Source organism: Phenylobacterium sp. (assembly GCF_041913825.1).
In the GTDB taxonomy this organism is placed as follows: Bacteria; Pseudomonadota; Alphaproteobacteria; order Caulobacterales; family Caulobacteraceae; genus Phenylobacterium.
Genome location: NZ_JAYSEO010000032.1, coordinates 1 through 51,729, shown reverse-complemented (window position 1 = coordinate 51,729; position 51,729 = coordinate 1). Strand labels below are relative to the sequence as shown.

Genomic DNA, 51,729 nt, shown 5'->3' with positions numbered 1-51,729 from the left:
GGTCATCTTGGTGCCCGGCAGGTACTTCTGCGGGCCGGCCAGGAATTCCGACAGGTGGGCGTCGTCCCAGACGCCGATCTTGCCGCCCAGGTCGGTCATGGCCTGCGAATAGGCGAAGCCCGCGTGGGTGCCCGGCTTGTGGCCGACCACGCCGAACAGGTTCGGCCCGGTGCCGTTCGCGGCGCCCTGGTCGATGGTGTGGCAGGACTTGCACTTGTTGAAGGTCGCCTCGCCGGCGGCGATGTCGGCGGTCGGCAGCACGGTGCCCCAGTCGATCGGCGCGTCCGCGGCGGCGGCGCCGCCGCCCTCTTCCGCCGCCACCTCGACGAGGTAGCCCGGCTTCTCGACTTCCTGCGGCGCGAAGATGCCGCCGGAGAGTTCCTTCAGCCCGACCAGGGCCAGACCCGTCGCCAGCACAGCGCCGGCGACCTTGTTGAACGTGAGGTCGCTCATAGTCCCGAAGTAGGTCCTCTCGACGGCCGGCGCGCGCACCGGCGAAACGCGCGGGAATCCCGCCCCTTATTGCGCGTGGCTCTCTTACACGCTACCGGCGCGGGCGCAACCGCCCACTGCTTGGCCATGAACCCGATCGTCCTCATCCCCGCGCGCATGGCCGCGACCCGCCTGCCGGGGAAGCCCCTGGCGGATATCGGCGGTCTCCCGATGATCGTCCGCGTGCTGCGCCAGGCCGAGCTCGCGGACGTCGGTCCGGTGGCCGTGGCGGCCGGCGATCCGGAGATCGCCGAGGCGGTGCGCGCCGCCGGCGGCCGCGCCGTGATGACCGACCCCGACCTGCCCTCCGGCTCCGACCGCATCCTGGCGGCCCTGGCCGAGCTCGACCCGGGGCGCGCGCACGACGTGGTCATCAACCTGCAGGGCGACATGCCGTTCGTGGACCCCGCCGTGGTCGCCGCCTGCGCCGGGCTGCTCGTCGACCAGCCCGCCTGCGACATCGCCACCGTGGTGGCGCCCGAGAGCTCGGCCGAAGACCGCGGCAACCCCGACGTGGTCAAGGCGGTGCTCGCCATGCGGCCGGACGGCCGCACGGGCCGCGCCCTCTACTTCACCCGCTCCACCCTCTATGGCGACGGGCCGGTGTGGCGGCACATCGGCATCTACGGCTACCGCCGCGCGGCGCTCGAGGCGTTCAACGCCGCCCCGCCGTCGCCGCTCGAGCGCCGCGAGAAGCTGGAGCAGCTCCGGGCCATGGAGCTCGGCCTCACCCTCTGGGCGGCGGTCGCCGCCGACGCGCCGATCTCGGTCGACAATCCCGCCGACCTCGACCGCGCCCGCAACCACGCAAGGACCCTCGCATGAGCCAGCGACGCATCGCCTTCCAGGGCGAGCTCGGCGCCAACTCCCACGAGGCCTGCGCGCAGCACTTTCCCGATTACGAGCCCGTCCCCCACGCCAGCTTCGAGGACGCCTTCGAGGCGGTGAAGTCGGGCCACTGCGAGCTCGGCATGATCCCGGTGGAGAACTCCATCATGGGGCGGGTGGCCGACGTGCACCACCTGCTGCCCTCCTCGGGCCTGAAGATCGTCGGCGAGCGGTTCAAGCCGATCCACTTCCAGCTCATGGCCAACCCCGGCGTGACCCTGGACGAGGTCCGGACGGCGATGAGCATGCCCATCGCGCTTGGCCAGTGCCGCAAGGCCCTGCGCCGGATGAAGCTCAAGACCGAGGCGACGGGCGACACCGCCGGCGCCGCCAAGCTGCTGGCCGAGCGGCCCGACCGCACCAAGGCGGCGGTGTCGCCGGCGCTGGCCGCGGAGATCTACGGCCTGGAGATCCTCGCCCGCGACATCGAGGACGAGCACAACAACACCACCCGTTTCCTGGTGATGACGGCCGAGGCGAACCCGCCGCCGCCGCCGTTCACGGCGCCCTGCGTGACCAGTTTCGTCTTCCGCGTCCGCAACCTGCCGGCCTCGCTCTACAAGGCGCTGGGCGGTTTCGCGACCAACGGCGTCAACATGACGAAGCTCGAGAGCTACATGGAGAACGGCTTCTTCGCGGCCACCTTCTTCTACGCCGAGGTGGACGGGCGGCCCGAGGACATCGGCCTCGCCCGCGCCTTCGAGGAGCTGCAGTTCTTCTCCGAGAAGTTCGAGATCCTGGGGGTCTACCCCGCCGATCCGTTCCGGACGCGGTAGTCGGCCCGTCCCCTCTCGCTTCGCGTGGGAGGGAGGAGGGCTTCCGCGTCAGCCTTCCTCCACCCAGGCCTTGATGAGCTGGTGGGCGATGGCCATGGCCCCGGGGGCGGCGAGGCCCACCAGCCGGCCGGCCAGCAGGTCGCGGGCCTCTTCGCGTGTGAACCAGCGCACCTCCGACAGCTCCGTCTGGTCGGGCGCCGCCTCGTCGTTCTCCACCTCGGCGATCAAGCCGATCATCAGCGACGACGGATAGGGCCAGGGCTGGCTCGAATGGTAGCGGACCTTCGTCGCCTTCAGCCCGGCCTCTTCCTCCAGCTCGCGGGCGCAGGCCTCCTCGATGCTCTCGCCGGGCTCCAGGAAGCCGGCCAGCGCCGAGAACATGCCCTTCGGCCAGGCCTCCTGCCGGCCCAGCATGCAGCGCTCGCCGTGGTAGGGCAGCATGATCACCACCGGGTCGGTGCGCGGGAAGTGCTCGCTCTCGCAGGCCGGGCACTGCCGCTTCCAGCCGCCGTCCACGATCCGTGTGGGCTCGCCGCACTGGGCGCAGTGGTCGTGCCGCCGACGCCACTCGAACATCGCCTTGGCCGTGGCCAGGATCCCGGCCTCGGGGGCTGGCAGCTTCAGGGCGATCGCCCGCAGGTCCTCGAACCGGCCGAGGCCCTGCAGCGCGCCTTCCGCCGGGTCGGTGGAGCCGCCCAGGTCGACGGCGAAGATGGCGCTATCCTTCCAGCGGCCCATGAACAGCAGCTTCTCGAGCCCGCCCGCCAGCTCGCTGACCACGCGGGGCGGCAGATAGGCGATCTGCACGCCGCCGCCCTCGGCCGTCTCCACGAAGGGCTTGCCGTTCCACAGGGCCAGGCCCAACGCGTCCGGGCTGGCGAGCTGGGCCGCCAGCCATTCGGCGTCGCCGCGCCGGTCGCTGGCGCGGTCCAGGGGATTGCCGGCGAAGGTGTTCAGGAAGACGTCGAGGGCCATGGGGGTGAGTTCTTACGGCGCCCGCGCGACGCCGTCATGTGCGCTCGGGTTGCGCGCCCGGCCGCCAGCGGCCATATAGCGCTCGGAGATCGGCGACGGGCGGAGGCCTCGCCAACCTGGTCAGGGCCGGAAGGCAGCAGCCACAACGAGTTTCCCTTCGGGTCGTTGTCCGGTCTCCACCTCACCCCGCTTCTCATTGACGCGTCCCAGCCCGCCTGCGGGGCTTTCCGCTTTGCCGCGGCGGGAGCGTCCCGTTAGATGGCCGTATGGCGGACGAAGACTTCACGCTCGATTCCGACACGCCGGAGCGTGACCCGAACACGGGCGACATGTTCGGCGACGCGCCGAAGCCGGCGCCGGCCGGGGAATCCGCCGCCTACACCGTCATCGCGCGCAAGTACCGGCCGCGCACCTTCGAGCACCTCTACGGCCAGGAGGCCATGGTGCGGACGCTGCGCAACGCGTTCGCCACCGGCCGGATCGCCCACGCCTTCATGCTCACCGGCGTCCGCGGGGTCGGCAAGACGACCACCGCCCGCCTGCTGGCGCGCGCGCTGAACTACGAGACCGACGAGATCCACGAGCCCACCCTCGACTTCAGAGAGGAGGGCCGCCACTGCCGCGCCATCATCGAGGGCCGGCACATGGACGTCCTCGAGCTCGACGCCGCCAGCCGCACGGGCGTGGCCGACATGCGCGAGCTGCTGGACGGGGTGCGCTATGCGCCCGTCGAGGCCCGCTACAAGGTCTACATCATCGACGAGGTCCACATGCTGTCGACGGGGGCGTTCAACGCCCTCCTGAAGACGCTGGAGGAGCCGCCGCCCCACGCCAAGTTCATCTTCGCCACCACCGAGATCCGCAAGGTTCCGGTGACCATCCTGTCCCGCACCCAGCGCTTCGACCTGCGCCGGGTGGAGCCCGAGGTCCTGCTCAAGAACCTCGAGATGATCTGCGAGAACGAGGGCGCGCGGGTCGAGCACGAGGGGCTGATGCTGATCGCCCGGGCGGCGGAAGGCTCGGTGCGCGACGGCCAGTCCATGCTCGACCAGGCCATCGTCCAGGCCGAGCCCGGCCAGACGGTCACCGCCGAGAGCATCCGCGACATGCTGGGCCTGGCCGACCGGGCGCAGACCATCGGCCTGTTCGAGGAGATCATGCGCGGCCAGGCGGGGGCCGCCATCGAGACCTTCCGCACGCTCTACGGCTACGGGGCCAATCCCGACCAGGTGATGCTGGACCTGCTGGACCACTGCCACGGCGCCTCGGTGGCCAAGGCCATCGGCCCGCAGGCGCTGGTGATGCCCAAGGAGCAGGCGGCAAGGCTGGCGGCCATCGGCGCCTCGGTTTCGGCCGGCATCCTGTCGCGGCTCTGGCAGCTCCTGCTCAAGGCCTACGAGGAGGTGCGCCGCGCGCCGGACGCCGCGGCCGCCACGGACATGGCGATCATACGCATGGCCTACGCCGCGGACCTTCCGGGGCCGGAGGAGGCGCTGAAGCGGCTGCAGGCCGGCGAGCCGCTGGGCGGCGGTCCGGGCGGCGGGGGCGGCGCGCCCCAGCCCTCCGGCGGCGGGGGCGGCGGGGCCGCCTCGGCGGTCGCCCGCCAGGCCATGCCGCAGACGCGCGCGGCCGAGCCCGCGCCCACCCTGCAGTCCTTCGAGGACGTGATGGCGCTGATCGAGAAGCGCCGCGACATCACGCTGAAGCTCGACGTGGAGCGCTACGTCCGGCCGATCAGCTTCCGCCCCGGCGCTATCGAATATGAGCCGGCGCCCGGCGCGCCGCGCGACCTGGCCCAGCGGCTGGTGGGCCGGCTGAAGGAGTGGACGGGCGAGCGCTGGCTGATCGTCGCCCAGGGCGGCGGCGGGGCCGAGAGCCTGTGGGAAAAGCAGAAGCGCGAGCAGCGCGAGGTGCGCGCCGAGATCGAACAGGACCCGTTCGTGCGTTCGGTGATGGAGACCTTCCCGGGCGCCGAGATCGTCTCCATCCGCAACCAGCCGCAGCCCGAGGTCCAGGCCGACGGCGCGCCGCCGCCAGACGACGACAGTGACGAGGAGTAGGCCATGAAGGACCTGAACGCCCTGATGAAGCAGGCGCAGGCGATGCAGCAGAAGCTCGCCGACGCCCAGGCTCGCCTGGCCGAGCTGTCGGTCGAGGGCACCTCCGGCGGCGGCATGGTGAAGGTCACGCTGAAGGGCTCGGGCGAGCTGGCGCGCGTCGACCTCGACGAGAGCCTGATCCAGCCCGGCGAGGGCGAGGTGATCTCCGACCTGATCGTCGCCGCCCACGCCGACGCCAAGCGCAAGCTCGACGCCCAGCAGGCCGACATGATGCGAGAGGCCGCCGGCCCGCTCGCCGGCATGGGCCTGCCCGGCATGCCGAAGTTCTGATTTGGCCGCATCCGCCGGACCCGAGATCGAGCGGCTGATCGGCCTGCTCGCCAAGCTGCCGGGGCTCGGCCCCCGGTCGGCCCGGCGTGCGGCGCTGGCCCTGCTCAAGCGGCGCGAGCAGTTGCTGAATCCGCTTGCCGACGCGCTGGCGGAGGCGAGCCAGCGCGTGAAGACCTGCCAGGTCTGCGGCAGCCTCGACACCCAGGACCCCTGCGCCATCTGCGCCGACCCGCAGCGCGACGCCTCGCTGATCTGCGTCGTGGAGGAGGTGGGGGCGCTCTGGGCCATGGAGCGCGCCGGCGCCTTCCGCGGCCGCTACCACGTGCTGGGCGGCCTGCTCTCGGCGCTGGACGGCGTCGGCCCGGACGCCTTGCGGGTCGGCCCGCTGGTCGGCCGCGCCTCGGATCCGGGCGTGCGCGAAGTGATCCTGGCCCTGCCGGCCACGGTCGACGGCCAGACCACCGCCCACTACCTCGCCGACCGCCTGGAGGGCGCCGGCGTCTCGGTCACCATGCTGGCCCGCGGCGTGCCGGTGGGCGGCGAGCTCGACTGGCTCGACGACGGCACCATCGCCCAGGCCATGCGGGCGCGCCGGCCGGCCTGATCCGCCGCACTGGCCGCGACTCACCCCATGCGCTAAGAACGCAGCATGAACATCGCCATCCTCGCCGCCATCCTGTTCGCGCTGCTCGGCGCCGCCGCCGTCGCCTGGGCGCTGAAGGAGCGGGTCAGGGCCTCCGTCGCCGAGGCGCGCATCGCCCTGCTGGAGGAGCAGGCCGAGGCTCATGCCGAGTACCTGAAGGCCCAGGCCGCCCAGTCGGCGAACGCCGTGGCCGAGGCCCTGGTCCGGCAGACGGAGGAGACCTTCCGCAACCGCGAGCAACTCGCCCAGGCCCGGATCGAGGCCCAGCTCAAGCCGGTGGCCGAGACCCTGCAGAAGTTCCAGGAGCAGGTCGCCCAGGTGGAGAAGCAGCGCGCCGAGGACACCGGCGGGCTGAAGCAGCAGATCGCCCAGCTCCTCGCCGCCTCCACCGCCACCCAGGACGAGGCCCGCAAGCTGTCGGCGGCGCTCCGCCGCGGGGCCGGCGTCCAGGGCCGCTGGGGCGAGCAGACCCTGCGCAACGTGCTCGAGGCCGCCGGCCTCTCGCGCCGCTACGACTTCGACGAGCAGACCTCCACCGACACGGAGGAGGGCCGCCGCCGGCCCGACGTCACCGTGCGCCTGCCGGGCGGCGGGGTGTTCGTGATCGACGCCAAGTGCTCGCTGAACGCCTTCCTCGAACTGCAGGAGGCGCTGGACGAGGCCGGCCGCGACGCCTGCGGCCTGCGCCACGTGCAGAGCGTGCGCGCCCACATCCAGGGGCTCTCGGCCAAGGCCTATTGGGACCAGTTCGACGCCTCGCCCGACTTCGTGGCCATGTTCGTGCCGCTGGACTCGGCGCTCGCCGCCGCGCTCGACCGCGCGCCCGACCTGCTCACCGAGGCCATGGACCGCCGCGTGGTCATCGTCACGCCGACGACCCTCTTCGCGCTCTGCAAGGCGGTCAGCTACGGCTGGCGGGCCGAAGACCAGGCCGCCAACGCCCGCAAGATCGCCGACCTGGGCCGCGAGCTCTACAAGCGGATCGCCGTCATGGGCGGTCACGCCTCCTCGGTGGGCAAGGCGCTGACCGCGGCGGTGGAGCGCTACAACCAGATGGTCGCCTCGCTCGAGACCCAGGTGCTGACCCAGGCCAAGCGCTTCGAGGATCTGAAGGTGGACCACCAGGGCAAGGAGATCGCCGAGATCGCGCCGGTGGAGGCCTCGGTGCGCCCGCTGGTGAAGCTCGATCCGGCGCAAGCGCCGCAGGTCCGGCTGGTGGCGGGCGAGGACGCCTGAGGGTATCATGCCCGACCTTGACGCTCGGAAATAGCAACCCTACCTCCCGCCCATGGCCATCCGCGAAATCCTCGTCGTTCCGAACCCGGTCCTGAAGCAGGTCTCCGAGCCCGTCGATCAGGTGACCGACGAGACCCGGGCGCTCATGGACGACATGCTCGAGACCATGTACGCCGCGCCGGGCATCGGCCTGGCCGCCATCCAGATCGGCGTGCCCAAGCGGATCATCGTCATGGACCTGGCCCGCCCCGAGGAAGAGAAGCAGCCGCGCTACTTCGTGAACCCGGAGATCCTCTGGGCCTCGGACGACACCGCCCCCTACGAGGAGGGCTGCCTGTCGGTGCCGGAATACTACGACGAGGTGGAGCGTCCCGCCCGCGTGCGCCTGCGCTACATGAACTACCAGGGCGAGACGGTGGAGGAGGACGCTGACGGCCTCTACGCCGTCTGCATCCAGCACGAGATGGACCACCTGAACGGCGTCCTCTTCATCGACCACCTCTCCCGCCTGAAGCGCGAGCAGGCGGTGAAGAAGGTCCGCAAGATGGTGAAGGCGGCCTAGGCGCCCGGGCCGCTACTCCCCGCCGGGAGCTACTTCTTCTCCGCCGCGGCGGCATTTTCCGCCGGCGTGTCGTTGTCGTCGGCGGTGCGGATCGCGGTGCCCAGCCGCTTCAGCGCGGCTTCCGCCTCGTCGCCGGCCCGCTGCACGTCGGGGTCCTTGGCGATCTCCTTCAGCTCGGCGCCGGCCTTGTCGAGCCCGGCCTCCATCTCGGTCCCCACCTCCACCGCGCCGGTCTTCACGTCGGAGGCGGCTTCGTTGACCTCGGCCTGGGCCTTGTCCTGTTCGCCCTGGCTGCAGGCGGCGAGGGCAAGCGCGAAGCCGATGACGGCGGCGGACACGATGGTTCGCATTTGAGGGGCTCCCTTGGATCGGCGGCTGAACGGTCCCGCTTGCCGGTAAGTTCCCTTGAGAAGGCCTACGGGGTAAAGCCCCCGGCCATGCGCCTCGCCTTCCTCGGCACTCCAGACTTCTCCGTGGCGGCCCTCTCCGCCCTGGTCGACGCCGGCCACGAGATCGCCTGCGTCTATTCCCAGCCGCCGGCCCCGCGCGGCCGGGGCCAGGCGCTGAAGCCCTCGCCGGTGCACGCCTTCGCGGAGGCGCGCGGCATCCCGGTGCGGACGCCCGCCTCCATGCGCGATCCCGCCGAGATCCAGGCCTTCCGCGCGCTCGGCCTTGACGCGGCCGTGGTCGTCGCCTTCGGCCAGATCCTGCCGCGCGAGGTGCTGGAGGCCCCGCGCCTGGGCTCGTTCAACGTCCACGCCTCCCTGCTGCCCAGGTGGCGCGGCGCAGCCCCCATCCAGCGGGCGATCATGGCCGGCGATCCGGTCACCGGCGTCCAGGTCATGCGCATGACCGAGGGCCTCGACGAGGGCCCGGTGCTCGCCACCGCCACCGTGCGCATCGGCCCGTCGGACACGGCCGCCACCCTGCACGACCGCCTGGCCGCCGCCGGCGCCGAGCTGATCGCCGCCACCCTGCCCGAGATCGAGGCCGGCCGCGCGGTGGAGATCCCCCAGGCCGACGAGGGCGTCACCTACGCCAGGAAGATCCGCCCCAAGGAGGCCCGGATCGACTGGACCCGCGCGGGCGCCGAGGTGGACCGCAAGATCCGCGGCCTCTCCCCCTATCCGGGCGCCTGGTTCGAGCTGCCCACCGACAAGGGGCCGGTGCGGGTGAAGGTGCTGCTCTCGGCCTTCGAGGACGTGGACGGGGCGGCCGGGACCACGCTCGACGACCGCCTGCTGGTGGCTTGCGGGGAGGGCGCCGTGCGCCTGCTCCGCGTCCAGCGCGAGGGCCGCGGCCCGCAGGAGGCGGAGGTCTTCCTGAACGGGACGCCCGTGGCGGCCGGAACGAAGCTCGCCTGATGCCCCGCTACCGCCTCACCATCGAGTACGACGGCCGGCCCTACCACGGCTTCCAGGCCCAGGAGCGCCTGCCCTCCGTGCAGGGCGCCCTCGAGGCCGCCGTGAAGGCCTTCTCCGGCGAGACGCTCCGGCTGCAGGCCGCCGGCCGCACCGACACCGGCGTCCACGCCACCGGCCAGGTGGTGCACATCGACCTCGCCAGGGACTGGCCGGCCGAGACCGTACGCAATGCGCTGAACGCCTACCTCGTGGAGGAGCGGGTCTCGGTTCTGGACGCCCAGGTGGCCGAAGGCGACTGGCACGCCCGCTTCTCGGCCAGGGAGCGGCGCTACCTCTACCGCATCCTCAACCGCGTCGGGCCGCCGGCCCTGGACAAGGGCCGGGTCTGGCACGTGAAGAAGCCGCTCGACGCGGACGCCATGCACGACGCCGCCCAGGTGCTCGTCGGCCACCACGACTTCACCACCTTCCGCGACCTGGGCTGCCAGGCGAAGAGCCCGATGAAGACGCTGGACCTCGCCCGCGTCTCCCGCGTCGGCGAGGAGGTCCACCTGGAGTTCGCCTCGCGCAGTTTCCTGCACCGCCAGGTCCGCTCCATGACCGGCAGCCTCGCCCAGGTGGGCCTCGGCCGCTGGACCCGCGATGACCTGGAAGCCGCCCTCGAGGCCCGCGACCGCAAGGCCTGCGGCCCCGTGGCGCCCTCCGACGGCCTCTACCTGACGGCGGTGGGGTACTAGCGCCGCCTCAGATCCCGAACGCCGCGAAGTAGCGCCGGATCAGCGCCTCGTAGACCGCCTGGAGCTGGCGGATCTCGGCCACCGGGGCGCGTTCGTCCACCTGGTGCATGGTGCGGCCCACGAGGCCCACCTCGACCACCGGGCAGAGCGCGCGGATGAAGCGGGCGTCGGAGGTCCCGCCGCTGGTGGAAAGCTCGGGCGCGCGGCCCGCCGCCTCCTCGACCGCCGCCGACACCACCTCGGTGAACCGCCCGGGCTCGGTCAGGAACGCCTCGCCGCTGATCTGCGGGACCACGGTCACCCTGCCCTTGAACCCCTGCGCGGCCTTCTCCGCCTCCGCCGCGATCCAGTCGGCCAGCGCCTGGCCCGTGTGGTTCGGGTTGAAGCGGATGTTGAGCCGGGCCCGCGCCACGCCCGGGATCACGTTCGTCGCCGTGTTCGGCACGTCGATCATGGTGACCTCCAGGTTCGACGGCTGGAACTCCGGATAGCCCTCGTCCAGCACCCGGTCCTGCAGGGCGGCGAGCAGCCGCACCAGCACCGGCGTCGGGTTCGCCGCCCGCTGCGGATAGGCCACGTGGCCCTGGATCCCCTCCACCGTGATCTCGGCGTTGATCGAGCCGCGCCGGCCGACCTTGACCATGTCGCCGAACGACTCCGCGCTGGTGGGCTCGCCGACCACGCAGTGGTCGATGGCTTCGCCCTCCGCCTGCAGCGCCTCGACCACCTTCTTCGTGCCGTCGAGGGCCACGCCCTCCTCGTCGCCGGTGATCAGAAAGGAGAGCGAGCCCGTCACCTCGCCGGCCCGGATGGCCTTTGCGGCGGCCGCGGCGAAGGCGGCGATGGCGCTCTTCATGTCCACGGCGCCGCGCCCGATCAGCACCCCGTCCACCACCTCGGCGGCGAAGGCGTCCTTCGACCAGGCGCCCGCGTCGCCCACGGGCACCACGTCGGTGTGGCCGGCGAAGCACAGGTTCGGCCGCGCGGTCCCGTAGCGGGCGTAGAGGTTCTCGATCTCGCCGAACCGCATGCGCCGGCAGGCGAAGCCCAGCCCCTCAAGACTCCGCTGCACCACGTCCATGGCGCCCTCGTCGGCCGGGGTGACGGACGGCTTGCGGATCAGTTCGCGGGTCAGTTCGACGGCGTCGATGGCGGCGGGCATGCTGAGGCTCTACCTAGGAATGGTCCGTCAGGCGAGGGGAAGCACATGCCGAAGATCGACGTCCAGGCCCTGCCGGTCCGCGAGGGCTCCGGCTATCCGGCCCCCTATGACCAGCCGTGCCTCGCCCGCTCGCGCCGGGCGCTCGGCGACGCCGCGGGCCTCGACCAGTTCGGCGTGAACCTCATGCGCCTGAAGCCCGGCGGCTGGTCCTCCCAACGCCACTGGCACACCCACGAGGACGAGTTCGTCTGGATCATCGAGGGCGAGGTGGTCCTGGTGACGGACGAGGGCGAGCAGGTCCTGCGGGCCGGCGACTGCGCGGGCTTCAAGGCCGGCGTCGCCAACGGGCACCATCTGCAGAACCGCTCCGACCGTGACGCCATCCTGCTGGAGGTGGGTTCCCGCCGTCCCGACGCCGACCGTTGCGACTACCCCGACCTGGACATGACGGTGGGCCCCGACGAGATCTACCGCCACCGCGACGGGACGCCGTATCCGCCGAAGGCCTAGTCCCTGAGCAGCTCGTTGATCGAGGTCTTCGACCGGGTCCGCTCGTCCACGGTCTTCATGATCACCGCGCAGTAGGTGGACGGCAGGTTCGGGTCGTGCGGGTTCGGCCGCGAGCCCGACATCACCACGGAGTAGGGCGGAACCTCGCCGGTGGTCACCTCTCCGGTGCGGCGGTTCACGATCGGCGTGGTGGAGGTCAGGTAGACCCCCATCGACAGCACGCTGCCCTCGCGGACGATGACGCCCTCGGCCACCTCGGAGCGGGCGCCGATAAAGCAGTTGTCCTCGATGATCGTCGGATTGGCCTGCAGCGGCTCCAGCACCCCGCCGATGCCCGCGCCGCCCGACAGGTGCACGTTCTTGCCGATCTGGGCGCAGGAGCCGACGGTGGCCCAGGTGTCGACCATGGTCCCCTCGTCGACGTAGGCGCCGATGTTCACGAAGGACGGCGTCATCACCACGCCCTTGCCGATGAAGGCGCCCTTGCGGACGATGGAGCCCGGCACCGCGCGGAAGCCGGCCTGCTCGAAGCGCGCGGCGTCCCAGCCGGTGAACTTCAGCGGGACCTTGTCCCAGTAGGGGCCCGGCGCGTCGGCCTCGATCAGGGCGTTGGGGGTCAGGCGGAACATCAGCAGGATCGCCTGCTTGGCCCACTGGTGCGTGACCCAGGTCCCGTCGGCCTCCCGCTCGGCCACGCGCAGCTTGCCGGCGTCGAGCAGCTCGATGGTCTCGCGGACCGCCTCGCGCACCTCGCCCTGCGTGGCGGTGTTGATCCCGTCCCGGGCCTCCCAGGCGGCTTCGACGATGCGCTTCAGGTCTTGGGTCATGTCAGGCGGCTTCCTTCACCTGGGCGGCGGCCAGGAACGGCGCGAGCCTCGCGGTGCGGTGGTGGACGAAGGGGGCGGCGGAGGCCGGCGCGTGCGGGCCGACCAGGACGGTGGTCATGCCGAGCTCGGCGGCGGGCGCCAGGTTGCGCTCGGAGTCCTCGAAGAAGGCGGCCTGGCCGGGCGCGATGCCGTGGGCGTCGTTCATCGCCTGGAAGGCGGCCGGGTCAGGCTTCGGCCGATAGCCGGTGCTGCCGATATGGAAGACGTCCTCGAACAGGTCGGCGAGCCCCAGCCTGGCCAGCACCCGCTCGGCGTGCACGTCGTCCGCGTTCGTGAAGATCAGCCGCCGTCCCGGCAGCCGGGCGATGCCGGCCAGCAGTTCCGGGTCGTGCGCCAGGCACTCCAGCGACAGGTCATGGAACAGGGCGTGGAACTCCGCCGGATCGACTCCATGGTTCTTCATCAAGCCCAGCAGGGTCAGGCCGTGCTCGCGCAGATAGTCCTTCTGCAGCCGGTAGGCGTCCTCGCGCGGCAGGCCGGTGACCTTCTGCACGAAGGCCGTCATCCGCTGCTCGATCTCGCCCATGAAGCCGCACTCGGCGGGGTACAGGGTGTTGTCGAGGTCGAACAGCCAGGTGTCGACGTGCCTCAGGTCGGCGCGCACGGGGTCGGCGGCGCTCATTCGCAGATCAGGGTGCCCGCGCCGTGCTCGGTGAACAGCTCCACGAGCATGGCGTGCGGCCGCCGGCCGTCCAGGATGACCACCGCCTCGACGCCGGCCTCCACCGCGTTGATGGCGGTCTCGAGCTTCGGGATCATGCCGCCGGTGGCCACGCCGTCGGCGATCGCCGCCCGGGCCTCGGCCACGGTCATCTGGCGGATCAGCTCGCCGTCCTTGCCCAGCACCCCCGGCACGTCGGTGAGCAGCAGCATGCGCTTGGCGTTCAGCGCCCCGGCCAGCGCGCCCGCCACCGTGTCGGCGTTGATGTTGTAGGTCTCGCCCGTGTCCGAGACCCCGATCGGCGCCACCACCGGGATGTAGTCCTCCTCGGCGTAGAGCAGGGCCTGGATCAGCTTCGGGTCCACCTTCTTCGGCTCGCCCACGAAGCCCAGGTCGACCATCTTCTCCTCGTCGGACTCAGGGTCCTTCTTCGTGCGGGTCACCTTGTCGACGACGATCAGCTTGGCGTCCTTGCCCGACAGGCCCACGCCGCGCACGTCGGCCTCGGCGCCCGCCTGGGTGATCCAGTTGGCGATCTCCTTGTTGATCGCGCCGGAGAGGACCATCTCGGCCACCTCCATGGTCGCCTCGTCGGTCACCCGCAGGCCGTCCACGAAGGTCGACTTCACCCCGGCCTTGGCCAGCCAGGCCGAGATCTGCGGCCCGCCGCCGTGCACCACCACCGGGTGCACGCCCAGCATCTTCAGCAGCACGGCGTCGGCGGCGAACAGCTTGGCCACCTGCTCCTCGCCCATGGCGTGGCCGCCGTATTTGATGACCACCGTCTCGCGGTCGTAGATCTGGATGTAGGGCAGCGCCTCGGCGAGCGTCTTGGCCGTCGCCCAACCCTGGCCGTTCGTCTCGCTCACCCGTGCCTGCTCCGTCCGCAATCGACTGCGGGGGTCCGATAGCGGACGCCGGTTCCCCTGTCACGCGGCCCCCGGCGTGCTAAGCGGGAAACGCACCTGTGATTTTCGGGGGATGGGACGTGCGTAAGGACTTCGGAATGGCGGCGCTGGCCGCCGGGGCGACTTTGCTCGCGGGCGCGGCGCAGGCCGAGACGGTGGCGGTCACCGCCGACCGGCTGCTGGACGTGGCCCAGGGCCGCTATGTCGATAGGCCCATGGTGGTGATCGCCGACGGCCGGATCGTCTCGGTGGGCCGCCAGGCCGATGCGCCGCCGGCCGGCGCGCGCAGGGTGGACCTGCCCGGCGTCACCCTGCTGCCCGGACTCATCGACATGCACGTCCACCTGACCAGCGTGGCCCAGATCGGCGGCTACAACTCGCTGGAATATTCCGACGCCTTCTGGACGGCGGTGGCCACCCGCCACGCCAAGGACACCGTGGAGGCCGGGTTCACCACCGTCCGCAACGTGGGCTCGGAGTTCTACGCCGACGTGGGCCTGCGCGAGGCGATCGACGGCGGCTACATCCCGGGCCCCCGGATCGTCACGGCGACCTACGCGCTGGGCGCCACCGGCGGGCATTGCGACTCGACCTTCTTCCCGCCCTCCATGGCCGAGAAGAGCCCCTTCACCATCGACAGCGCCGAGGAGGCCCGGGCCAAGGTCCGCCTCGCCAAGAAGTACGGCGCCCAGGTGATCAAGATCTGCGCCACCGGCGGCGTCTTTTCCCGGGGCCCCTCGGTCGGCGCCCAGCAGCTCTCCCTCGAGGAGATGCGCGCGGTGGTGGACGAGGCGCACATGGCCGGCCTCAAGGTCGCCGCCCACGCCCACGGCGCGGCCGGCATCAAGGACGCCATCCGCGCCGGCGTCGACACCATCGAGCACGTCAGCCTGGTGGACGACGAGGGCATCCGGCTCGCGAAGGAGCGCGGCGCCTACTTCAGCATGGACATCTTCAACACCGACTACACCCAGGCCGAGGGCAAGAAGAACGGCGTGCTGGAAGCCAACCTCGCCAAGGACCGCGAGGTGGCCGACGTCCAGCGCGAGAACTTCCGCAAGAGCCTGAAGGCGGGCGTGAAGCACGTGTTCGGCACCGACGCCGGGATCTATCCGCACGGCCAGAACGCCCGCCAACTCGCGGTCATGGTGCGCTACGGCGCGACCCCGCTGCAGGCGATCCAGGCCGCCACCGTCACCGCCGCCCAGGCGCTCGGCCAGGAGAAGGACGTGGGCCAGGTGAAGCCCGGCGCCTTCGGCGACCTGGTCGGCGTCCAGGGCGACCCGCTGGCCGACGTCACCGTCCTCGAGAAGCCCGTCTTCGTCATGAAGGGCGGCGAGGTGGTGCGGAAGTAGCCAAATCCCCCTCCCTACCCTCTCCCTCGGGCCTGCGGCCCGGGGGTGAGGGTAGGCCAAGGCCCTCAGATCGACCGCGCCACCACTTCCTTCATGATCTCGCTGGTCCCGCCGTATATCCGCTGGACCCGGGCGTCGCGCCACAGCCGGGCGATGGGGTACTCGTTCATGTAGCCGGCCCCGCCGTGGAGCTGCAGGGCGGCGTCGCAGGCCTCCCACTGCAGCTCCGTGTGGAACAGCTTGGCGGCGGAGGCCTCGGCGGCGGTCAGCTTGCCCTCGAGGTGCCGGGCCATGGCCCAGTCCAGGTGCGCCCAGCCGGCCTGCAGCTTCGCCTTCAGCGCGCCGAGCGTGAAGCGGGTGTTCTGGAAGTCGAACACCGACTGGCCGAACGCCTTGCGCTCCTTGGTGAATTTCACCGCCTCGTCGAACGCCCGCTGGGCTCCGGCCTGGGCCGAGACCGCGATGCCCAGCCGCTCCTGCGGCAGTTGCTGCATCAGGTAGGCGAAGCCGCGGCCTTCCTCGCCCAGGCAGTTCGTGATCGGCACCCGCACGTCCTCGAAGAACAGCTCCGAGGTGTCGGCCGAGTTCTGGCCCACCTTGTCCAGGTTCCGGCCGCGCTTGAATCCGGCCCGGTCGGCCTCCACCAGGATCAGCGACACGCCCTTGGATCCGGCCGTCGGGTCGGTCTTGGCCACGACCACGATCAGGTCGGCGTTCTGGCCGTTCGTGATGTAGGTCTTCGACCCGTTGACCACGTAGTGGTTGCCGTCCTTCTTCGCCGTGGTGCGCACGCCCTGCAGGTCGGAGCCGGTTCCGGGCTCGGTCATGGCGATGGCGGTGATCGCCTCGCCCGACACCATCTTCGGCAGCCAGGTCCGCTTCTGCTCTTCCGAGCCGTAGTTGGCGATGTAGTCGGCGACGATGTCGGACTGCAGGGTGATCCCGGCGCTGGAGCCCGCGTAGGCCAGTTCCTCGTCGATCACCGCGTTGTAGCGGAAATCGAGCCCCAGGCCGCCGTACTCGGCCGGCACGGTCGGGCACAGCAGGCCGGCCTCGCCGCAGGCCCGCCAGAAGTCGCGGTCGACGATCCCGTCCTCCTCCCAGCGGTCGAGGTTGGGCGTCAGGGCGCGGTCGAAGAACTTCCGCACCTGGTCGCGGAACAGGTTCATGTCTTCGTCGTAGACGGCGCGGCCTTCGGTGGTGAGCATCGGTTTCCCCTTGTTCGCCCGATGCCTAGCCGCCTGACGCAGCGTCGGGGAACCCCAGTTCCTCCCCTTGGGGGAAGCGACTAGACCGAACAGGCCTGGACGATCTCCGCCCGGAGCTCCGGGATGCCGGTGCCCTTTTCCGACGAGGTGGCCAGCACGCGGGGGAAGGCGGCCGGGCGCTTGCCGATCTGGGCCAGGGTGCGGGCGGTCACCGCCGCCACGTCCTTGGCGCTGATCTTGTCGGCCTTGGTGAGGATGATCTGGTAGCTCACGGCGGCCAGGTCGAAGGCGGCCATGGCCTCCTCGTCCACCGGCTTCAGGCCGTGACGGGAATCGATCAGCAGGAAGGCGCGCTTCAGGTTCGGCCGGCCTCGCAGGTAGTCGCGGCCGAGGTTCTGGAACTTCTTCACCTCGCCTTTCGAGGCCCGGGCGAAGCCGTAGCCCGGCAGGTCGACCAGCCGCAGCTTCTCGTCGCCGATGACGAAGAAGTTCACCTCGCGGGTGCGGCCGGGCTCGTTGGAGGCGCGCGCCAGGTGCCCGCGGCCGGTGACGGCGTTGATCAGGCTCGACTTGCCGACGTTGGAGCGGCCGGCGAAGGCCACCTCCGGCAGGTCGCTGTCCGGCAGCCCCGCCATGTTCACCGCGCCCATCATGAAGCGCGCCTCGCCGGCGAAGAGCTTGCGCGCCGCCTCCAGCGCCTCGGCGTCGAAGGCGGCCTCGCTCATGTGACCGGGTCCGGCTTGCCGGTGACCTTGCGGATCAGCTTGTCGATCGGGTTGTCGACCTTGAAGCGGCGCATGATCACCCACTGCTGCAGGATCGTCAGCACGTTGGACCAGGTCCAGTAGATCAGCAGGCCGGCCGCGAACGGGGCCATGATGAAGGTGAACATGATCGGCATGAGCTGGAAGATGCGCTGCTGCACCGGGTCCGGCGCCGGCGGGCTCATCGAGGTGGTGAGCCACATGGTGAAGCCGTAGAGCAGCGGCAGCACGCCGAGGTGCAGGGCGCCGTCCAGCAGGCCGCCGATCAGCGGGGCGCTGGCCGGGTCCCAGGGGATCAGGCCGAACAGGGTCCAGATGGTGGTGGGATCGCGCGCCGACAGGTCCTGGATCCAGCCCACGAAGTGCGCGTGGCGCATCTCGATGGTGACGGTCAGCACCTTGTAGAGGGCGTAGAACACCGGGATCTGCAGCAGCAGCGGCAGGCAGCCGGCCAGAGGATTGACCTTCTCGCGCTGGTAGAGGGCCAGCAGCTCCTGCTGCTGCTTCGCCGGGTCGTCCTTGTACTTCTTGCGCAGCTCCTCCATCTGGGGCTGCACCTTCTTCATCTTGGTCAGCGACTCGTACTGCTTGTTGGCGAGCGGGAAGAATAGCGCGCGCACGACCACGGTCAGCAGCAGGATGGCGATGCCGAAGTTCGCCACGTGCTGGGAGATGAAGGCCAGGAACGAGAAGATCGGCCGGGTCAGGAACCAGAAGTTCCCCCAGTCCACCGCCCAGTCCAGGCGCTCGACGCCCAGCTTGGCGGAGTACTCGCGCAGCAGCGGCACGCGCTTGGCGCCGGCGATGAAGTGGGTGGTCTCGGTGATCTGCTGGCCGGCCGCGATCGAGCGGGCCGCGCCGGTGAAGGTGGCGTCGAACACCTGGGTGGCGCCGACGTCGGTCTTGCGGAACTGGCCGGAGACCTGCTCGGCCTGGCCCGGCACCAGCGCGGTCAGCCAGTACTTGTCGGTGATGCCGACCCAGCCGCCGGTGGACGAGTAGGCCGGGCCGCCGCCGTCCTTCTGCCACTTCTTGTACTTCACCTGCCGGAGCTTCCCGTCCAGCCAGCCCACCGCGCCCTCGTGCACGATCTGGTTGGAGCCCAGGTCGGACGGGATCCCCTGGCGCTGCACCGAGGCGTAGGGGACCAGGGTGATCGGCGCGCCGGTGGTGTTGGCCACGGTGTCGGTGATGGTGAACAGGTACCGCTCGTCCACCTCGATGCGGCGGGTGAAGGTCAGGCCCGCGCCGTTGGTGGTCTGCAGCACCACGGGCTGGCCGGGCGCGAGGCGCGAGCCCTGGACCAGGGTCCAGACGGTGTCGGGGGTCGGCAGGCCGCCGACGTTGGCGCCGGTCCAGCCGATGTCGGCGAACCAGGCATGCTGGGTTCCCTCGGGACGCAGCAGCTCCACCGGCGGAGAGTTGCGGTTCACCGTCTGCCGGTACTCGGTGAGGAACAGGTCGTCGATCCGCGCGCCGCGCAGCGAGAGCGTGCCCTTCAGCGCCGGGGTGTCGATCGGAATCCGCGGGCTCGCCGCCGCCGCCTGCTGGCGGGTGACGGTCTGCGGGACGGCGGGCGGGCGCACGCCGCCGGCGCTCGCCGGCGCCGCGGCCGCGGCGGCCGACTGGCGGGCGCGCTCGGCCTCCGCCCGCTTCTGCGCCGGGCCCAGCACGAAGAACTGGTAGCCCAGGAACAGGAGCATGGCCGCGACGATGAAGATGATCGTGTTGCGGGTGTTATCGTCGCGTTGCATTCAGGGGGTGCGGTCCGTGGAGGGAGGGCGCGGGCCCGACGCCTGAGGGCTCTCGCGGTCGGCGGCGAGCCTTAACAGCGCGGTTTTCACATCGTCAAGCAAACGGTCCCAGGGGCGGGTGGTCACACCGCCGCGGGCGATGAACACATAGTCCATGCCGGGCCGTCCGAACCGGGGCAGCAGCAGGCGCGCGGCCTCTCGCATCCGACGCTTGGCGCGGTTGCGCTCCACCGCGCCGCCGATGCGCTTGGTGGCGGTGAATCCGGCGCGGACCAGCGGCTGTTCGTCGGCCCGTGCGCGGGCCTGGACCACCACCGCGCCCTTGGCGGTCGACGGCGCCTGGGCGCAGGCGAGGAACTCGCTGCGCTTCTTCAGTCGCTCGATGGGGAAGTCGGCGTCGGCCACGGCGCGGACCCTACCGCCTCGCCCGTGCGCCAGGCGCAAAAAGAAGCGGACGCTGCGTCGCCGCGGCGTCCGTTCCTGAAAGGCTCATGTGCATGAGGCCCGGCTCGCGAGGCGCGAGGCCGGGAAGCCGCCTTAGGCGCTCAGGCGCTTGCGGCCCTTGGCGCGACGGCGGGCCAGAATCTTCTGGCCGTTCTTGGTCGACATGCGCAGGCGGAAGCCGTGACGACGCGCGCGCACGAGGCGGGAGGGCTGGAAGGTGCGCTTCACGAGAAAAGCTCCGGGGTCGAAAATCGAGCGGCGGTGGATAGTGGAACCGCGGCCAGGAGTCAACCGGGGCGGCCCCGCCCGCCGCCTCAGTCGGGCAGGGTCAGAACCACGGCGCCGCGCGGGGTGGCCACCAGGGTGTGCTCATACTGCACCGTGGGCTCGCCGCCCGGCGGGAACAGGGTCCAGCCGTCGTCGGCCTCGTCCACCCAGTCGGCGCCCAGCGACAGGAAGGGCTCGATGGTGAACACCAGGCCGTCGTGGATCTTCCGCCGCTCCGAGCGATCGTGCCAGGTGGCGATCTCGGTGGGCTCCTCGTGCAGCGAGGCGCCCACCCCATGGCTCGCGAGGTTGCGGACCAGGGTGTAGCCGTTCTTGCGGGCGAAGGCCTCGATGCTCTTGCCGATGGCCCCGAGCTCGGCCCCGGACCGCACCTGGCGGATGCCGCTCCACAGCGCGCGGCGGCCGTCGCGGCACAGCCGCTCCACCCGGGGCGTCACCGGCGGCACCGCGAAGCTCGCCCCGGTGTCCGCGAAGAAGCCGTCCAGCTCGGCCGAGACGTCGATGTTGATCAGGTCGCCGGCCTGCACCTTCCGGTCCCCCGGGATGCCGTGCGCCACGTCGGGGCCCACCGAGATGCAGGTCGCGCCCGGAAAGGCGTAGGACATCTCCGGCGCCGAGCGCGCGCCGGCGTCCTCCAGCATCCGGCGGCCCAGGTCGTCGAGCTCGCGGGTGGTGATCCCCGGCTCCAGCGCCTGGCCCATGGCCTGCAGTGTGCGCGCTACGAGCCGCCCCACCGCCCTCAGCTTCTCCAGCTCTTCCTCGCTGCCGACGGTCATGCCTGGGCTCCTTCTGTGGCGATTGTCGCCCGACCCGCCCGCCCGCGCCAAGCCCTCACAGGTCCGGCCGCACCACCGCCTTGCCGACCACGGTGCGCTCGGCGAGCGAGTCGAAGGCCGCGCGCCAGTCGTCCAGCGCGTATTCGCGGTGCACGCGCGGGCGGACCTTGCCGTCCTCGGCGAGTTTCCAGATCGCCTCGAGATTCTCGCGGCCCTTCTCCGGGAACTGCCGGCCGTACTCGCCGGCCCGGATTCCCATCACCGAGAAGCCCTTGATAAGCGCGATGTTCACCGGCAGCACCGGCAGCCGCCCGGAGGTGAAGCCGATCGACAGGATCCGCCCGCCGAAGGCGATGCAGCGGACGCTCTCGTCGAACACGTCGCCGCCCACGGGATCGTAGATGACGTCCGCGCCCCGCCCGCCGGTGAGGTCCTTCACCCGTTCGCGGAAGCCCTGCGTGACGTTCACCGTGGCGTCGGGCGCGTATTCCGCCGCGATGGTCGCGAGCTTCTCGTCCGAGGCCGAGGCGGCGATCACCTTCGCGCCCATCGCCTTCGCCAGGTCCACGGCGGCCAGGCCGACGCCGCCCGCCGCCCCGTGGACCAGCACCCACTCGCCGGGCTGCAGCCGCGCGCAGCGCTCCAGCGCCACATAGGCCGTGAGGTAGGCCACCGGATAGCCCGCCGCCTGGCTGAAGCTCATCCCCGGGGGCACCCGGCGCAGGCCCGCCGCCGGCAGGACGGCATATTCCGCCATGCCGCCGCGTCCTCCGCCGGCCACCGGGTCGCCCACGGACCAGGCGGCGACGCCTTCGCCCACCGCGTCCACCTCGCCGGCCAGCTCCATGCCGGGGGTGAACGGGACCGGCGGCTTGTGCTGGTGCTCGCCGCGGGTCTGCATCAGGTCGGGGAAGTTCACCGCCGAAGCCCGCACCCGGATCCGCACCTCGCCGGGCCCGGGCTGCGGCGTCGGGATCTCCTTCACGACGCAGCCCGCGTAGTCCGCCGCCAGGCGCTCCACCACCAGGGCGCGCATCAGGCGATCCGCCCTTCGAGGCCCTCGCGGACCAGGCCGGCGATCTCGCGGCAGGCGGCGTCGGCCGCCGGGACGCCGCCGGTGAAGGCGGTGAAGCCGTGCGCCAGCGCGTCGTAGCAGCGGTAGGCCACCGGCGCCCCCGCCGCCTTCAGCCGCCGGGCGTAGGCCTCGCCCTGGTCGACCAGCGGGTCGAAGCCGGCGGTGGCGACGACCGCGGGCGCGAGGCCCGAAAGGTCCGGCTCCCGGATCGGCGACAGGCGCACGTCGGCCGGGTCGTCCGTGGGCGAGAGGTAGTGGGCCATGAACCAGTCCATGATCGGCCGCGAGAGCGGGAAGGCGTCGGCGTAGGTGGTCATCGAGGGCGTCTCCGAGGCCACGTCCACGCAGGGATAGACGAGGAGCTGCAGCGCCGGCTGCGGCTCCCCGGCGCGCTTCAGCTCCTGGCAGACGGTGGCGGCGAAGGCGCCGCCCATGGAGTCGCCGCCGATGGCCGCCCGGCCCTCCGGCGCGCCGAACCGTCCGGCGTTGTCGCGACCCCACCGATAGGCGGCGAGCACGTCCTCCAGGCCGGCCGGGAAGCGGTGCTCGGGGGCCAGCCGGTAGTCGATGGACAGCACCGGGCAGCGGGCGATGGCCGCGAGCTGGGCGGCGAAGGCGTCGCAGGTGTCGAGGTCGCCGATCACCCCGCCGCCGAAGTGGGCGTAGACCATCAGCGGCGCGTCCGGATCCTGCCGCGGCGGGCGGTAGGCGCGGGCCGGGATCGTCCCCGCCGGGCCCGGGACGCTCGAGGCCTCGACGCGGACGCCCGGCGCGCGGTCGCCGCCCAGCATCTCCACCGCCTCGGCGTTGGCCCGGCGGAGGCTTTCGGGGGTCAGGTCGCCGCCCAGCGGCCGACGCCTGGCCTGGGCGGCCAGGAACTGGAAGCGGGGATCGAGCGTGCGGCCGCCCTGGTAGACCACCCCGCCGCCGGCCATCGCCCGGAGCACCGGGGCGGGCAGGGCGAGCAGCGCCCGGGCGGCCAGCCGCCGCCCGCGGGATCCCGCCGCCATCTAGCCCTGCGCCCGGGGCAGGCGGCTCAGGCCGCCCAGGATCATGGCGCTCGCGAACTCGGTGGCCCCGGCCACGTCCACCGGCCGGCGTGACAGCATCTTGTCGCCCACGTCGCGGGCGATGGCGATGCAGGCGGCGGCCATGTAGTCGGGGTCGGAGGCCGGGCCCTCGTGGCGGGCGATGGCGCTCTGCACCGCGTCGCGGACCTCCGCGAACACCGCGGCCATCTCCGGCGTCTCCCCGTGGATGTGCGGGTGCGGCTCGCCGGGCGGCCGCCGGGCCAGCCAGCTCGTGTGCTCGTCGGCCAGGAAGCCGAAGTAGGCCGCCAGCGCCGCGCGGATGAAGCCCTCGAAGTCCGGCGTCTCGCTGCGCAGCTTCTTCAGCATGGGCGAGAACCGCCGCGCCCCGTCGTCGGCCAGGGCGGCGAACACCTCCTCCTTCGAGCGGTAGTAGTTGTAGAAGGTCCCCGCCGCCAGGCCGGTGCGGCGGATGATGTCGCGCACCGTGGCCGTCTCGTAGCCCAGCTCCCCGAACACCTCGCGCGCGGCGTCCAGGATCGCCTGGCGGTTCTGGACCTTCGTCTGCTCGCGCTTGCCGACCGGGAGATAAGCGATCTTCGAGGACATGGACCTGGGCTGACTCGGAAAAATGACGCGAGTCATTCTAGGCCCTTCTGGCGCGGCGCCAACAGCCGGCATCGGCGATCCCTTCCGCGATCAGACGGTCCGCTGCGCCCGGTCCTTCTCGTTGGTCGCCTTGATGGCGTTGCGCGCCGCCTCCCACTCCGCGTCGCCCCAGCCGGCCAGCCGGGAGAAGCCGCCGCCGGTCTGCAGGTGCGAGCCGCCGTCGATGGCGATGGTCTGTCCGTTCACATAGGCCGAACCCGGATCGAGCAGGTAGACGGCCAGGTTGGCCAGCTCGCGCATCTCGCCGTTGCGGCCGAGCGGGATCATCGGGTCCTCGTGCGCCTGCCGGTCGCCCCCGCCGGGGTTCAGCCGCGCGCTCATGCCCTCGGTGGGGAAGGGGCCGGGCGCGATGGCGTTGAAGCGGACGCCGCGATTGCCCCATTCCACCGCCAGCGACTGGGTCATCACGTTCAGCCCCGCCTTGGACATGGCCGACGGCACGGTGAACGGCCCGCCGTGCCAGACCCAGGTGGTCAGGATCGACACCACCGAGGCCTTCTTCCCCTCCGCCAGCCAGCGGCGGCCGGCGTCCAGGGTCACGAAGAACGAGCCGCGGAAGACGATGTTGGCGATGGCGTCGAAGCCGCGCGGCGACAGGTCCTCGGTGCGGCTGATGAAGTTGCCGGCGGCGTTGTTCACGAGCCCGGTCAGCGCCCCGCCGTCGGCCCAGATCTCGTCCATCGCCTCGTGGATCGCCTCGGGCACGCGGATGTCGCAGGCCCGGCCGACGCACTTGCCGCCGTGCGCGTCCATCAGCTCCCGGGCCGCCGCCTCGATGACATTGCCCCGCCGGCCCCAGATGTAGACCTCCGCGCCGAGCATCAGGCAGGCCTCGGCCATCACCTTGCCGAGCCCGGTGCCACCGCCGGTGATCAGCACCCGCTGGCCGGTCATCAGGCCGGGGCGGAACATCAGGTCGTCCATCGTAAACTGGGCCATCGGCGTCTCCGTCCCTTGTCGTTTCCGGAAGCACACGCCCCTGACGCCACGGCGGTCAAGCGCCGCGCGGCGGCCCAGTCGTCCGCAAGTCCCGCCGGGCGCGAAGACTTTCCGGTCCGACGCGACGACTTTCCTGTCAAATGATGCGGTAAGTCGTCGTCGCGGAACATGTTCGACCGCGGATCGATTGATCCGGTTATCCAAGGCGAATGAACTGGAGCTGGATTATGAAGTGGCTGAACGTCATCACCCTGCTGCTCCTGATCGTGGGCGGGGTGAACTGGGGCCTGGTGGCCATGGGCGGGCACGAGATGGATCTCGTGGCCAACCTCTTCGGCGGCGACGATGCGGCCCTGGCCAAGGTGGTCTACGGCCTCGTCGGCCTGTCGGCGCTCTGGCAGATCATGCCGTGGGTGAAATCGCTGAGCATGGGCGAGACCCATGCCGAGGCGGGCCACCGCGACGTGGGCGCCATGCGCTGAGGCGCGTAGGATCGGCCCCGGCTCCGCGGTTCGCCGCGGGGCCGGCGGTTCAGGCTTGACGGGGCCGGCGCCTTCGCCGGCGGAGGGACCGGGATGAGGACAGGGATCGCGCCGGCGGCGGCGCTCGCCGCGCTGGCGCTGGCCGGCTGTGCGGCGGGGATGCGGACGGAGTCGGCGGCGGGACAGCCCACAGGGGGCCGGCAGTGTTTCTGGGCGAGCAGCGTCAACGGCTTCCGCGCCGTGGACGAGCGCGCGGTGAACCTGCGGGTCGGGGTCCGGGACGTCTACCGGCTGGAGCTCATCGGCCCCTGCCCGGACGTGGACTGGGCCACCCGGATCGCGATCCAGTCGCGGGGCGGCAACAGCATCTGCACGGGTCTGGACGCGGTGCTCATCGCGCCCTCGCCGATCGGGCCCCAGCGCTGCCTTGTGCGCAACGTGAGGAAGCTGACGGCGGCGGAAGTCGCCGCCCTGCCGGACGCCGCGCGACCCTGATCGAGCCCCGCGGACGCCCGGCCTGACGGGTCGTCTTACCTGAAGAGGCTCAGGAGGGTCGACGACGCCTGGTTGGCGATCGAGAGCGCCTGGATGCCCAACTGCTGCTTGGTCTGCAGCGACTGGAGCTTGGCGCTTTCCTTCGCCAGGTCAGCGTCCACGAGGTTGCCGACCCCAGCGTCCAGCGTGTCCTGCAGCTTCATGACGAAGTTCAGGTGCGACTCCAGCGACTTGGAGCCGGTGCCCAGCTTCGACAGCGAGGCCGACACGTTGGTGATCGCCGTGTTGAGCGTGGCGATCATGGCAGACGCGGTGGACTGGGTGCCGATCGACGAGGTGGCCGAGAGCGTCCCGAGCGCCGTGCCCCCCAGGGAGAGATCCTGGGCGGAGACGGTGATCACCGAGCTCGCGTCCGCGTTGGCCAGGGCCTCCACGGTGGCGCCGCCCGTCTTGATCATGTTCGCGCCGTTGAACACGGCGTTGTCGACCGCCTTGGCGATCTGGTCACGGAGCGAGATGAAGTCGTCGTTCAGCGCCGTGCGGCTGTTGTCGTCGAGGGTCGAGTCCGACGCTGCGAGGGCCTTTTCCTTCATCCGGATGAGGAGGTCGGAGATGGTCTCGCCGGCGTTGATCGCCACGTCCACGGTCGATTGACCGCGTTGCAGCGATTCCTTGACGGCGTTCAGCGAGTTGGAGGTCGCACGTTGGTTCTGGGCGATGGCCCAGATGGCGCCGTTGTCCTTCACGCTGCCCACCCGCTTGCCGGTGTTGATCCGGGCCTGGGTGGTCTGCAGGTCGGCGTTTGTCGCGTTGAGGTTCTGGAGGGCGGCCATCGCCCCCACGTTGGTATTGACGCTGTTCATAGGCATGAACGCGGGCCCTTTCTTTTAGGGTTATGGTGCGGTCGCCGTTTTGGCGGCCGGGGCTTTTTGCCCGCTCACGGCGTCGCAAGGGCCGGGCCAACTTCCCGCAGGTGTGACGTTTTCTTCCGCCTCAAGGGGGCGCGCTCGGCAGAGCCTGCCCGAGTGAATCAAGTTGTCGCGGCACGAATTGCCGGGCGGTGAATCAGAATTGCCTACCCGTAGGCAATTGCTGCCCTTGTCCTTTACTGAGCAAGGCAACTATTACCTGCGCGAGGTCTCGATTCCACTCCTCTCCCCTCCCACTTCGTGTGGGGGGAGCGGAGGGCGCTCAGTCCGCCGCCACCGTCAGCCCGCCGCAGCGCGCCTGCAGCTCCATGGCCGCGCGGGGCGCCCGCACCTTCCCCTCGTGGATGACGTAGGCGTAGACGTCGTGCGCCGTCTCGGGCGGGCCGGTGCGGTCCAGGGGCCGGAAATCGGCCGGGACCTTGCCCTCGGCGTATTCGCGGAAGCGGCCGGCCCACAGGTCCAGCTCGTCGGGCGTGTAGCCGGTCTCCACCGCATCGTCGGCCGACAGCAGCCGCATGTAGACGAAGTCGGCGGTGATGTCGGGGATGTAGGGGTACTTCTCGTTTTCCGAGTTGCAGATCGCCACGTTGGCGTCGCGGCACAGCGCCACGAACCGGGCGTCTGCGAAGGTCTCGTTGCGCACCTCGACCACGTGCGCCAGCGGCAGGTCGGCGAGCCGGCGGGGCAGCAGCTCCAGGAACCCGGCAAATTCGTCGTAGTCGAACTTCTTGGTCGGCGCGAACTGCCACAGGATCGGGCCGAGCCGGTCGCCCAGCTCGGCCAGGCCCTGGTTCAGGAAGATGTCCATCGAGCCCTTGCCGTCCGAGAGGACCTTGCGGTTCGTGCAGAACCGCGAGGCCTTCACGGCGAACCGGAAGCCGTCGGGCGTCGCCGCCCGCCACTTGGCCCAACTGTCCGGCTTGAAGCTCGAATAATAGGTGCCGTTGATCTCGATGGTGGCCAGGCGGCGGCTGGCGTAGTGCAGCTCGTCGGCGTGCTTCAGCCCCTTCGGGTAGAAGACTCCGCGCCAGGGCTCGAAGGTCCAGCCCCCGATGCCCGTCCGGATCACGCCCGCCGCCGCCATGGCTGCTACCTCCGCATGGACTTGGTCTTGTCGCGCTCGAGCTTGAACTCGGCGCCTTCCTTCCACTCCGGCCACACCGTCGAATTCGCGAGCCGGCGGCCCATCTCGTAGAACAGCCCCACCTCCTGGCTCAGGCCCGAGAGGTCCCAGTTCGCGTCGAACTCGTCCGCCGGCTGATGGTACTTGTCCTTGATGTAGGCTTCGCTGGCCGCCTCGCCGGCCGCCTTGCCGCCCTTGGCCAGGGTCTCGCCCGCGCCGAACGAGATCGCCGGCACGCCGCGCTTGGCGAACGGGAAGTGGTCCGAGCGGTAGAAGCTGCCCGCCTGCGGGTTCGGATCGGGGCTGAACGACAGGCCGCGCTCGGCCGCCAGCTTGATCAGGTCGTCCTGCAGGCTCAGCGGCGCGTTGCCCGACATGGTGACGTCCTTGAACCCGCCCAGCACGTTCATGCCGTCCATGTTCAGCACGCCCACGGTGGAACCCAGCGGGTAGAGCGGGTTGTCGGCGTAGTATTCCGAGCCCAGCAGGCCCTTCTCCTCGGCGGTGACCGCCAGGAAGACGATGCTGCGGTCCGGCTTCGGGCCCTTGGCGAAGGCGCGGCCGAGCTCGATCAGGGCGGCGGTGCCCGAGGCGTTGTCCACCGCGCCGTTGTAGATCCGGTCGCCCTTGGCGTCGGCCAGGCCCACGCCCAGGTGATCCCAGTGGGCGGAGTAGATCACCCGCTCGTCGGGCCGCTTCGTGCCCGGGATGACGCCCACCACGTTCTTCGACACCACCTTCTGCGCGTCCACGGCGTAGTCGGTGGAGAAGGTGACGCCGTTCAGGGCCACCGGCTTGAAGTCGCGGGTCTGGGCCTGCTTCTTCAGCGCCTCGAAGTCGAGGCCCGCCTTCTTGAACAGGTCGACGGCGTTGTCGCGCTGGATCCAGCCCTCCAGCGGCGCGTGCGCCTTGGTGGGGTCCTGGCGGATGACGTCGAAGATCTCGTTGGTGTTGGAGTTCTTCACCGTGGCCCAGCCGTAGGAGGCCGGCTCGCGCTCGTGGATCACCAGGAAGCCGATGGCGCCCTGCTTCGCGGCCTCCTCGTACTTGTAGGTCCAGCGGCCATAGTAGGTCATGGCCTTGCCGCCGAAGTCGCCCTGTCCGGTCTCGAAGTCGGGGTCGTTCACCAGGACGAGCGCGACCTTGCCCTTCAGGTCGTAGCCCTTGAAGTCGTCCCAGTTCTTCTCCGGCGCGGTGACGCCGTAGCCCACGAACACCACCGGCGCGTCCTTCACCGTGAGGCGGTCGACGCCGGTCTGGGCGGCGCGGATGGCGATCTGCTCGCCCTGGGTCCAGGTCTGGGTCTCGCCGCCGGCCTTCACGCTGACGTTCACAGGACCCTTGGTGGCGAAGCGGGCGAGGGGGACGTCCTGGGTCCAGGCGCGCTGGCCGTTCTTCAGGTCGCCGCCCGGCTGGACGCCGGCCGCCTTCAGTTGCTCGGCGATGTAGGCGACGGTCTTGCGCTCGCCCTCGGTGGCCGGCGCGCGGCCCTCGAATTCGTCGGACGACAGCACCTTGATGTCCTGCGCCATGCGCTGGGCGTCCACCGGATCGGCGGCGTGGGCGGGAACGGCGGCGAGCACGCTGAGCGCGGCCGCGCAGAGGAGAAGTCTTTTCATCAGGTCACTCGAAGAGGCACGGAAGGCTGCGGACCCTATTGCCTCCCGAGCCGCACGGCTAGGCCGTCGCGCCGCGCTTGCGGGCGATGAACATCTCGATGCCGTCCAGCACCCGCTGCAGCCCGAATTCGAAGCCGCGGGTGCGGTCGAACGCGCCGTCATAGGCGGCCATCAGCGCCTCGCCCACCCGGTGCAGCACCGGGAAGGCCTCGGGATCGAGGATCTCCATCAGGGTCGGCTCGGCGATCGCCAGCCACTGCTCGTCGGTCATGCCCGAGCGCTGCTCCACCTCCCGCGCCTCGAGGGCCGAGCGCACGGCGCCGCGCACGTAGTCGGTGAGCAGGCCCTCCACCAGCTCCATCTCCAGCTCGTCCAGGCCGACGCCGTCGATCGCGCGGAAGACGGTCTCCATCCGCTGCATGAAGTTGGGGCCGAGCGGCGGGCGGTGCGTGGCGATCCGCATCATCCACGGATGCCGATGGCCCAGCGCCCAGAGCTGCCGGGCGACCGCCTCCAGCTTCTCCCGCCAGCCGGGCAGGGCGGGATCCGGCGCCTCCAGCTCGCCCATCGCCCTGTCGTACATCAGCTCGAGCAGCTCGGCCTTGGACGGCGCATAGGTGTAGAGCGCCATGGGCGAGAGCCCGACCTTCTCGGCCACCCGGCGGATCGACAGCGCCTCGACCCCCTCGCGGTCGGCGATGGCGATGGCCGCGGCGATGACCTCCTCCAGGCTCAGCTTCGGCTTCGGACCGCGCCGGCCGGGTTCGTGGCGGCCCCACAGCAGCTCCAGGCTGCGCCGCGGGTCGTGGGCGTTGGGGGTGTCCGAGGTCATCGCCCGCACATTACCGTAAAAACACTTTACAAGATACGGAGTTTAAGGCAGAGCGCCGTTCGCCAGAGGCCCGCAGAGGCCCGGCCGGGAGCGAGACAATCGGATGGGCCGTGTTGCGGCGCAGACATTGCGCCGTCGTCGATCTGTGTTCATCAAACCGCCCCGAAGGCTCGAAGCGACCTCGCCGATGCGTCCCCATCTTCCCGTCGCCGTCGTCATGACGCTCGCCGTGGCCGCCTGCGCGAGCCCGCGAACGCCGGACCTCAGCCTGCCGCAGGCCTTCGAAGCCCAGCCCGGCGCCCCCGGCGCGGTGGCGCTGGATCAGTGGTGGACGGCGTTCAACGAGCCGGAGCTCACCACCCTGGTGGAGCAGGCCCTGGCGGCCAACACCGATGTGCGCACCGCCGCCGCCCGGCTGCAGGAGGTCCGCGCCCAGCGCAACAGCGCCATCCTGAGCCTGTTCCCGCAGGGCGACGCCACCGGCTCTGCGCGGCGCACCGACACCGAACAGCTCTCCGGCACCGAGGTGAACATCCCCGGCTTCTCCACCGGCGGGGTGTCGGAGGCCTACAGCGCCAACTTCAACGTGAGCTGGGAGCTCGACCTCTTCGGCCGCAGCCTGACCGCCGCCCGGGGCGCCAACGCCGACGTGGCCGCCCAGCGCTTCGCCTACGAAGGCACGCGCGCGGCCATCGCCGCCCAGGTGGCCGACTCCTGGTTCCAGGCCCGCGGCCTGGCGATCCAGCTCGCCGACGCCCAGGAGACGGCGCGGATCCAGCGCGCCCTCTACGACCTCGCCACGAAGCGGGCGCAGGCCGGCCTCTCCGCCTCGTCCGAGCCCGACCGCGTGGCCGGCGACCTCGCCCAGGCCGAGGCCCAGGTGGCCGGGCTCGAGGCCGAGCTGCAGGCCCAGCGCCGGGCGCTGCTGATCCTCACCGGCCGCGTGGCCGAGCCCACCGCCAACATCGCCGCCGCCCCGGTGGTCGGCGCCCTGCCGCCCGTGCCGGCGACCATCCCGGGCGACCTGCTGGCCCGCCGGCCCGACGTGCGCGAGGCCCAGACCCGCGTCCGCGTCGCCGCCGCCCGCCAGGACATCGCCGAGCGCGCCTTCCTGCCCACCTTCAACCTGACCCCCGGCGTCGGCTGGCAGCGGCAGGAGCAGCCGGGCTTCTTCAGCGAGAGCTGGAACTGGTCGCTTGGCGGCACGGTCACCCAGCCGATCCTGTCGATCCCGCGCCTGCTCGCCGACCTGAAGGCCGAGAACGCCCGCACGGAACAGGCCGTCATCAACTATGAGCGCGTCGTACAGACCGCCTTCGGCGAGGCCGAGGGCGCGCTGGTCCGCCTGCAGGCCGACCGCCGACGGGTGACCCTGCTCACCGACGGCGAGGTCCGCGCCGCCCGCGCCTATGAGGCCGCCCGCCTGGGCTACGCCCGCGGGCTCACCGACCTGCAGACGGCGCTCTCGGCCGAGCAGTCCTGGCGCGCCACCCGCACCCAGCTCACCTCCGCCCAGGTGCAGGCGCTCCGCCGCACCGTGCAGGCCTACCGGGCCCTGGGCGGGGGCTGGAACCCCGACCGTCCTTCTCCCCTCGCGAAAGCCCGCTGAGTCCCGCATGAGACGCTCTCATCTCGCCTTCGTCCCGCTGGCCGCCGCCGTGGCGCTCGCCGGGTGCCACCGCCCCGAGCCCGCCCAGCCGGCCCAGGCGCAGGGCGCCCGCGCGGTCACCGTGGTGCGGCTCGAGCCGCGGGCCATGTCCGGCTCGCTCAGCGCCTCCGGCGATCTGCTGCCCCGCGAGGAGGCCGCGGTCATGCCCGAGGTCACCGGCTTCCGGGTCTCGCGGGTGCTCGCCGACGTGGGCGACTACGTCCGCGCCGGCCAGACCCTGGTCCAGCTCGACCCCGCCCTGCTGCAGGCCCAGGTGGCCCAGGCCGAGGCCCAGGCCGCCCAGGCCGAGGACCAGGCCCGCCGCGTCCAGGGCCTCGAGGGCCAGGGCGTGCTCTCCAACGAACAGATCGTCCAGCGCCGGCTGCAGGCCCAGGTGGCCCGGGCCAACCTGCGCGACCTGCAGACCCGGATGCGCAAGATGAGCGTCACCGCGCCCGTCTCCGGCCTGGTGCTGGAGCGCACCGTGCGGCCGGGCGACCTGTCGGCCGGCGGGGCGACGCCCTGGTTCCGCCTCGCCCGCGAGGGCCAGGTGGAGCTCGCCGCCCAGGTCTCCCAGGACGACCTCGCCCGCATCCGACCCGGCCAGCGCGCGATGGTCACCCTGCCCAACGGCTCCACCGCGCCGGGCACGGTGCGCATCGTCAGCCCGCAGATCGACCCGCAGACCAAGCTGGGCGTGGTGCGCCTGACCCTGCCGGTGCGCAGCGATATCCGGGCCGGCGGCTTCGCCCGCGCGGTGTTCGACGACGTCGGCGCCCAGGTGCTCTCGCTGCCGGAATCGGCGATCCGTTACGACGCCAACGGCGCGAGCGTCATGGTCGTCGGCGCCGACAACCGCGTCCGCCGCGTGGCCGTCCAGACCGGCCAGCGCGGCGGCGGCATGGTGGAGATCCTGCGCGGCCCGCCGCCGGGCGCCCGTGTCGTCCAGAACGCCGCCTCCTTCCTGCTCGACGGCGACCTCGTGCGGCCGACCGAAGGCCGCGCCCAGGCCCAGGCGGCGCCCGCCGCGGCCGCCGCCCCCACCGCCGCCGCCCGTCCCGCCGCCGGAGCCCCGCGATGAGCGAGCATCACGCCGGAAATCCGTCCCACTTCCCGATATCCGCCTGGGCGATCCGCAACCCGGTCCCGGTGGCCCTGCTGTTCATCGGCCTGCTGATCGGCGGGCTGATCGCCTACGCCGGCCTGCCGGTGAAGCAGTTCCCGAACATCCAGTTCCCCGTGGTCGCCGTCACCGTCACCCAGTCGGGCGCCGCGCCCGGCGAGATGGAGACCCAGATCACCCGCCCGGTGGAGGACGCCATCGCCGGCATCACCGGCGTCGACAACGTCCAGTCGGTGGTGACCCAGGGCGTCTCCACCACCTCGATCCAGTTCAACATGGGCGAGGACCTGCAGAAGAAGACCGACGAGGTCCGGGCCAAGATCGACCAGGCCCGCCAGGTGCTGCCGCGCGACATCGACGAGCCGCAGATCACTCAGGTGGAGGTCGACAGCGCCTTCCCGATCATCACCTACGCGGTGGCGGCCGAGACCATGTCGGACGAGGAGCTCTCCTGGTTCGTCGACGACACCATCAGCCGCGAGCTGCAGACCGCCAGCGGCGTGGCCCAGGTCACCCGCGTGGGCGGCGTGGCCCGCGAAATCAACGTCATCGTCGACCCGACGCGGTTGGCCGCCCGCGGCCTCACCGCGGCCCAGGTCAACAATGCGCTGGCCAGCTTCCAGCTCGACGCCCCCGGCGGCCGGCTGGAGGTCGGCGGCCGCGAGCAGACCCTGCGCGTCCTGGGCTCGGTGGAGACCGTCGCCCAACTGCGGAACATGACCATCCCCACCGGCACGGGCAGCTATGTCCGCCTGACCGACGTGGCCGAGATCGGCGACGGCGCCTCCGAGCCCCGCGGCTTCGCGCGCCTGAACGGCCGGCCGGTGGTGGGCTTCCAGGTGGCCAAGACCAAGGAGGCCTCCGACGTCGACGTGGAGGACGCGGTCAACGTCAAGCTCCGGCAGATGGAGCAGACCTATCCGGGGGTGAAGTTCACCAAGATCTACGCCTCGGTGGACGAGACCCGCGCCAATTTCCGCGCCACCCAGCACGTGCTGCTGGAGGGCATGGTGCTGGCCGCGCTCGTGGTGCTGCTGTTCCTGCGCGACTGGCGGGCGACCCTGATCACCGTGCTCGCCATGCCGATCTCGCTGATCCCCACCTTCTTCGTGATGAAGCTGGCGGGCTTCTCCCTGAACCTCGTCACCCTGCTGGCCCTGACCCTGGTCATCGGCATCCTGGTCGACGACGCCATCGTGGAGATCGAGAACATCGAGAAGCGGGTGGCCCGCGGGATGCGCCCGTTCCAGGCCGCCCTGCAGGGCGCCGACGCCATCGGCCTGGCGGTGGTCGCGACCACCTTCGCCATCGTCGTGGTGTTCACCCCGGTCAGCTTCATGCCAGGCATCCCTGGCCAGTTCTTCAAGGAGTTCGGCCTCACCGTCTCCGTGGCCGTGCTGTTCTCCCTGCTGGTGGCCCGCCTCGTGACGCCGCTGATGGCCGCCTACTTCCTGAAGCCGTCGGTCAAGCCGCACGAGCGCAAGGAGTTCACCGGCTTCTACCGCGACGCCCTCGAGTGGGCGCTCGGCCACCGCGTCGTGGCCGCGCTCATCGGCCTGGTGCTGTTCATCGGCTCGGTCATGCTGGTGCCGCTGCTGCCGCAGGGCTTCCAGCCGCCGGGCGACCCCGACTACATCTACGTCAACGTCCAGGGCCCGCCGGGCGCCACGCTCACGGACATGGAGGCGGCGACCCAGGCGGTCACCCGGGTCATGAAGGCCCAGCCCGAGGTCACCGACGTCTTCACCCAGGTGGGCTCCACCGTGGCCAACTTCGGCCCCGGCGGCGGGCCGGGGGCCAGCGACGTCCGCTCCGGCACCATGACCATCCTGCTGCGGCCCGACCGCGGCGTCAGCGGCAACGAGCTGAAGGACCGGGTCCGCGCCCAGATCGCCGCCATCCCCGACGTGCGGCTGAACTTCCTCGACTTCCAGGGCTCGGCCGGCTTCCAGCAGGTGCTCACGGGCCAGGACCCGGCCGCCCTCGACCGCGCCGCCCTCGAGCTCGAGCGCCAGATGCGCGGCGTCGACGAGGTGGTGGACCCCAGGCCCGCCAACCCGCCGGTCGGCCCCGAGGTGGTGATCCGTCCCCGGCCCGACGAAGCCGCGCGGCTGGGCGTCTCGGTCGCCGCCATCGCCCAGGCGGCCCGCGTGGCCACCGTCGGCGACATCGAGGCCAATGTGCCCAAGCTCAACGAGGGCGAGCGGCGGATCCCCATCCGCATCCGGCTGCCGGAGAACGCGCGCGCCGACATCGAGCAGATCAAGCAGCTCCGGCTGGCCACCGCCACCGGCGGCTCCACGACGCTCGGCGCCGTGGCCGACGTGGAGTTCCAGGCCGGCCCCGCCCGGATCGACCGCCTGAACCGCCAGCGGCAGGTGACCATCCAGGCGGAGCTCGCCGACGGCGTCGAGCTTGGCGAGGCCACCAAGGCCGTCCACGACCTGCCGATCATGAAGAACCTGCCCAAGGGCGTGAAGCCGGGCGCCATCGGCGACGCCGAGGCCATGCAGGAGATGTTCGGCGGCTTCGTGGTCGCCTTCGCCACCGCCGTCTTCCTGATGTTCGCCGTGCTGGTGCTGCTCTTCCAGAGCTTCTTCAAGCCGATCGTCATCCTGGCGGCCCTGCCGCTGGCCGTTGGCGGGGCGTTCATCGGCCTCCTGATCTTCAACCTCAGCCTGTCGATCCCCTCGCTGATCGGCTTCCTGATGCTGATGGGCCTGGCGGCGAAGAACTCGATCCTGCTGGTGGAATACGCCATCGAGCGCGAGCGCGAGGGCATGAGCCAGCACGACGCGCTGATCGAGGCCTGCCGCGAGCGGGCGCGGCCGATCATCATGACCACGGTCGCCATGGCCGCCGGCATGCTGCCCACCGCCTTCGCGCTCGAGAAGGGCGCCGAGTTCCGCCAGCCCATGGCCGTGGCGGTGATCGGCGGCCTGATCACGTCCACCCTGCTGTCGCTGGTGCTGGTGCCGGTGGTCTACCGCTTCGTGGACGATTTCGAGAACTGGATCCGTCCGCGCGCCGCCAAGCTGATCACCCCGCGCGAGCCGCCGCTCCGGCCCTTGCCCGAGGACCGGCTCTGATCCCGGCCCCCTCTCCTCCGGGAGAGGGGGATCCGGTCACGCCTCGCCGCGCAGCACCCGGGCGTAGAACTCCGGGTCGACGTTGCCGCCGGAGAGCACCAGGCCCACGCACGCGCCGGCCGCCAGCGTCACCTTGCCGGCCAGCAGGGCGGCGAGCCCCGCGGCCCCGCCCGGCTCGACCACCAGCTTCAGCGTCGCGAACGCCACCCGCATGGCCTCGGCCACCTCGGCGTCGGTCACCGCCGCCACCTCGGCCACCGTGCGGCGCATGACCGGGAAGGTGATTTCCCCCGGGAACGGGCTCTCCAGGGCGTCGCAGTAGGAGCGGCCCTGCGGCCTGATCGTCACCCGCTCGCCCTTGGCCAGCGACTGGCGGGTGTCGTCGAACCCGGCCGGCTCGGCGCCCAGGATCGCCGTCTTCGGCGACAGCGCCTTCACCGCGGTGGCGATACCCGCCAGCAGGCCGCCGCCGCTGATCGGCGCGATCACCGCGTCCAGCGTCGCGCCCAGCGCCGCCGCCTGGCGGACCATTTCCAGCCCCACCGTGCCCTGGCCGGCCACGATGTGCGGGTCGTCGAAGGCCGGGACGACCACCGCGCCGCCACGCTCCTGCGCGATCTCGGCGGCGATGGCCTCGCGGGTCTTGCCGCCCAGCCGGTCGTAGAACCGCACGTCGGCGCCGTAGCCCTTGGTCGCCTCCACCTTCACCTTCGGGGCGTCGGCCGGCATGACGATCACCGCCGGGATGCCCAGCAGCTTCGCCGCCAGGGCCACGCCCTGCGCATGGTTGCCGGACGAGAACGCCACCACGCCCACCCGCCGCTCGGCCTCGCTGAGCTGGACGAGGCGGTTGTAGGCCCCGCGGAACTTGAAGGCGCCCACCCGCTGCAGGGTCTCGGGCTTGATCAGCACCCGCAGGCCCAGCCGCTCGCTCAGCGCCGGGCTCTCGATCAGGGGCGTCTCCACGGCCTGGCCCTTCAGCCGGACGGCGGCGGCCTCGATGTCGGCCAGGGTGATGGTGGGGACGACGGCGTTCATTTCGCGAACACCATGGCGTCATCGGCGAAGGCCTTGAACTCCAGCGCATTGCCGGAGGGGTCGAGGAAGAACATGGTCGCCTGCTCGCCGGGCTGGCCCTTGAAGCGGATGTTCGGCTCGATGACGAACCGCGTCCCGGCGGCCCGCAGCTTCTCGGCCAGCGCCTCCCATTCCGGCAGGGTCAGGATCGCGCCGAAGTGGCGGACCGGCACGTCGTGGCCGTCCACCGCATTGGTCGCCTTGTGGCCCGCCTCGTCCGGCGACAGGTGCGCGACGATCTGGTGGCCGTAGAAGTCGAAGTCGATCCACTCCGGGCTCGACCGCCCCTCCGGGCAGCCCAGCAGCCCGCCATAGAACGCGCGGGCCTCCTCCAGGTCGCGAACAGGAAAGGCGAGGTGGAAGCGGGGGATGTCCATGCGGGCGTGATACTCCCGGCGGGCGCGTGGCCGCTAGTCCCAGCGCCTCCTCTCCCCTCGGCTTGCGGCTCGGGGGGAGGAGGGATGCCGCAGCCCCCACCCTTGAACCCGCCGCCCCATTGCTCTAATCCCCCGCCGACAATCGATCCCAGGCCCCCCGTCGAGCACCTGTCGAAGGGCGGTGGGCCTCCTCCCGGGCAGGTCGGAGGATCGTATCCATGGCCAATGTGACCGTCATCGGGGCCCAGTGGGGCGACGAGGGCAAGGGCAAGCTGGTGGACTGGCTGTCCAACCGCGCCGACGTGGTGGTGCGTTACCAGGGCGGCCACAACGCGGGCCACACCCTGGTGGTCGGCAACCAGACCTACAAGCTCTCCCTGCTCCCGTCCGGTGTGGTCCAGGGCAAGCTGTCGGTGATCGGCAACGGCGTCGTGGTCGACCCCTGGCACCTCCTCAAGGAGATCGCCACGATCGGCGAGCAGGGCGTCCAGATCACGCCCGACCTGCTGGTCCTGGCCGACAACGCCTGCCTGATCCTGCCCCTGCACCGCGATCTCGACCAGGCGCGCGAGGCCGCCGCCAAGAACAAGATCGGCACCACCGGCCGCGGCATCGGCCCGGCCTACGAGGACAAGGTGGGCCGCCGGGCCATCCGGGTCGCCGACCTCGCCGACCGCGAGGCGCTGGAGGCCAAGATCGACCGCCTGCTCGCCCACCACACCCCGCTCCGCCGCGGCCTCGGCCTGCCGGAGTACGACGGCGCCGCCCTGCTGGCCGAGCTCGAGGCCATGGCCCCGAAGATCCTGCCCTACGCCCGGCCTGCCTGGCTGCTGCTGGACGAGGTGGTGAAGGCCGGCCGGCGGGTGCTGTTCGAGGGCGCGCAGGGGGCGCTGCTCGACGTCGACCACGGCACCTATCCCTATGTGACCTCCTCCAACACCGTGGCCGGCCAGGCTGCCGCCGGCTCCGGCCTCGGCCCCAAGGGCCCGGGCTATGTGCTGGGCATCGTCAAGGCCTACACCACCCGCGTGGGCGAGGGGCCGTTCCCCACCGAGCTGTTCGACGAGGTGGGCCAGCACCTGGGCACGGTGGGCCGCGAGTTCGGCACGGTCACCGGCCGGTCGCGGCGCTGCGGCTGGTTCGACGCCGCCCTGGTGCGCCAGTCGGTGGCGCTGAACGGCATCGCCGGCGTGGCGCTCACGAAGCTGGACGTCCTGGACGGCCTGCCCAAGCTGAAGATCTGCACCGGCTACCGCCAGGGCGACCAGGAAATCGGCTACCTCCCCGCGGGCCTGAAGGCCCAGGCCGAGCTCACCCCCGTCTACGAGGAGATGGACGGCTGGAGCGAGACCACTCAGGGGGCGCGCTCCTGGCGCGACCTGCCGGCCAATGCGGTGAAGTACGTCCGCCGGATCGAGGAGCTGATCGGCGCCCCGGTGGCCCTGCTCTCCACCAGCCCGCAGCGCGACGACACCATCCTGATGCGCGACCCGTTCCAGGACTGACGGGGCCGCTCGCCGAACCCCGTCACGTCAAGGCGTTCTTTACCAGCGCAAGCTAAGCGTTGCCGTTGGGGGAACCGCCGTGTTTGCGATCAACGACAACAAGACCGTCCAGCGCATGGCGCCGATGCTGTCGCGCGTGCTGGTCGTCGACCCGCAGCCCACCGGCGCGCGGGTCATCGGCGACCAGATGCGCAGCGTCGCCAAGCCCGAGGTGTGGACCGCGCCCACCACGGACAAGGCGCTGAAGCTGGCCGACAAGGTCAACCCGCAGATCATCTTCTGCGAGCTGGCCGCCGAGAAGGTGGACGGCATCGCCTTCACCCGGAAGCTGCGCCGCTCGGACTTCGCCTGCCGCAAGGCCCCCGTCATCCTGCTGACCGGCCAGGCCACCGCCGCGGCGATCCTGGCCGCCCGCGACGCCGGCGTACACGAGTTCCTGCGCCGCCCCTTCACCGTGAAGGACCTGGTGAAGCGGCTGGAGGCCGTCACCCTCTACCGCCGCGACTGGGTGGAGGCGGTGGCCTACGTCGGACCCGACCGCAGGCGGTTCAACTCGGGCGATTACGCCGGCCCGCTCAAGCGCCACACCGACACCGAGACCACGCCAGAGGCGGCCCGCATCGCCCAGGCGCTGAAGATCGTGAAGTCGGCCGTCGAGGCCGTGGAGGACGATCGCCGGCAGGCGCTCCGCGCCCTCTCGGTCCAGGCCGACGAGCTGCTGGAGGCCGGCCGCACCCTGGGTGACCAGCGGCTGGTGGAGGCCGCCACCGCCTTTCACCACTTCCTCTTCGAGGCGCGCAGCCAGGCCGACCTCAAGGCCGCCGATTTCGAGCGCCGCGCCGCGCCGCTGCTGGCCTACATGCCCCGCCACGACGACCGCCGCGTGGTGCATCTCTAGGACTGAGACGCCTTCAGGACCACGCAGAGGCCTGAGCTCCCGCGCCCCGCCAATGAAAAAGGCGCGCCGGTCGCCCGGCGCGCCTTTCGTCTCTCGATTCCGACGCCTCAGGCGTCGACCAGGTTCCGTTCCTCGGCTGCGGCCCGCATGGACTTCTGCAGCTTCTCGAAGGCGCGGACCTCGATCTGGCGGACCCGCTCGCGGCTGACGCCGTACTGCGAGGCCAGTTCCTCCAGCGTGGTGGGCTCGTCCTTCAGGCGCCGCTCGGTGAGGATGTGCCGCTCGCGTTCGGTGAGCTCGGCCATCGCCTCCTCGAGAAGGCTCATGCGGATGCCCTTCTCCTGCTGCTCGGCCACCAGGCTCTCCTGGGACGGCGTGTCCTCGTCCACCAGCCAGTCCTGCCACTCGCTCTCGGAGTCGGCGCGCAGCGGCGAGTTCAGCGAGGCGTCGCCGCCGGACAGCCGGCGGTTCATGCTCACCACTTCCTCGTCCAGCACGCCGAGCTTGGTGGCGATCTGGCTGACCTGGTCGGGGCGCAGGTCGCCCTCCTGCAGGGCGGCGATCTCGGACTTGGCCTTCCGCAGGTTGAAGAACAGCTTCTTCTGCGCCGCGGTGGTGCCCATCTTCACGAGCGACCAGCTCCGCAGGATGTATTCCTGGATGGACGCCCGGATCCACCACATGGCGTAGGTGGCCAGCCGGAAGCCCTTGTCCGGGTCGAACTTCTTCACCGCCTGCATCAGCCCGACGTTGCCTTCGGAGATCACCTCTCCGATCGGCAGGCCGTAGCCCCGGTAGCCCATGGCGATCTTCGCCACGAGGCGCAGGTGGCTGGTGACGAGGCGGTGGGCCGCCTCGGGGTCCTGATGCTCCTGCCAGGCCTTGGCGAGCATGAACTCCTCGTCCTTGGCCAGCATCGGGAATTTCCGGATCTCCGAGAGATACCGGCTGAGGCCGCCTTCCGGCGACATCACGGCAAGCGCGTTCGCGGCCATGGACTATCCCCTCAAAATTTTCCCGGACGTTCGGGTCATGGCGCGACCAGGCGCAAGGACCATCCGCCCCCTCCAACCATTCAGATAGGTACGAGGTTGCGGTGAAGCTAGGGCCCTTTCTTGGGAGGAATGGCCCGAATGTCCGACTGCTCTAGTGGGACTTCTACGCCCCGACCGTGGCGCCTTCAAGGCGAAGAAAACTCCGGTCTCCATCAGCAAAGCTCTGGTTCGTTCGGGCCCCTGTCGGCACGGGGTGGTTCCGTGCGTCCTTGGGGCGGAACAGGAGGATCATCATGCCGAGGCTCACCCCCAACCTGTGGTTCGACGCCGACGCCGAGGAGGCGGCGAACTTCTACGTCTCGATCTTCCCCAATTCGAAGGTCGGCCGCATCGCCCGCTACACCGAGGCCGGACCGGGCGCGCCCGGCACGGTGGTCACCGTCGAGTGGGAGCTGGACGGCCAGCCCTTCGTCGGCATCAACGGCGGGCCGCTGTTCACCTTCAGCGAGGCGGTCTCCCTGGAGATCCGCTGCAAGGACCAGGCGGAGGTCGACTACTACTGGCGGATGCTGCTTCAGGACGGCGGACGCGAGAGCCAGTGCGGCTGGCTCAAGGACCGCTTCGGCTTCTCCTGGCAGGTGGTCCCCCAGCGCCTCGTCGACCTGATGACAGACCCCGACCCGGCCGTGGTCCAGCGCGTCACCGCCGCCATGCTGCAGATGGTCAAGCTGGATGTGGCCAAGCTGGCCGCCGCCGCCGCCGGTTGATCCCGCGCAAGGGCCGTCCGGCGCCGCCTGCTAGGCTGGTCTCATGGGGCGGCTGCGCGCGACGACCGGCGACGGGGAGGGGGTCGCCCCCTTCTTCGGCCTCGTGCTGGCGCTGTCGCTCCCGTTCTGGATCCTCGGCTGGCTCGCCCCCGTCCAGGTGCTGCCCGGCCTGCCGGTCAGCGCGCTCATGGCCTTCACCCCGGCGTTGGCCGCGGCCCTCCTGGCCACGCGCTCCGGCGGGCGGGCGGCGCTGCTCGGCCTCCTCGCCCGCGCGGGCGACGCCGGACGGATGCGCGGCCGGGCCGCCTGGCCCCTGCTGATCCTGCTGATGCCCGCGCTCGGGCTCGCCGCCTGGCTCGTCCAGGGTGCGGGCCCCGGGCCCGGCGCGCCGGCCTGGGTGCTGGCGGCCATGCTCGTGGCCTTCTTCGTCGGCGGGCTGGGCGAGGAGCTCGGCTGGTGCGGCTTCGCCATCGAGCCGCTGGCCCGCCGGTTCGGCGAGCTGGGCGCCGCCCTGCGGCTCGGCGCCTTCTGGGCGGCCTGGCACGTGATCCCGTTCCTGCAGGCCGGCCGAACCTGGGACTGGATCGCCTGGCAGGGCCTCAACATCCTCATCGGCCGGGTGGTGATGACGCGGCTCTACTTCGGCGCCGGCCGCAGCGTCTTCGCCGTCGCCCTGTTCCACGCGCTGGACAACGTCGCCGCCTTCGCCCTCCCGATGTTCGGCGCCGCCCACGACCCGCGGTTCCTGGCCGCCAGCCTCGCGGTGGTGGCGGTGGTCCTCAGTCTCCTCGCCCCCGACGCGCGGCGCGGGAGGGCGTGAGCGGCGGCTCAGGAGTCCCTCTCCCATGGGGGAGGCGGCCCGAAGGGCCGGAGGGGGTCCGCTCAAATGCCTCGGACGACGCCCTCACCCGCTTCGCGGGAGCTCCCCTGTGCTGGAGCGACTAAAGTGCGCTGAGCAGGTCCTCGAGCTTGGCCATGTCCGGGGGCAGCGGGCTCTCGAACCGCAGGACCTCCCCCGTCACAGGGTGCCGGAAGCCCAGCACCGCGGCGTGCAGCGCCTGCCGCGCGAGCCCCGCCTCGGCGATCGCCGCGCGCACGGCCGGCGCCGGGGAGCCGGAGCCGTAGACCGGGTCGCCCAGGCAGGGCGTCCCCTTGCTGGCCAGGTGCACGCGGATCTGGTGGGTGCGGCCGGTCTCCAGCCGGCAGGCCACCCGGGCCGCCAGCGGCTTCTCCTGCGGGCCGAAGGCGCGCTCGGTCTTGTAGTGGGTGACGGCGTGCCGCCCGCCGGTCTTCACCATCGCCATCTTCTTGCGGTCGCTGGTCGAGCGCGCGATGGCGCCCTCGATGGTGCCGCGCGTGGGGTAGGGGGCGCCGCGGGTGAAGGCGACGTAGACCCGCTCGATGTCGTGGGCCGCGAACAGGGCCGACAGGCCCTGGTGGGCGGCGTCGGTCTTCGCGGCCACGACCACGCCGGAGGTCTCCTTGTCGATGCGGTGGACGATGCCCGGCCGCGCCACCCCGCCGATGCCCGAGAGGCTGTCGCCGCAGTGGTGCAGCAGCGCGTTGACCAGGGTGCCGGCCTCGCTGCCCGGCGCCGGGTGCATGGCCATGCCCGGGGGCTTGTCGAGCACGATCAGGTCGGCGTCCTCGTAGAGGACGGTCAGCGGAATGGCCTCGGGCTGCGGCTCGGCCGGCTCCGGCGGCGGCACGTCCACCGCATAGGTCCCGGCCTGCGCCTTGCCCGAGCCGCCGGTCACCGGGCGGCCCTGGAAGCTCACCCGGCGCTCGGCGATCAGCGCCTGCAGCCTGGCCCGCGACAGCTCCGGCAGGCGCCTGGCCAGCGCCTTGTCGAGCCGCTCGCCGGCCTGGTCGGCCGCGATCTCGACGCTCAGCAGGCCGCCCGCGCCCTCCGGGGCCGGATCGGCCTCGAGGTCGTCCTCAGAGGCCATGCTTCTCGCTGGCGCCTTCCTCGTGGCCGGCGATGGAGCCTTCCTTGAACAGGTATTCCTCGAACTGGTCGTGGGCTTCCTGGTCGTTGCGGCGCAGCCACTCGAGCACCATGGCCGCGTGCTCCAGCTCCTCGCGGGCGTTGTGCAGCAGGATGGCTTTCAGCTCCGGGTCGTCGCAGTCGTCGGCCCGCTGGCGGTACCAGTCGACCGCCTCCAGCTCCTCGATGATCGAGGTGATCGCGTAGTGCTTGTTCAGCGTGTCGCGGCTGAGCTTCTCGCGCGGGACGTGGAGGCCTTCCTTCGACATGCCCTGTCATGCTCCTGTTGTGTCGCTGCGGCTATACGACGGCCGGCAGACCGGGGGAACGGCCATGAGAATTGATCGACGCAAGGCATTGGCGCTGCTGGGCGTGGGCGCGGCGGCGCCCGCGCAGGCGCAGACCCAGGGCAGGCTCGCCTTCGCCCACGGAGTCGCCTCGGGCGACCCGCTGCAGGACCGCGTGGTGATCTGGACCCGGGTCAGCGGGGCCTCCGGCCAGGTGCCCTACCGCTGGCGGCTCGGCGACAGGAGCGGCGAGGGCGTCACCGGTCCCGAGCGCGACCACACGATCAAGGTCGACGTCACCGGCCTGCAGCCCGGCCAGGAGTACCGCTTCTGGTTCGAGGCCGGCGGCGTCCGTTCGCCCGAGGGCCGCACCCGCACCCTGCCGGCGGGCGGCGTGCGCGACGTGGTGCTCGCCGTCGCCTCGTGCAGCCTCTACCCGAACGGCTTCTTCAACGCCTACCGGGCGATCGCCGACCTGCCGCGCGTCGACGCGGTGCTGCACCTTGGCGACTACATCTACGAGTACGGCGGCCCCGGCTCCTACGGCATGGACAGCCCGGTCGCCGGCCAGCGGCCGCACCAGCCGAACCGCGAGATCGTCAGCCTCGCCGACTACCGGACCCGCCACGCCCAGTACAAGTCCGACCCCGACCTGCAGGCGGCGCACGCCCGCGCCCCCTGGATCGTGGCCTGGGACGACCACGAGACCGCCAACGACAGCTTCCTGAACGGCGCGGAGAACCACAATCCGCCGGCCGAGGGCGACTGGAACGCCCGCAAGGCCGCCGCGCTCAAGGCCTATTTCGAGTGGATGCCGATCCGCGACCCGGCGGCCGGTCAGGGCTTCGTGGAGGCCTCCAGCCGCGCCTTCCGCTTCGGCGACCTCGCCCAGTTGATCATGATCGAGACCCGCATCGGGGCCCGCGACAAGCAGCTCGACCTCGAGGCCGACCTGCCGGTGGTGGACGGCAAGCCCGACGTGGCCGCCTTCCGGGCGAAGCTGGACGACCCGAACCGCCGGATGATGGGCCCGGCCCAGGAGGCCTGGATCGGCCGCGAGCTGGCCGGCTCGGTGCAGGCCGGCCACGCGTGGCAGGTGCTCGGCAACCAGGTGGTGATGGCCCGGGTCTTCCCGCCCGATCCGCGCCGCGACCTGACGCCCGAGCAGCGCGCCGCCGCGCCGGCCCGCATGCAGCGCCGCCTGAAGCGCTACGAGCAGCTCGCCGACCTCGGCCTCCCCGTCGGCCTCGACATGTGGGACGGCTACCCCGCCGACCGCGAGCGGCTCTACGACCTGGTGAAGCAGGCCAAGGCCCGGCCCATCGTCGTCTCCGGCGACAGCCATTCCTTCTGGGCCAACGAGCTGCACGACGCCGCCGGCCGCCGCGTCGCCTGCGAGTTCGGCACGACCGGCATCACCAGCCCCGGCGCCGGCGAGATGGTCCCCGGCCTCAACGCCGGCGAGCCGATCGCCAAGGCCAACAGGGAAGTGGTCTTCAACGACCAGGTCTCGAAGGGCTTCGTCCTGCTGACCCTGACCCGCGAGGAGGCCCGCGCCGACATGGTGGCGGTCTCCACCATCACCGACCGGCAGTTCTCCACCCGCATCGTGAAGACCTTCCGGGCGAAGCCGGAGGGGACGGGGGTCTCGGCCCTCGGCTAGCGCCGCTCCAGCGCCAGGCGGACGCCGAAGGCCAGGAACACCCCGCCGGTCAGGCGGTCGAGCCAGCGCACGACCGCCGCCCGCTTCAGCGCGCCCGCCAGCGGCCGCGTGGCCGCCGTGAGCAGCGCCAGCCAGGCCAGGCCCATCCCCGCATGGATCGCCGCCAGGCCGAAGACGAACGGCCCGGCCGGCGCGCCGTCCGGCAGGAACTGCGGCAGGAACGAGACGTAGAACACGCCCACCTTCGGGTTCAGCAGGTTGGTGAGGAGGCCGCGCCGGAGCCAGGCCGGCCCCGAGCCGCCGCGCGCCGGCCCCTCGGCCACCTCGAACCGGGCCCGCGGCTTCAGGATCAGGTTCAGGCCGAGCCAGACGAGGTAGGCCGCGCCGGCCCACTTCAGCGCCGTGAACGCCGGCGTCGAGGCCGCCAGGAGGGCGCCGAGGCCCACGGCCACCGCGGCGCCCCACACCAGGCATCCGAGGCTGATCCCCAGCGCCGCCAGCACCGCCCGTCGCGGCCCCTCCGCCGCCGCGGTCCGCAGCACCAGCGCGGTGTCGAGCCCGGGCGTCACCGTCAGCAGCCCCGCCGCCACCACATAGGCCGCGAGCGCCTGCGTCACGGTCATGGCCTGGCCACCAGCCGGCCGCCCTCCACCGCCCGGTAGAAGCAGGACTTCCGCCCGGTGTGGCAGGCGCCGCCGTCGCCCTGCGGCCGCACCTTCAGCCACACCGCGTCCTGGTCGCAGTCCACGCGCAGCTCGACCACCTGCTGCACCTGGCCGCTGGTGGCGCCCTTGTGCCAGAGCTCCTGGCGCGAGCGGCTCCAGTAGTGGGCCTCGCCCGTGTCGATGGTCTTCTGCAGCGCCTCGGCGTTCATCCACGCCAGCATCAGCACCTCGCCCGTGTCGGCGTCGGTGGCCACGGCGGCGACCAGCCCGGCCGCGTCGAAGCGGGGGGTCAGCGCCTCGCCCTCCTCGAGGGCGCGCTTGTCGGGAGCGGTGGGAAAGCCGGTCATGGAGACTCCCGTGGCTCCCCCTCGGGGGAGCTCCCGCGAAGCGGGTGAGGGGGTCAGCTCAGATCCTGCCGGCACAGCATAGCGCCGCGCCGGGAAACTGCACCGGAGAGTTCTCGGCCGACCCCCTCCGGCGCTTCGCGCCACCTCCCCCGAAGGGGAGGGAAGGCGGCTACTTCCGGTTCACGAAGTCCAGGAAGCGCTGGCGCAGCGTCGGGTCGGTCTTGAAGACGCCGGTGAACTGGGTGGTGATCGTCGAGACGTGCCGGTGGTGCACGCCGCGCGTGGTCATGCATTGGTGGGCCGCGTCGATCAGCACGGCGACGCCGGCCGGGCGCAGGCTGTCGGTGATGGCGTCGGCGATCTGCTGGGTCATGGTCTCCTGGGTCTGGAGACGGCGGGCGAAGATCTCCACGACCTTGGCCAGCTTGGAGATCCCCACCACCCGGTTGGTCGGCATGTAGGCCACGTAGGCCTTGCCCAGGAACGGGGCCATGTGGTGCTCGCAGTGGCTCTCCACCTCGATGTCGCGCAGCATGACGATGTCGTCGTAGCCCTGCACGTCCTCGAAGGTGCGGGAAAGCTCCTTCGACGGATCGAGTCGGTAGCCCTCGAACCACTCGGCATAGGCGTCCACCACCCGCTTCGGCGTATCGATCACGCCCTCGCGGCGCGGGTCGTCCCCGGCCCAGGCGATGAGCGTGCGGACGGCCTCCATGGCCTCCTCACGGGTCGGGCGCTTGACGGGTTCCAGCTCGTCGGAGCCGATCAGGGTCCGGTCGCGGGCAGGGGCATCCATGTCGGTGAGCGGTTCTTTCCAGGGCTGAGTTGCGCCGGGACGAAGGTCCCGGAAATGACGCGTGGCCACCCTTCTTCGCGGGCGGGATCAGCACCGTGGCTTCCCGTCCGGGCGATCTGTATATGGGCAGGCCGCCCTCGGCGGCAACCGTCACGCTGCGTTAGTCCGAGAGACGACCCGAAGGTCCCATGCCCCTCAAGCTCTACGACACCATGACCCGCGAGAAGCGGGACTTCGTCCCCAGGGATCCGAGCCGGGTGACGATGTATGTCTGCGGGCCCACGGTCTACAACTACGCCCACATCGGCAACTTCCGGCCGGTGGTGGTCTTCGACCTGCTGTTCCGTGTGCTGCGCCACGTCTTCGGGGAGGACCACGTCCTCTATGCCGCCAACGTCACGGACGTGGACGACAAGATCAACCGGAAGGCCGCCGACGAGGGCGTGCCGATCTCCGCCATCACCGACCGCTATCTGGAGGCCTACAACGCCGACGCCGCGGCGCTGGGCGCGGTGCGCCCCACCTTCCAGCCGCGCGTGACCGAGACCATGGACGCGATCGTCGCCATGATCGCCCAGCTCGTGGAGAACGGCGCGGCCTACGCCGCCGAGGGCCACGTGCTCTTCGACACCCAGGCCTACCCCGACTACGGCAAGCTGTCCGGCCGGCCGATGGACGAGATGATCGCCGGCGCCCGCGTCGACGTCGCCCCCTACAAGCAGCATCCCGCCGACTTCGTGCTCTGGAAGCCGTCGAAGCCCGGCGAGCCCGAGTGGGAGAGCCCCTTCGGCCCGGGCCGGCCCGGCTGGCACATCGAGTGCACCGCCATGATCGACCAGGCGCTCGGCCTGCCCATCGACATCCACGGCGGCGGCATCGACCTCGTCTTCCCGCACCACGAGAACGAGCGGGCGCAGGGCGTCTGCGCCACCCACGACCACACCTACTCGGCGTTCTGGCTGCACAACGGCTTCCTCAACATGGCCGAGGAGAAGATGTCCAAGAGCCTGGGCAACGTCGCCCTCGCCCACGACCTGCTGAAGGACTACCCCGGCGAGGCGCTCCGCTGGGCGCTGCTGGCGGGCCAGTATCGCCAGCCGCTCGAGTGGAACGGCGAGCTGATCGACCAGGCCCGCAACGCGCTCGACCGCCTCTACCGGGTGCTGGACGACACCGCCCGCTTCCTGTCCGGCGCGGGCGAGCCGCCGGCCGGGGCGCGGGCCTCGAAGGCCGCGCTCGCCGCCTACGACGCCGTGGTCGCCGCGCTCGAGGACGACCTCAACACCCCCGGCGCCTTCGCCGCCCTCTTCCAGCTCGCCGACCAGGTCCGCGCCGCGGTCATGGCCAAGGACGTGGGCCAGGCCGCCGAAGGCCGCGATCTGCTGGTCGCCGCCGGCGGCCTGATGGGCTTCCTGCAGGGCGATCCCCAGGCCTGGTTCCAGGGCGGCGCCGACGAGGCCTTCAAGACGAGGGTGGAAGAGCTGCTCGCCGCGCGGCAAGCTGCGCGGGCCGCCAAGGATTGGCCGCAAGCGGATCGTATAAGGGCGGAGCTGGCGGCGCTGAACGTCGAGGTCATGGACGGACCGACGGGCGCCACCTGGAGGATCAAGGAACAGGCCTGATGGGTTTCACCCCGCCCCCGCAACTGAAGTCCGGCCTGTTCGGCGCGCGCGGCCCCGCCGCCGGCCCGCAGCCCACCGGCGTCACCCCGCCGCCCAAGGCCAAGGGGCCGTCCGGCATCCGCATCGAGCAGCGGATCGGCGTCCAGGCCCCGGCCGAGGTGATCTGGGACGTGATCTACGACCTCGAGCGCTGGCACGAGTGGAATCCGCTCTACCCGCGCGCCGCCGGCCGCATCGCGCTCGGCGGGACCCTCGACCTGACGCTCGCCCTGCCGGGCCAGCCCGAGCGGCAGATCCAGCCGGTGGTGCTGGAGTGGGTGCCCAACGAGCAGCTCCACTGGCGGCTCTCCATGATGGGCGGCCTGATGAAGTCCGTCCGCTTCATCGAGATCGACGCGCTCTCCGAGACCGGCTGCATCGTCAACAATGGCGAGCTGTTCCAGGGCCTGATGGCCAAGACCGTGCTCCGCCAGGCCGGCCGCTCGATCCACCGCGGCTTCGGCCAGATGAACGAGGCCCTCAAGGCGCGCGCCGAGTCGATCTGGGCCCAACGCCAGGGCTGAGGCCGTTAGGATCGTCTCCCCGAGCCGCAGGCCGCGGGGAGAGGAGGCGACGCTCCTCACACCCGCCGCACCGCCAGAGCGATGTCGCCCACGAAGGCCGGCGCCTCGAAGCGGAGGGCGTCGCCGAACGCCTGGGCCTCCACGACCCCCGTGACCTCGCCCGCCACCGTGTCCCACGCCGTCACCCGGTAGCGTCCGGGCGCGAGCCCCGGCACGCGGACCAGCGCGCGCACAGGTGCCGCCGACCGGTCCAGCATCCCGGCCTGGGCGCGCGGCGCCCGCCGCATCAGCCACACCACCGCCTGCCGCTCGTCGCCGCAGCCGAACGCCGCCACCTGCCGCTGGCCGGTGACGATCTCGGCGTTCAGGTTCCGCCGCTGGAACCGCGGCCAGTCGATCAGCGGCAGGAAGCCGGCCATGGCCGCCTGCGCCCGCCGCATCCCGGGCGTCAGCGTATGCGGGTTACGGTTCGGCCAGCGCATCCCGCCGCCGGCGCCGCCGCTCGCCAGGTGCGCCCACTGCATGTGGCGGAAGTACTCGTCGTCGAACGCCTCCGGCAGCGTCCGGCGCCTGTCCTTGAAGGTGTGGATCGGCCCGTGCTCGGTGTCGAGGAACGGCCGGCCGTCGCGGATCTCGCCCAGGCTCTCGCGCACGATCGCGCCCATGGCCAGCGCCGCGTCGGTGGTGTTCTTCGGATGGTCGATCGCCCCGGTGGCATAGATGTGCAGGGTCGCGAAATCGAGGTCCGGGTGCCGGAAGATCGGTTCGCGCATCTCCAGGTGCGGCTTCAGCACCAGCTCCGGCCCGAACAGCGACACCGTCTGCGGGTGCGTCCGCCCGAACCGCGCGGTTTCCGACTCGCGCACCGTCGCGCTCAGGTCGGCGATGAACTCGCCGAACCCGTCGGTGGTGTCCTGCGCCTGGGCCGGGTGGATCTCGTTCCACAGGTCCCAGGCGAACAGCGCGCCCGAGCCGCCCCAGCGCTCGGCCGCGAACCGCAGCCGCGCCTTGATCAGCGACCGGGTCTCCGAACACAGCAGCAGGCGGGACGGATGGTCCAGGGGCCCGCCGTTCGCGAGGTTGTAGGGGTGGCGCTCCCAACGGATCCACGTCCAGAAGGTGTCGAACGGCGTCAGCAGGATGCGCAGGCCGTACCGCTCGCAGAGCGCGAAGAGGTCGTCCCAGAGCTGCACCAGGACCGGATTGAACACGCCGGCCTTGCGCTCGAAGTAGAAGGTCTGGGTCTGGGCGTATTCGAGCATCAGCCGCAGCACGGTCACCCCGTGGTCCGCGAGCCAGGCCAGGTGCCGGTCCACCGCGGCCACGTCGCGCCGCCGCAGCAGGCCCTTCAGCTCGACCCAGCTTATGGCGTCGTTCTGGCCGACCGGCGTGAAGGCCTGCCCGTCCTCGTCCACGAAATAGGGCGCGCCGGGCGCCCGCCGGATCCAGGGCAGGGGGCGCGGCGCGGTCGCGGCCGCCTGGGCGAGCGGCCAGGGGGAAGGCTTCATGCGGAAGAGGATCTACGCTGGGCGCCCGCCAACACCGGGCCGCCCCCACTAGCAGACCCCGCGTCCGCGGCCCTGCTCAATTGGCGCCCGCCGGACGGTTTGCCGCTCAGAGCCGGAGGAGGTCCTCGAACTCGGCCGCGTTCAGTCCCATCCGGCCGACGTCCCAGCGCATCCGCTCGAACGCCGCCCGGGCGCCCCGGACCTCGTCGTAGCCCGCGTCGCCGGGCCGCAGCGCCACCGCCTGGTCGGTGTTCGGATCGTAGGCCAGCCGGACCTCGACGCCCTCGGCCTCGCTCATCCGCCGTTCCTCGCGCGCGGCGGTCCGGGCGGCGGCGATCTCCTCGCGGACGTAGGCGGTCATGCTGGCCGGGCTGGCGCTGACGTTGCCCGGGAAGTAGCCCAGGCCCGAGACCTCCTCGTAGGCCCACTTGGGCGCGGTGGGCGTCAGGGTCGCCACCTCCGGCATCGAGGCCAGGCCATAGGCCCCCGCCGCCCGCGCCGCCGCCAGCGCCGAGGCGCCGCCCGTCCACTCCGGCAGCACGCCCATCAACTGGCTCGCGGTCGCGCCGGCCATCAGCGGCCCGGCCGGCGCCGGTCCCTTCGCCGGCGGCGTCCTCGCAGGGCCAAGGCTGCCGGGCGCCGGGGCAAGTTCTACCGGGCGCGGAACCGCCGCCCGGTGCACGGGCAGGGTCTTGAAGACGGAGATGGCCACCGGAGAAACCATCGCGGCGCTCCTTTCTCCCACCGCCCAGCAATCCCCGTGCCGCCGCCTTCCGCGCCGCCCGTGGTTCCATTTCCTTGACTTCCCCGCCGACCCATGTTCTTCTTTTGTTCTCATGAG

At 71.5% G+C, this 51,729-nt stretch carries 54 protein-coding genes and 1 other RNA gene; 24 read left to right on the top strand and 31 right to left on the bottom strand.

What is annotated here, in order from left to right:
* A partial coding sequence (locus tag ACE3Q8_RS20795) for a cytochrome c family protein (RefSeq protein ID WP_374472500.1) occupies window positions 1-453 on the bottom strand: 453 nt, incomplete at its 3' end.
* A 126-nt stretch (window positions 454-579) separates the two neighbouring features.
* Between ACE3Q8_RS20795 and ACE3Q8_RS20790 the strand changes: the two genes are divergently transcribed.
* Both ACE3Q8_RS20790 and ACE3Q8_RS20785 read left to right on the top strand, forming a co-directional pair.
* A complete protein-coding gene (locus ACE3Q8_RS20790) occupies window positions 580-1,317 on the top strand; it encodes a 3-deoxy-manno-octulosonate cytidylyltransferase (protein WP_374472498.1) in 738 nt (245 codons plus the stop codon).
* Window positions 1,314-2,156, top strand: a complete 843-nt coding sequence (locus tag ACE3Q8_RS20785) for a prephenate dehydratase (protein WP_374472496.1) — start codon at window positions 1,314-1,316, stop codon at window positions 2,154-2,156. Before ACE3Q8_RS20790 ends, ACE3Q8_RS20785 begins: the two co-directional genes overlap by 4 nt.
* A 48-nt stretch (window positions 2,157-2,204) precedes the next feature.
* Here the strand turns inward: ACE3Q8_RS20785 and nudC are convergent, their stop codons facing one another.
* On the bottom strand, window positions 2,205-3,131 hold the full coding sequence (gene nudC / locus ACE3Q8_RS20780; RefSeq protein WP_374472494.1) for an NAD(+) diphosphatase: 927 nt from the start codon (window positions 3,129-3,131) through the stop codon (window positions 2,205-2,207).
* An 83-nt stretch (window positions 3,132-3,214) separates the two neighbouring features.
* On the opposite strand from nudC, the gene ffs reads away from it, so the two are divergent.
* The 6 genes from ffs (at window position 3,215) to def (ending at window position 7,962) form a co-directional block, all read left to right on the top strand.
* Window positions 3,215-3,313: signal recognition particle sRNA small type (ffs, locus tag ACE3Q8_RS20775), an RNA gene on the top strand.
* Between the two features lie 84 nt (window positions 3,314-3,397).
* On the top strand, window positions 3,398-5,191 hold the full coding sequence (locus ACE3Q8_RS20770; protein WP_374472492.1) for a DNA polymerase III subunit gamma/tau: 1,794 nt from the start codon (window positions 3,398-3,400) through the stop codon (window positions 5,189-5,191).
* Window positions 5,192-5,194: 3 nt separating this feature from the next.
* A complete protein-coding gene (locus ACE3Q8_RS20765; RefSeq protein WP_374472490.1) occupies window positions 5,195-5,521 on the top strand; it encodes a YbaB/EbfC family nucleoid-associated protein in 327 nt (108 codons plus the stop codon).
* Between the two features lies 1 nt (window position 5,522).
* Window positions 5,523-6,125, top strand: a complete 603-nt coding sequence (gene recR / locus ACE3Q8_RS20760) for a recombination mediator RecR (protein ID WP_374472488.1) — start codon at window positions 5,523-5,525, stop codon at window positions 6,123-6,125.
* A gap of 45 nt (window positions 6,126-6,170) precedes the next feature.
* The gene (gene rmuC / locus ACE3Q8_RS20755) at window positions 6,171-7,400 is read left to right on the top strand and encodes a DNA recombination protein RmuC (protein ID WP_374472486.1); all 1,230 of its coding nucleotides are present in this window, start codon (window positions 6,171-6,173) and stop codon (window positions 7,398-7,400) included.
* Between the two features lie 52 nt (window positions 7,401-7,452).
* On the top strand, window positions 7,453-7,962 hold the full coding sequence (gene def, locus ACE3Q8_RS20750; protein ID WP_374472484.1) for a peptide deformylase: 510 nt from the start codon (window positions 7,453-7,455) through the stop codon (window positions 7,960-7,962).
* Between the two features lie 29 nt (window positions 7,963-7,991).
* Here def and ACE3Q8_RS20745 read toward each other — a convergent pair whose 3' ends face one another.
* Entirely contained in the window at window positions 7,992-8,312 is a 321-nt protein-coding gene (locus tag ACE3Q8_RS20745; protein ID WP_374472482.1) for a hypothetical protein, read from the bottom strand.
* A gap of 87 nt (window positions 8,313-8,399) precedes the next feature.
* On the opposite strand from ACE3Q8_RS20745, the gene fmt reads away from it, so the two are divergent.
* On the top strand, window positions 8,400-9,326 hold the full coding sequence (gene fmt / locus ACE3Q8_RS20740) for a methionyl-tRNA formyltransferase (RefSeq protein WP_374472480.1): 927 nt from the start codon (window positions 8,400-8,402) through the stop codon (window positions 9,324-9,326).
* Window positions 9,326-10,063, top strand: a complete 738-nt coding sequence (gene truA / locus ACE3Q8_RS20735; protein ID WP_374472478.1) for a tRNA pseudouridine(38-40) synthase TruA — start codon at window positions 9,326-9,328, stop codon at window positions 10,061-10,063. The genes fmt and truA overlap by 1 nt, the downstream gene beginning before the upstream one ends.
* Window positions 10,064-10,070: 7 nt before the next feature.
* Here the strand turns inward: truA and dapE are convergent, their stop codons facing one another.
* Complete coding sequence (gene dapE, locus ACE3Q8_RS20730) at window positions 10,071-11,225, bottom strand: succinyl-diaminopimelate desuccinylase (RefSeq protein WP_374472476.1); 1,155 nt, start codon at window positions 11,223-11,225, stop codon at window positions 10,071-10,073.
* 45 nt (window positions 11,226-11,270) lie between these two features.
* Between dapE and ACE3Q8_RS20725 the strand changes: the two genes are divergently transcribed.
* Complete coding sequence (locus ACE3Q8_RS20725; RefSeq protein WP_374472474.1) at window positions 11,271-11,735, top strand: cupin domain-containing protein; 465 nt, start codon at window positions 11,271-11,273, stop codon at window positions 11,733-11,735.
* Here ACE3Q8_RS20725 and dapD read toward each other — a convergent pair.
* From dapD to argB, 3 genes are read right to left on the bottom strand one after another with little or no spacing between them, the layout of a single operon-like run.
* On the bottom strand, window positions 11,732-12,562 hold the full coding sequence (gene dapD, locus ACE3Q8_RS20720; RefSeq protein ID WP_374472472.1) for a 2,3,4,5-tetrahydropyridine-2,6-dicarboxylate N-succinyltransferase: 831 nt from the start codon (window positions 12,560-12,562) through the stop codon (window positions 11,732-11,734). The two genes, ACE3Q8_RS20725 and dapD, sit on opposite strands and share 4 nt — an antisense overlap.
* A 1-nt stretch (window position 12,563) precedes the next feature.
* Window positions 12,564-13,244, bottom strand: coding sequence for a pyrimidine 5'-nucleotidase (locus tag ACE3Q8_RS20715; RefSeq protein ID WP_374472470.1), 681 nt, complete (start codon window positions 13,242-13,244; stop codon window positions 12,564-12,566).
* Entirely contained in the window at window positions 13,241-14,152 is a 912-nt protein-coding gene (gene argB, locus ACE3Q8_RS20710) for an acetylglutamate kinase (RefSeq protein WP_374472468.1), read from the bottom strand. Before argB ends, ACE3Q8_RS20715 begins: the two co-directional genes overlap by 4 nt.
* Window positions 14,153-14,289: 137 nt before the next feature.
* Between argB and ACE3Q8_RS20705 the strand changes: the two genes are divergently transcribed.
* On the top strand, window positions 14,290-15,546 hold the full coding sequence (locus ACE3Q8_RS20705; protein WP_374472502.1) for an amidohydrolase family protein: 1,257 nt from the start codon (window positions 14,290-14,292) through the stop codon (window positions 15,544-15,546).
* Window positions 15,547-15,611: 65 nt separating this feature from the next.
* Here the strand turns inward: ACE3Q8_RS20705 and ACE3Q8_RS20700 are convergent, their stop codons facing one another.
* From ACE3Q8_RS20700 to ACE3Q8_RS20655, 10 genes are all read right to left on the bottom strand, one after another.
* Window positions 15,612-16,754 (bottom strand): acyl-CoA dehydrogenase family protein, encoded by a 1,143-nt coding sequence (locus ACE3Q8_RS20700; protein ID WP_374472466.1) that lies wholly within the window; start codon window positions 16,752-16,754, stop codon window positions 15,612-15,614.
* Between the two features lie 80 nt (window positions 16,755-16,834).
* On the bottom strand, window positions 16,835-17,479 hold the full coding sequence (yihA, locus tag ACE3Q8_RS20695; RefSeq protein ID WP_374472464.1) for a ribosome biogenesis GTP-binding protein YihA/YsxC: 645 nt from the start codon (window positions 17,477-17,479) through the stop codon (window positions 16,835-16,837).
* Window positions 17,476-19,272: a membrane protein insertase YidC gene (gene yidC, locus ACE3Q8_RS20690; protein WP_374472462.1), complete on the bottom strand. Its 1,797-nt coding sequence runs from the start codon at window positions 19,270-19,272 to the stop codon at window positions 17,476-17,478. The genes yihA and yidC overlap by 4 nt, the downstream gene beginning before the upstream one ends.
* Window positions 19,273-19,677 carry a ribonuclease P protein component gene (gene rnpA, locus ACE3Q8_RS20685; protein WP_374472460.1) on the bottom strand — a complete coding sequence of 135 codons (405 nt, stop codon included), beginning with the start codon at window positions 19,675-19,677 and terminating at the stop codon, window positions 19,273-19,275.
* A gap of 132 nt (window positions 19,678-19,809) precedes the next feature.
* Complete coding sequence (rpmH, locus tag ACE3Q8_RS20680) at window positions 19,810-19,944, bottom strand: 50S ribosomal protein L34 (RefSeq protein WP_068877158.1); 135 nt, start codon at window positions 19,942-19,944, stop codon at window positions 19,810-19,812.
* An 86-nt stretch (window positions 19,945-20,030) separates the two neighbouring features.
* Complete coding sequence (gene map, locus ACE3Q8_RS20675; protein WP_374472457.1) at window positions 20,031-20,780, bottom strand: type I methionyl aminopeptidase; 750 nt, start codon at window positions 20,778-20,780, stop codon at window positions 20,031-20,033.
* A 55-nt stretch (window positions 20,781-20,835) separates the two neighbouring features.
* Complete coding sequence (locus ACE3Q8_RS20670) at window positions 20,836-21,816, bottom strand: NADPH:quinone oxidoreductase family protein (RefSeq protein ID WP_374472455.1); 981 nt, start codon at window positions 21,814-21,816, stop codon at window positions 20,836-20,838.
* Window positions 21,816-22,865, bottom strand: coding sequence for an alpha/beta hydrolase (locus ACE3Q8_RS20665; RefSeq protein ID WP_374472454.1), 1,050 nt, complete (start codon window positions 22,863-22,865; stop codon window positions 21,816-21,818). The genes ACE3Q8_RS20670 and ACE3Q8_RS20665 overlap by 1 nt, the downstream gene beginning before the upstream one ends.
* On the bottom strand, window positions 22,866-23,528 hold the full coding sequence (locus ACE3Q8_RS20660) for a TetR/AcrR family transcriptional regulator (RefSeq protein WP_374472453.1): 663 nt from the start codon (window positions 23,526-23,528) through the stop codon (window positions 22,866-22,868).
* Between the two features lie 54 nt (window positions 23,529-23,582).
* On the bottom strand, window positions 23,583-24,491 hold the full coding sequence (locus ACE3Q8_RS20655; protein WP_374472451.1) for an SDR family oxidoreductase: 909 nt from the start codon (window positions 24,489-24,491) through the stop codon (window positions 23,583-23,585).
* Window positions 24,492-24,718: 227 nt separating this feature from the next.
* Here ACE3Q8_RS20655 and ACE3Q8_RS20650 point away from each other — a divergent pair, with 227 nt between their 5' ends.
* Both ACE3Q8_RS20650 and ACE3Q8_RS20645 read left to right on the top strand, forming a co-directional pair.
* Window positions 24,719-24,973: a DUF378 domain-containing protein gene (locus tag ACE3Q8_RS20650; protein ID WP_374472450.1), complete on the top strand. Its 255-nt coding sequence runs from the start codon at window positions 24,719-24,721 to the stop codon at window positions 24,971-24,973.
* Window positions 24,974-25,066: 93 nt separating this feature from the next.
* Window positions 25,067-25,468 carry a DUF6491 family protein gene (locus ACE3Q8_RS20645; protein ID WP_374472449.1) on the top strand — a complete coding sequence of 134 codons (402 nt, stop codon included), beginning with the start codon at window positions 25,067-25,069 and terminating at the stop codon, window positions 25,466-25,468.
* Window positions 25,469-25,503: 35 nt separating this feature from the next.
* Here the strand turns inward: ACE3Q8_RS20645 and ACE3Q8_RS20640 are convergent, their stop codons facing one another.
* From ACE3Q8_RS20640 to ACE3Q8_RS20625, 4 genes are all read right to left on the bottom strand, one after another.
* A complete protein-coding gene (locus ACE3Q8_RS20640) occupies window positions 25,504-26,337 on the bottom strand; it encodes a flagellin (RefSeq protein ID WP_374472447.1) in 834 nt (277 codons plus the stop codon).
* 322 nt (window positions 26,338-26,659) lie between these two features.
* Window positions 26,660-27,481 (bottom strand): DUF72 domain-containing protein, encoded by an 822-nt coding sequence (locus ACE3Q8_RS20635; protein ID WP_374472446.1) that lies wholly within the window; start codon window positions 27,479-27,481, stop codon window positions 26,660-26,662.
* A gap of 5 nt (window positions 27,482-27,486) precedes the next feature.
* Window positions 27,487-29,139, bottom strand: coding sequence for a M28 family metallopeptidase (locus tag ACE3Q8_RS20630; protein ID WP_374472445.1), 1,653 nt, complete (start codon window positions 29,137-29,139; stop codon window positions 27,487-27,489).
* A 58-nt stretch (window positions 29,140-29,197) separates the two neighbouring features.
* A complete protein-coding gene (locus ACE3Q8_RS20625; RefSeq protein ID WP_374472444.1) occupies window positions 29,198-29,971 on the bottom strand; it encodes a TetR/AcrR family transcriptional regulator in 774 nt (257 codons plus the stop codon).
* A gap of 187 nt (window positions 29,972-30,158) precedes the next feature.
* Between ACE3Q8_RS20625 and ACE3Q8_RS20620 the strand changes: the two genes are divergently transcribed.
* The 3 genes from ACE3Q8_RS20620 to ACE3Q8_RS20610 are packed head-to-tail and all read left to right on the top strand — an operon-like array spanning window position 30,159 to window position 35,831.
* Window positions 30,159-31,580: an efflux transporter outer membrane subunit gene (locus tag ACE3Q8_RS20620; protein ID WP_374472442.1), complete on the top strand. Its 1,422-nt coding sequence runs from the start codon at window positions 30,159-30,161 to the stop codon at window positions 31,578-31,580.
* A 7-nt stretch (window positions 31,581-31,587) separates the two neighbouring features.
* Window positions 31,588-32,700, top strand: a complete 1,113-nt coding sequence (locus ACE3Q8_RS20615) for an efflux RND transporter periplasmic adaptor subunit (protein ID WP_374472440.1) — start codon at window positions 31,588-31,590, stop codon at window positions 32,698-32,700.
* Window positions 32,697-35,831, top strand: coding sequence for an efflux RND transporter permease subunit (locus ACE3Q8_RS20610; protein WP_374472439.1), 3,135 nt, complete (start codon window positions 32,697-32,699; stop codon window positions 35,829-35,831). Before ACE3Q8_RS20615 ends, ACE3Q8_RS20610 begins: the two co-directional genes overlap by 4 nt.
* 36 nt (window positions 35,832-35,867) lie before the next feature.
* Here the strand turns inward: ACE3Q8_RS20610 and ACE3Q8_RS20605 are convergent, their stop codons facing one another.
* Both ACE3Q8_RS20605 and ACE3Q8_RS20600 read right to left on the bottom strand, forming a co-directional pair.
* A complete protein-coding gene (locus ACE3Q8_RS20605) occupies window positions 35,868-36,869 on the bottom strand; it encodes a threonine/serine dehydratase (RefSeq protein WP_374472437.1) in 1,002 nt (333 codons plus the stop codon).
* A complete protein-coding gene (locus ACE3Q8_RS20600; protein WP_374472435.1) occupies window positions 36,866-37,285 on the bottom strand; it encodes a VOC family protein in 420 nt (139 codons plus the stop codon). The genes ACE3Q8_RS20605 and ACE3Q8_RS20600 overlap by 4 nt, the downstream gene beginning before the upstream one ends.
* A gap of 218 nt (window positions 37,286-37,503) precedes the next feature.
* Between ACE3Q8_RS20600 and ACE3Q8_RS20595 the strand changes: the two genes are divergently transcribed.
* Window positions 37,504-38,790 carry an adenylosuccinate synthase gene (locus ACE3Q8_RS20595; protein ID WP_374472434.1) on the top strand — a complete coding sequence of 429 codons (1,287 nt, stop codon included), beginning with the start codon at window positions 37,504-37,506 and terminating at the stop codon, window positions 38,788-38,790.
* Between the two features lie 79 nt (window positions 38,791-38,869).
* Window positions 38,870-39,688, top strand: coding sequence for a PleD family two-component system response regulator (locus tag ACE3Q8_RS20590; protein WP_374472433.1), 819 nt, complete (start codon window positions 38,870-38,872; stop codon window positions 39,686-39,688).
* Between the two features lie 107 nt (window positions 39,689-39,795).
* Here ACE3Q8_RS20590 and rpoH read toward each other — a convergent pair whose 3' ends face one another.
* Window positions 39,796-40,683 carry an RNA polymerase sigma factor RpoH gene (rpoH, locus tag ACE3Q8_RS20585; protein WP_374472432.1) on the bottom strand — a complete coding sequence of 296 codons (888 nt, stop codon included), beginning with the start codon at window positions 40,681-40,683 and terminating at the stop codon, window positions 39,796-39,798.
* A 293-nt stretch (window positions 40,684-40,976) separates the two neighbouring features.
* Here rpoH and ACE3Q8_RS20580 point away from each other — a divergent pair, with 293 nt between their 5' ends.
* Both ACE3Q8_RS20580 and ACE3Q8_RS20575 read left to right on the top strand, forming a co-directional pair.
* A complete protein-coding gene (locus ACE3Q8_RS20580; protein WP_374472430.1) occupies window positions 40,977-41,450 on the top strand; it encodes a VOC family protein in 474 nt (157 codons plus the stop codon).
* A 43-nt stretch (window positions 41,451-41,493) separates the two neighbouring features.
* Complete coding sequence (locus ACE3Q8_RS20575) at window positions 41,494-42,270, top strand: CPBP family intramembrane glutamic endopeptidase (RefSeq protein ID WP_374472429.1); 777 nt, start codon at window positions 41,494-41,496, stop codon at window positions 42,268-42,270.
* A 121-nt stretch (window positions 42,271-42,391) separates the two neighbouring features.
* On the opposite strand, the gene ACE3Q8_RS20570 is transcribed toward ACE3Q8_RS20575, so the two are convergent.
* A complete protein-coding gene (locus ACE3Q8_RS20570; protein ID WP_374472428.1) occupies window positions 42,392-43,399 on the bottom strand; it encodes an RluA family pseudouridine synthase in 1,008 nt (335 codons plus the stop codon).
* Window positions 43,389-43,706 (bottom strand): ferritin family protein, encoded by a 318-nt coding sequence (locus tag ACE3Q8_RS20565; RefSeq protein ID WP_374472427.1) that lies wholly within the window; start codon window positions 43,704-43,706, stop codon window positions 43,389-43,391. Before ACE3Q8_RS20565 ends, ACE3Q8_RS20570 begins: the two co-directional genes overlap by 11 nt.
* A 64-nt stretch (window positions 43,707-43,770) precedes the next feature.
* Between ACE3Q8_RS20565 and ACE3Q8_RS20560 the strand changes: the two genes are divergently transcribed.
* On the top strand, window positions 43,771-45,387 hold the full coding sequence (locus tag ACE3Q8_RS20560; RefSeq protein WP_374472425.1) for an alkaline phosphatase: 1,617 nt from the start codon (window positions 43,771-43,773) through the stop codon (window positions 45,385-45,387).
* On the opposite strand, the gene ACE3Q8_RS20555 is transcribed toward ACE3Q8_RS20560, so the two are convergent.
* The 3 genes from ACE3Q8_RS20555 to folE all read right to left on the bottom strand — a co-directional run bounded on the left by ACE3Q8_RS20555 (window position 45,384) and on the right by folE (window position 47,195).
* Window positions 45,384-46,010, bottom strand: a complete 627-nt coding sequence (locus ACE3Q8_RS20555; RefSeq protein ID WP_374472424.1) for a LysE family translocator — start codon at window positions 46,008-46,010, stop codon at window positions 45,384-45,386. The genes ACE3Q8_RS20560 and ACE3Q8_RS20555 overlap by 4 nt on opposite strands.
* Window positions 46,007-46,399, bottom strand: a complete 393-nt coding sequence (gene hisI, locus ACE3Q8_RS20550; protein ID WP_374472422.1) for a phosphoribosyl-AMP cyclohydrolase — start codon at window positions 46,397-46,399, stop codon at window positions 46,007-46,009. Before hisI ends, ACE3Q8_RS20555 begins: the two co-directional genes overlap by 4 nt.
* A 169-nt stretch (window positions 46,400-46,568) precedes the next feature.
* On the bottom strand, window positions 46,569-47,195 hold the full coding sequence (gene folE, locus ACE3Q8_RS20545) for a GTP cyclohydrolase I FolE (protein ID WP_374472420.1): 627 nt from the start codon (window positions 47,193-47,195) through the stop codon (window positions 46,569-46,571).
* A 188-nt stretch (window positions 47,196-47,383) separates the two neighbouring features.
* Between folE and cysS the strand changes: the two genes are divergently transcribed.
* Entirely contained in the window at window positions 47,384-48,817 is a 1,434-nt protein-coding gene (gene cysS, locus ACE3Q8_RS20540) for a cysteine--tRNA ligase (RefSeq protein ID WP_374472418.1), read from the top strand.
* Window positions 48,817-49,380 (top strand): SRPBCC family protein, encoded by a 564-nt coding sequence (locus ACE3Q8_RS20535; protein ID WP_374472416.1) that lies wholly within the window; start codon window positions 48,817-48,819, stop codon window positions 49,378-49,380. Before cysS ends, ACE3Q8_RS20535 begins: the two co-directional genes overlap by 1 nt.
* Before the next feature lie 56 nt (window positions 49,381-49,436).
* Here the strand turns inward: ACE3Q8_RS20535 and ACE3Q8_RS20530 are convergent, their stop codons facing one another.
* Both ACE3Q8_RS20530 and ACE3Q8_RS20525 read right to left on the bottom strand, forming a co-directional pair.
* Complete coding sequence (locus tag ACE3Q8_RS20530) at window positions 49,437-50,888, bottom strand: hypothetical protein (RefSeq protein ID WP_374472414.1); 1,452 nt, start codon at window positions 50,886-50,888, stop codon at window positions 49,437-49,439.
* A gap of 106 nt (window positions 50,889-50,994) precedes the next feature.
* Window positions 50,995-51,612: a hypothetical protein gene (locus ACE3Q8_RS20525; RefSeq protein WP_374472412.1), complete on the bottom strand. Its 618-nt coding sequence runs from the start codon at window positions 51,610-51,612 to the stop codon at window positions 50,995-50,997.
* Window positions 51,613-51,729 lie beyond the last annotated feature (117 nt).

Excerpts from the sequence above, each read along its gene's own strand:
- ACE3Q8_RS20725 (WP_374472474.1), top strand. The coding sequence starts at position 11,271 with ATGCCGAAGATCGACGTCCAGGCCCTGCCGGTCCGCGAGGGCTCCGGC.
- ACE3Q8_RS20645 (WP_374472449.1), top strand. The coding sequence starts at position 25,067 with ATGAGGACAGGGATCGCGCCGGCGGCGGCGCTCGCCGCGCTGGCGCTG.
- ACE3Q8_RS20595 (WP_374472434.1), top strand. The coding sequence starts at position 37,504 with ATGGCCAATGTGACCGTCATCGGGGCCCAGTGGGGCGACGAGGGCAAG.
- ACE3Q8_RS20570 (WP_374472428.1), bottom strand. The coding sequence starts at position 43,399 with ATGGCCTCTGAGGACGACCTCGAGGCCGATCCGGCCCCGGAGGGCGCG.
- yihA (WP_374472464.1), bottom strand. The coding sequence starts at position 17,479 with ATGAGCGAGGCCGCCTTCGACGCCGAGGCGCTGGAGGCGGCGCGCAAG.
- cysS (WP_374472418.1), top strand. The coding sequence starts at position 47,384 with ATGCCCCTCAAGCTCTACGACACCATGACCCGCGAGAAGCGGGACTTC.
- ACE3Q8_RS20745 (WP_374472482.1), bottom strand. The coding sequence starts at position 8,312 with ATGCGAACCATCGTGTCCGCCGCCGTCATCGGCTTCGCGCTTGCCCTC.
- nudC (WP_374472494.1), bottom strand. The coding sequence starts at position 3,131 with ATGGCCCTCGACGTCTTCCTGAACACCTTCGCCGGCAATCCCCTGGAC.
- truA (WP_374472478.1), top strand. The coding sequence starts at position 9,326 with ATGCCCCGCTACCGCCTCACCATCGAGTACGACGGCCGGCCCTACCAC.
- ACE3Q8_RS20640 (WP_374472447.1), bottom strand. The coding sequence starts at position 26,337 with ATGCCTATGAACAGCGTCAATACCAACGTGGGGGCGATGGCCGCCCTC.
- ACE3Q8_RS20715 (WP_374472470.1), bottom strand. The coding sequence starts at position 13,244 with ATGAGCGCCGCCGACCCCGTGCGCGCCGACCTGAGGCACGTCGACACC.
- ACE3Q8_RS20525 (WP_374472412.1), bottom strand. The coding sequence starts at position 51,612 with ATGGTTTCTCCGGTGGCCATCTCCGTCTTCAAGACCCTGCCCGTGCAC.
- ACE3Q8_RS20670 (WP_374472455.1), bottom strand. The coding sequence starts at position 21,816 with ATGCGCGCCCTGGTGGTGGAGCGCCTGGCGGCGGACTACGCGGGCTGC.
- ACE3Q8_RS20650 (WP_374472450.1), top strand. The coding sequence starts at position 24,719 with ATGAAGTGGCTGAACGTCATCACCCTGCTGCTCCTGATCGTGGGCGGG.
- dapD (WP_374472472.1), bottom strand. The coding sequence starts at position 12,562 with ATGACCCAAGACCTGAAGCGCATCGTCGAAGCCGCCTGGGAGGCCCGG.
- ACE3Q8_RS20605 (WP_374472437.1), bottom strand. The coding sequence starts at position 36,869 with ATGAACGCCGTCGTCCCCACCATCACCCTGGCCGACATCGAGGCCGCC.
- ACE3Q8_RS20705 (WP_374472502.1), top strand. The coding sequence starts at position 14,290 with ATGGCGGCGCTGGCCGCCGGGGCGACTTTGCTCGCGGGCGCGGCGCAG.
- map (WP_374472457.1), bottom strand. The coding sequence starts at position 20,780 with ATGACCGTCGGCAGCGAGGAAGAGCTGGAGAAGCTGAGGGCGGTGGGG.
- ACE3Q8_RS20535 (WP_374472416.1), top strand. The coding sequence starts at position 48,817 with ATGGGTTTCACCCCGCCCCCGCAACTGAAGTCCGGCCTGTTCGGCGCG.
- ACE3Q8_RS20620 (WP_374472442.1), top strand. The coding sequence starts at position 30,159 with ATGCGTCCCCATCTTCCCGTCGCCGTCGTCATGACGCTCGCCGTGGCC.
- ACE3Q8_RS20660 (WP_374472453.1), bottom strand. The coding sequence starts at position 23,528 with ATGACTCGCGTCATTTTTCCGAGTCAGCCCAGGTCCATGTCCTCGAAG.
- ACE3Q8_RS20600 (WP_374472435.1), bottom strand. The coding sequence starts at position 37,285 with ATGGACATCCCCCGCTTCCACCTCGCCTTTCCTGTTCGCGACCTGGAG.
- ACE3Q8_RS20765 (WP_374472490.1), top strand. The coding sequence starts at position 5,195 with ATGAAGGACCTGAACGCCCTGATGAAGCAGGCGCAGGCGATGCAGCAG.
- ACE3Q8_RS20610 (WP_374472439.1), top strand. The coding sequence starts at position 32,697 with ATGAGCGAGCATCACGCCGGAAATCCGTCCCACTTCCCGATATCCGCC.
- ACE3Q8_RS20630 (WP_374472445.1), bottom strand. The coding sequence starts at position 29,139 with ATGAAAAGACTTCTCCTCTGCGCGGCCGCGCTCAGCGTGCTCGCCGCC.
- ACE3Q8_RS20785 (WP_374472496.1), top strand. The coding sequence starts at position 1,314 with ATGAGCCAGCGACGCATCGCCTTCCAGGGCGAGCTCGGCGCCAACTCC.
- folE (WP_374472420.1), bottom strand. The coding sequence starts at position 47,195 with ATGGATGCCCCTGCCCGCGACCGGACCCTGATCGGCTCCGACGAGCTG.
- ACE3Q8_RS20655 (WP_374472451.1), bottom strand. The coding sequence starts at position 24,491 with ATGGCCCAGTTTACGATGGACGACCTGATGTTCCGCCCCGGCCTGATG.
- dapE (WP_374472476.1), bottom strand. The coding sequence starts at position 11,225 with ATGCCCGCCGCCATCGACGCCGTCGAACTGACCCGCGAACTGATCCGC.
- yidC (WP_374472462.1), bottom strand. The coding sequence starts at position 19,272 with ATGCAACGCGACGATAACACCCGCAACACGATCATCTTCATCGTCGCG.
- ACE3Q8_RS20770 (WP_374472492.1), top strand. The coding sequence starts at position 3,398 with ATGGCGGACGAAGACTTCACGCTCGATTCCGACACGCCGGAGCGTGAC.
- fmt (WP_374472480.1), top strand. The coding sequence starts at position 8,400 with ATGCGCCTCGCCTTCCTCGGCACTCCAGACTTCTCCGTGGCGGCCCTC.
- ACE3Q8_RS20700 (WP_374472466.1), bottom strand. The coding sequence starts at position 16,754 with ATGCTCACCACCGAAGGCCGCGCCGTCTACGACGAAGACATGAACCTG.
- ACE3Q8_RS20530 (WP_374472414.1), bottom strand. The coding sequence starts at position 50,888 with ATGAAGCCTTCCCCCTGGCCGCTCGCCCAGGCGGCCGCGACCGCGCCG.
- ACE3Q8_RS20625 (WP_374472444.1), bottom strand. The coding sequence starts at position 29,971 with ATGACCTCGGACACCCCCAACGCCCACGACCCGCGGCGCAGCCTGGAG.
- rmuC (WP_374472486.1), top strand. The coding sequence starts at position 6,171 with ATGAACATCGCCATCCTCGCCGCCATCCTGTTCGCGCTGCTCGGCGCC.
- hisI (WP_374472422.1), bottom strand. The coding sequence starts at position 46,399 with ATGACCGGCTTTCCCACCGCTCCCGACAAGCGCGCCCTCGAGGAGGGC.
- ACE3Q8_RS20565 (WP_374472427.1), bottom strand. The coding sequence starts at position 43,706 with ATGTCGAAGGAAGGCCTCCACGTCCCGCGCGAGAAGCTCAGCCGCGAC.
- ACE3Q8_RS20635 (WP_374472446.1), bottom strand. The coding sequence starts at position 27,481 with ATGGCGGCGGCGGGCGTGATCCGGACGGGCATCGGGGGCTGGACCTTC.
- ACE3Q8_RS20665 (WP_374472454.1), bottom strand. The coding sequence starts at position 22,865 with ATGGCGGCGGGATCCCGCGGGCGGCGGCTGGCCGCCCGGGCGCTGCTC.
- def (WP_374472484.1), top strand. The coding sequence starts at position 7,453 with ATGGCCATCCGCGAAATCCTCGTCGTTCCGAACCCGGTCCTGAAGCAG.
- ACE3Q8_RS20575 (WP_374472429.1), top strand. The coding sequence starts at position 41,494 with ATGGGGCGGCTGCGCGCGACGACCGGCGACGGGGAGGGGGTCGCCCCC.
- ACE3Q8_RS20555 (WP_374472424.1), bottom strand. The coding sequence starts at position 46,010 with ATGACCGTGACGCAGGCGCTCGCGGCCTATGTGGTGGCGGCGGGGCTG.
- ACE3Q8_RS20615 (WP_374472440.1), top strand. The coding sequence starts at position 31,588 with ATGAGACGCTCTCATCTCGCCTTCGTCCCGCTGGCCGCCGCCGTGGCG.
- rpoH (WP_374472432.1), bottom strand. The coding sequence starts at position 40,683 with ATGGCCGCGAACGCGCTTGCCGTGATGTCGCCGGAAGGCGGCCTCAGC.
- ACE3Q8_RS20580 (WP_374472430.1), top strand. The coding sequence starts at position 40,977 with ATGCCGAGGCTCACCCCCAACCTGTGGTTCGACGCCGACGCCGAGGAG.
- ACE3Q8_RS20790 (WP_374472498.1), top strand. The coding sequence starts at position 580 with ATGAACCCGATCGTCCTCATCCCCGCGCGCATGGCCGCGACCCGCCTG.
- ACE3Q8_RS20560 (WP_374472425.1), top strand. The coding sequence starts at position 43,771 with ATGAGAATTGATCGACGCAAGGCATTGGCGCTGCTGGGCGTGGGCGCG.